The following is a 57,671-nucleotide window of genomic DNA, read 5'->3' as shown; positions in this document are numbered from 1 at the left end:
GTGGTGATCCACACAAGCCCGGGTGCCGCACAGCTGATTGCCCGCATGCTGGACTCATTGGGTAAAACGGAAGGCATCCTCGGGACTATCGCCGGCGATGACACCATCTTTACCACACCGGCTAGCGGTTTCTCCGTGAAGGACCTCCACGAAGCGATTCTGGTTCTTTTCGAACAGGAACTCTAATCCCCTCTCCCCGTAGCGCCGCTGCGGGGATCGTTCTGCTTCCGCTGCGTTTCCCCCTCTTTTCTACTGCCCTTCACTTTGACAAATAGTGCTTTTTACCACCCATTAACATTCATCTGGTGAATGCTAAATCAAAAAATCGCACAAAAAATCAAAAGCGGATATCCATATGATTTAATTAGATATGGCCGCCAGAAATGGACAAAAAACACCCAACATTATGCAATTTGGTTATAAAAAACAGACTGGTTAACACGTAATAACAAAGGAAACCATTAGTCTGGTATTAATTTTTTCCGTTATTAGTGTATACTTGATTTTGTGATGAGGGTCACGAAACAAGACCCCACTAAAAAATTCGACGAGGTAAGAATCATGAAAATCAAATCTACTGTAGCGGCGCTGAGCGTCCTGTCTGTCCTGTCATTCGGTGCTTTCGCAGCTGACTCTATCAATGCTGACCAGGCGCAATCCCGCCAGGCCATCGGTACGGTTTCTGTCGGCGCGGTCGGTACATCGCCAATGGACATGCATGAGATGCTGAACAAAAAAGCGGAAGAACAGGGCGCGTCATCCTATCGCATCATCGAAGCGCGTTCTGGTGACCAGTGGCACGCCACCGCTGAGCTGTACAAATAAGTTTTAGTAATAGCTGAAAACGTAAATCTCCACTCAACGGCACCAGGCATAAAAATAGCGGTTCAACCCTTCTCGCCGTTGAGTAAAAAACCCTATTCAGGAGTAAAGACTATGAAAACCAAATTGATCATCGCAACCCTCGGTCTGGCATCTGTTCTCTCTTTCGGCGCAAGCGCAGCCGTACAGCAGGTGAATGCCGATCAGGCACAAAATCTGCAGCCTATGGGCAGCATCTCCGTGACGTCTGTCACCGGCTCTCCGATGGATATCCGTCACGAACTGGCTGCCAAAGCTGAAAAAGCAGGCGCCAGCAGCTATCGCGTCACCGAACTGAATCAGGGTGACCACTGGCATGCAACGGCAGAACTGTATAAATAAACCCTCGTCGTATCTCATCATACGACTTGCCCCTGGCCTCATGGTCAGGGGCTTTTTTTTCATTCAGTGCCGCGCGTTAAAACGCAGCTGCCCTTCCAGCTCTTCTTCCGCTTCATCGAACAGCAATATTAGCGCGCCAAAACGTCTTCGAAGCTTATCGGGCAAATGGATGAACTCAATTTCCAGCGGGAGCGGCAACAGACTGCCGGTGACCACGTCCCACAGCGTATCCAGATTCGTCACGCTTTCCCGTTCAAGATCAAATGCCCGGATAAATTCACGGTAGAAGTCTTCCTGACTGTCGATCTCGTCAAAATCAAACGTATAGGTTTTCATTGCCAGCCACCCAGTCCAGGCGAGCGGCAGATGCCGCCCTGTCTATTATAATCCCCCAATATGCAGGGTTTTAACTTCCAGATACTCTTCCAGCCCCAGCACGGAGCCCTCTCGTCCAAGACCTGACTCTTTTACGCCGCCAAAGGGCCCCAGCTCCGTAGAGACGGCGCATTCGTTAATGCCGATCATCCCACTCTCGATTGCCTGTGAAACACGGAAGACCCGGGAGAGATTCTGGGTGTAGAAGTAAGCCGCCAGCCCATAGGGCGTGTTGTTGGCGCGCTGGATAACTTCATCTTCCGAGGTGAAACGGAAGCACGCCGCAACCGGCCCAAACGTCTCTTCTTCTGCCAGCTTCATGCCTTCATGGCAGTCGCCCAGTACGGTTGGCATCCAGAAATTCCCGCCAAGCGGATGGGGCTTACCCCCAGCCAGTACGGTTGCGCCCCGGGCAACGGCATCGTCGACATGCTCACGCACCTTGTCGACCGCAGCAGATTCAATCAGCGGCCCGACAACAATGCCCTCGTCAAGACCATTCCCCACTTTCAGCGCATTCACCGCATCGGCGAGTTTATTCACAAATTTGTCGTAGACGGTTTCCTGAATATAAAAACGGTTCACGCTGACGCAGACCTGCCCGGCATTTCGGAACTTGTTGGCAATCGCCCCCTTCACCGCCGCGTCGATGTCTGCATCCTCAAAAACGATATACGGGGCATTTCCCCCCAGCTCCATCGAAACCTTTTTCATGGTTTCTGCGGCGTTACGCACCAGCGTTTTGCCGACGGAAGTTGAACCGGTAAAGGAGATTTTACGCACGTCGCGGCTTGCCATGATCGCATCGCTGATTTCATGCGTATTCCCGGCTACGGCGTTAAGCACGCCGTCGGGTACGCCAGCCTGTTTCGCCAGGGTAAGCAGCGCAAAGGCGCTGAGCGGTGTGTTATTGGCCGGTTTGATCACCCCGGTGCACCCTGCAGCCAGCGCCGGGCCTAACTTGCGGGTGAGCATGGCCATCGGGAAGTTCCACGGCGTAATCGCCGCGACCACGCCAATGGGTTCACGGGTCGCCAGAATGCGTGAGCCGGGTTTGATCGGCGGAATAATTTCACCGTTCGCGCGTTTAGCTTCTTCGGCAAACCACTGGATAAAGCTGGCGGCGTACTCGACTTCTCCCTCCGCTTCTTTCAGCGGCTTGCCCTGTTCGGTGGTCATTAACCGCCCGAGCCAGCTTTTATTCTCAATAATCAGTTCGTACCAGCGGTAGAGAATCGCCGAACGCTCTTTCGCGGTTTTGGCACGCCAGGCCGGGAAGGCTTTGGTGGCCGCTGCGATAGCCTCTTCGGTTTGTGCTTTACCCGCTTTGGCGACTTTCGCGATGACTTCCCCGGTAGCGGGGTTAAGCACATCGAAGGTCGTGTCCAGCGTTTTCCAGATTCCGTTGACCAGATAACCGGTCTGAAAAAGGATGTGATCCTGAAGCGCCTGGGTCGTCATGTGTCCTCCCTTCCTGAAATGTAAGAACGTGCTGGAATAAGTATAGCCACAAAAAAACCGACGCTTTTGGCGTCGGTTTTTTTACTTCGGTCAGCTATCCGTGAGAGCGTTCTGGTAGCGATGCAGCATAAACACCAGCCGTCCCACCGGCTCGGTCACCTGAGGCGGTGCTTCCCAGGCTTTAAGCTTCTCCTGGTAGATATCCAGTTCTTCAAGCAGCTGCGTAAAGTAGCGACGTCGTTTGTCATCACTGCTGGCGGAAAGTACGTGGTCAGCGGTACGACGCAGCTGGCGGTGCCAGGCCGACAGATCGTCGTTGATCGGCACCGGTGCGTTACGCAGACGCTGGTGCGCGATGATCATGGTTAACGCCAGGCGGAACTTGGCGATATCGCCCGGGAACTTGTTCAGCAGTAAAAACAGCTGCTGGTAGAGCGCGGGCAGATGGTTCTCTTTACGGCGCGCGGTGTTGGTTGTCATCGACGACACGGCGGCCGACACAAACTGGTTCAACAGTACGCGGCCCGTTCTTGCCTGCGAGTTATCCCGCACCAGCAGTATCACCATCATAGCCAGGAAACAGCCCACCAGCTGACCTAACGCGCTGTCGAGGAACTGACTAAAGTGGAAGGTCATCGGGTTATCGAGTACGATGATGTTAATCGTACTCGCCAGCGCCCCCAGCGATCCCAGACGTCGCTTTTGCACTTCAATGCCGATAAAGAACGCCATCACCGCCAGGCTAATACAGAGCAGCAGTATGCTCTGCTGCGTCGACGGGATGATGACCAGAAAGTAGAGCGCGCCTATCGGCAGGGCGGCAATGGTGCCGTACAGGAAATCGATGGCGACCATACGCGGATTAGGCAGACGCATCGCCAGTGCGGTCACGACGGCAATCATCACCATCGCGCCGCTGCCGGACGTCCAGCCCGTCCACAGCCAGAACAGCGTGCCGAGCATACAGGCAAGCGTCGTACGCCAGAAGTTAACCATCGCGTGATGGCGTTCGGCTGATTCCGCCTTGATCACCACTTCGCCCTGCAGCACTTCTTCTTCCGCCGCGCTGATTTTGGTATTCCCGATCACGCCGCGTTTCAGCAGCAGGTAGCGCGTGGCGGCGCCGACCCAGGTATAGATGGTTACCGGCGTGTCGCGCTCCCCTGTCCAGGCGATAACCCTGCGCATACGCTTAAGCTGCTTGTGCACGTCCTGCACCGTTTCCACCGGCTCGGCGAACAGCTCGCGGAAGGTATCGGTGACCGCTTCCGGCCGGGTGTTCTGTATCAGATAGGTTTCGCATGCCTGGGTAATCAGCGTTAACGAGACCGTATTAAGAGCTTTCAGACGACGGTTTGCGCGAGCCCAGCGTGACGACTCCATATTGAGATTGCTGCGCATCCCCTCCAGCGCCTGCGTGCGGCGAACCAGCCCGCTCCAGGCTTTATCCACCTCTTCGCTGTCGCCGTGCTTGATGCAGAGCTGCATCAGCTGGTACTGAGCGACAATCAGCGCGTCAAGCTCACGGTCGACTTCCTGCTTGATGGAGCGCGGGGAGAACAGCAGGTCCGCAATAATCGCACTGACAATACCAATCACAATCTCGCTGCATCGCTCCACCGCAAACTGCGGGGCGAGCAGCGGTTCAGACTGAATGGTGATGACAATAATCAGCGCGGTATAGCCCGCCAGCCCCCAGGCGTAGGAGTTCTCCACTTTCACCAGAGACGAGATCCAGGTGCAAAAACCTGCCCAGATACAGCACACCATCAGCATCAGCAGCGGCGTGCGGATCATCAGAATAATAATGGTCAGCGCCGCAAAACAGCCGATAAACGTCCCGATGATACGCAGCATCCCGCGATAGCGGATCGCACCTGAATAGGGTTCCCCACCCGCGGCAAAGGCCGGGCCCGCCGCAACAATCGCAGCCGTCAGCACTGCCCAGCGAGGGGTTTCAAGCTGGAAGTGGAAGCCAACAAACAACGCCAGCACAATGGCACACGCCAGCTTCACGGCGAAGCGAATGTGCTGGCTGGCGATGGAAAAGATGCCCATAGCGATTAACCAAACTCGCGCAGACGGTGGGCGATTTTACGGAAGAACGAGTCCTGGCTGGCATCCCGATCTTTTTCACCGGTAATCACCACCGTCGCCGTGGTACCCGCAGGCCACAGGTTGCCCTGCTGTTCGTCCAGATGGATACGGACCGGCACGCGCTGGGCCAGACGCACCCACTCGAGGTTGGAATCCACCGTTGCCATCCCTTTTGCATCGTTCGAACTGCTGGAGTTGGTCACCCCTGCGGCGACGCTGTCGACGGTACCTTTAAAGACGCGGTTGCTGCCCAGCGGCGTGATTTCTGCACGGTAGCCGGGACGTACGCCTTCCAGCTTGGTCTCTTCCATATAGGCGAGCACATAGAAGGAGTTCTGTTTCACCAGCGCCACGGCGGTCGAGCCACGGGTAATGAATTCCCCGGCGTAGACGTTAAGGTTGGTCACCCAGCCATCAGACGGCGCGCGGATCACGGTGCGTTCCAGATCGAGCTTCGCCAGATCCCGCGTTGCTTGTGCTTTCGCCAGCTGGTGCAGTACGGTTTGCAGCACGTTGTTGGACTGGTCAATCTCTTCACGGGACATTGCCTGAACGCCAAGCTGGTTACGGCGGCCAGCCTCGCGGCGTTTCTCCGCAGCCAGCGCCTGGTAATAGGCCACATCCGCTTCCGCCTCTTCCAGTGCTTTCTGATAACGAGGCTGGTCGATGGTGAACAGAACCTGATCTTTTTTCACCAGCTGGTTATCGCGTACGTTGACCGCCGTGATAAGACCAGCCACGTCAGGGGCGATGGCCACCACATCGGCGCTGAAGCGTGCATCACGCGTCCACGGTGATTCGGTGTAATAGACCCAGGCACGGAAAACAGCGATGAAGGCGAGGATAACCAGCGCCATCGTGATGGCAGTGCGGGAGATTTTTCTTGTTAGCGTTTTCACATCAACCTCAGACAAACATGCGCGATATCAGGTAAAACAGGCAGCAATACAGCGCGGTATTGAACAATGCAGGGTGCCAGACGAAATCGTAGATCCCGGTAGGGACCAGCACCTTGCGCACCAGCCAGAAGATCGCCAGTGATAAAAGAAGCTCGAAAAATATCGGTGGGAACGACAGACCGAACACCACGATAACGGGAAACAGACTCATGTTGACCTTAATAAGAGAGAGTGCAGGCTTCAGAATTTTTTAGCGCACGCCATCGCAGGAGAGCAAGAAACGCCGGGCGAGAATGGCGCAGCCGTTATGTAATAAATAATATATTAACGTAACTGTTATGCTGTTATCTATAATATGTGATCTAAATCACTTTTAAGCCAGAGTGAACAATGGAACGTTTAAAACGCATGTCAGTCTTCGCCAAAGTGGTTGAGCTAGGCTCCTTCACCGCCGCTGCCCGTCAGCTTCAGATGAGCGTCTCATCCATCAGCCAGACGGTGTCCAAACTGGAAGATGAGCTTCAGGTCAAGCTGCTCAACCGCAGTACCCGCAGCATTGGGCTGACGGAAGCGGGCAAAATTTACTATCAGGGCTGTCGCCGCATGCTGCTTGAAGTGCAGGATGTTCACGAACAGCTCTACGCTTTCAACAACACCCCCATCGGCACGCTGCGCATCGGGTGTTCTTCAACTATGGCACAAAATGTTCTCGCTGCCATGACGGCGGATATGCTGAAAGAGTACCCCGGGCTTACCGTCAATCTGGTGACGGGTATCCCGGCGCCGGATCTGATTGCCGACGGGCTGGACGTGGTGATCCGCGTCGGGGCGCTGCAGGATTCCAGCCTGTTCTCGCGACGGCTGGGCAGCATGCCGATGGTCGTCTGCGCTTCGAAGAGCTATCTGGCGCAGTACGGTGTGCCGGAGAAACCCGCCGATCTCACCAACCACTCGTGGCTGGAGTACAGCGTGCGGCCCGATAATGAATTTGAGCTGATTGCCCCGGAAGGGATCTCCACCAGGCTGCTGCCGGAAGGGCGGTTTGTCACCAACGATCCGATGACCATTTCACGCTGGCTGGTGGCCGGCGCCGGGATCGCCTACGTGCCGTTAATGTGGGTGATCAACGAGATCAACAGCGGCGTGCTGGAGATCCTCTTCCCGCGCTACCAGTCCGATCCGCGTCCGGTGTACGCCCTGTATACCGAAAAAGACAAACTCCCGCTCAAGGTGCAGGTGTGTATTAACTATCTGACCGAGTATTTTGTGGACGTGGCGGAGCTATTTCAGGGGATGCGGGGGAGAAGGAAAGAGTAGGCCTTTCCCCGGAAGGGCGATGGAGAAAAGACAGCGCAGAGCAGTCCCCTCTCCCCTTTGGGGAGAGGGTTAGGGTGAGGGTGAGGGGAAGAAAATTATGCCGTGCCGCCCACCGTCAGGTTGTCCACTTTCAGCGTCGGCTGGCCCACGCCAACCGGCAGGCTCTGACCCTCTTTACCGCAGACGCCCACGCCGTTATCCAGCTTAAGATCGTTGCCGACCATGGAGATCTGCTGCATGGCTTCAATACCGGAGCCAATCAGCGTCGCCCCCTTCACCGCTTTGGTCACTTTGCCTTTCTCGATCAGATACGCTTCTGACGTGGAGAAAACAAACTTACCGGAGGTGATGTCCACCTGGCCGCCGCCAAAGTTAGGCGCAAAGATACCGTAATCAACGGACTCGATAATCTCCTGCGGCGTGGATTTGCCCGGCAGCATGTAGGTGTTGGTCATGCGCGGCATCGGCAGGTGCGCGTAAGATTCACGGCGTCCGTTGCCCGTCGGCGCAACGCCCATCAGGCGCGCGTTGAGTTTGTCCTGCATGTAGCCTTTCAGCACGCCGTTTTCGATCAGCACATTGTACTGGCCAGGCGTACCTTCATCGTCGATAGCCACCGAGCCGCGGCGATCGAGCATGGTGCCGTCATCCACCACGGTGCACAGCTCCGAGGAGACAAGCTGCCCGATCTGACCGCTGAACACGGACGTCCCGCGACGGTTAAAGTCGCCTTCCAGACCGTGGCCCACCGCCTCGTGCAACAGCACGCCCGGCCAGCCGGCACCCAGCACCACCGGGAATGAGCCCGCCGGAGCCGCAACGGCATTCAAATTCACCAGCGCCATGCGCACGGCTTCTTTCGCCCATGCGTCAGCGCGCGCTTCACCATCAACGTCGCCCAGGAACCAGTCATAGCCGAAACGACCGCCGCCGCCGCTTGAGCCGCGCTCGCGTTTGCCGTCGTCATCGACCTGCACGCTAATGGAGAGACGCACCAGCGGGCGAACATCTGCCGCCAGGGTACCGTCCGTTGCCGCAACCAGAATCAATTCATACACACCGCTCAGGCTGGCAGAAACTTCCTGCACGCGTTTATCCGCCGCGCGGGCGACTTTGTCCACGCGACGCAGGATATCCAGCTTCTCTTCACGGCTCATGCTCTGCAGCGGATCGATGCTGGTATAGAGCGCAGAGTGCTGCACTTCTCCCAGGGTTTTCACCCGACCATCGCCGGTATCACGCACAATGGTACGCGCGGCCTGCGCGCTCTGTTCAAGTGCGGTAAGGCTAATCTGATCGGCATAGGCAAAACCGGTTTTCTCGCCGCTGACGGCACGGACGCCGACGCCCTGATCAATGTTGTAGGAGCCATCCTTGATGATGCTGTCTTCTAAAACCCAGGATTCGTGATAGCTCGACTGGAAATAAAGGTCGCCGTAGTCGAGACGGCGTTCGGTCAGTTGACCAAGAATGGAGAACAGGTCCTGATGGCTCAGGCCGTTCGCTGCGAGCAAATGTTCACTTACCAGGTTCAGACTCATCGTATTGCTACTCGTTCGTTGCCGCCCGTGGCGGTATAAAGATCGTATTTATTGAGAGTGAGGCAATTACCTGCCCACGTCAAATCATTGCTGTGCTTCTTTGCGCGGCTGGCGCAGCACCTCGTTAATCTGCGGTTTGTCTACCGGACCGGTAATGCGGTAGCGCAGAATGGAGACCTTGCTCCAGAGTGGACCAAGCACTTTGCTGGCGGCAAACACCGCCGCTCCGACAATCGGGTTGACCACAAAGGCAGCCGCCACGCCCACGCTCGCGGAAATTTCCGGTGCCACGACGGCTTCCATATCCAGTTCGCGACGCACGAGGTTAACGGAGCCTTTCATGGCGATATCAGCTTCCAGGCCATCCACCAGCGTGTCGTCCGTATGCAGAACGCCGTCCTTGATCCACGCCGTACTGCGGATGGAATCGTAGTAGAAACCTTCGCTGAACGTATCGCTGAAATCGAAGCGCAGCTTGCGCAGCAGCGCATCAAAACTCAGCAGGCGTAGGATCTGCCCGGCGCGTCCCGTGCTCACGTCGGCAATTTCACCTTTGCCGAGGCGGGTTTTCAAAATACCGTTCAGCGAGGCCTCATCCGGCTTCCACGGGGCGTCGCGCCAGTGAAGATCGTAATCGACGTCAAATGACGAGCCGCGCAGCGGCGTGCTGATACCAAAGAAATTGGCTGCCGCGTCCAGCTTGTTCCCTTTAATGTCGCCCTTCAGGGATGTTCGCTGCTCGCCAGGGTTATTTACCCATTCCCCTGCGGCCGTCATGCGGCCAAAACCGGTATCAACCAGGCCGCCGGAGAGCTTAAGCGTGTTGGCCTGAATAGTGAAATCACCGTCGATACGGCCATATTTCTGCCCCCACAGCCAGCACTCCGCACAGCGCAGCTGGAGATCGGGCCAGCCGCTAAAATCGACGCGGGAGACATTACTCAACGGCGACGTCTCAGTCGGTTTATCTTTTCCGCTCGCGGCGCTTGCCGGGTTGTAGTAGAGGTAGCGGATCGCCGCCTGCCACGGCGCGTGATTGCGCATGGTCAGCGTACCGTTGATCTCCCTGCCCTGGGCCTCCACCTTCGTGCCGTTAGCGCCAGGCTGCGAGACAATACTCAGGTTGTTCCACTGCTGCCCGCCCAGCATCAGCGACGGCGTGCGTACGGTAATGGTTTGTGGGAACTGGGCGGTTTCATCAACGTTTTGCCCGACGCCTTTCTGGAACAGCGCCAGCCACTCAGCACCGTCCATCGGCGGGAGATTCAACTCAATGCCCGTCTGCTCCGGCAGCGGCGGCGTGGAGCGGCTATCCGTCGTCCAGATGGCTTTGTCGAGGGTGAGCTTGCGGTTAAGCAGCCAGCGGCTGTTGAAGTGGTTTGTCCCGCCCGCGCTGCCGGTCAGCGCGAAGCTGTTCAGGTTGCCATCGACGTTCAGCTTTACCGGCAGCGGCTGTCCGGCCTCTTTATCCAGCGGCGCAGGCAGCTGGCTGTGAAGATTTTTCAGATCGCCCGTGATGTCGACCTTATACTGCGCCCCCGCGTGATAAGGCAGGTCGATTGCCACTTTACCCTGCCAGGCGACTGCGCCCTGCACTGACGCCTCAATAGGCTTCGGCAGGACGTCCATGCGCGCTGGCTGCCAGTTACCGTCCAGATTGACGGCCACCTGATAAGCCTTTTCACCTTCGGTGGTCGTGAAGTCAATATTAACAGGCTGATTAAACCAGCTGGCCGTAAGCGGCTCGCTCTTCAGGTTACCGTTGTCAAAGCTGAACTGCCCGCTGAGGTTTTTCAGGGTGCTCTCAAGGGGTTTGATGTACAGACTGTTGTTCTTCAGACGGACGTCGCCTTTAGCGGTGGTCATCTCACCGTCCAGCGGGATATCAAGATGTAAGCGAGCATTCACATCGCCATCAAGCTGCAGCTGCTGAAGCGTCGCCGCCAGCGACTCTTTCAGCGGCGTCTCCTCAAAGTACGGCCCCACCGCCTTGCCGGGACCGTTTATATCGGCGTCAATCAGCAGCTTCTCTTTTGAATAATCCGGGATGTTGGCCGTCAGGTTACTGGCCGTCACGCCGCCCAGCGCCACGCTGTCGGACTTCATCCATAGTCCGTCATTGAGGAAGTTGAGTTCAATATCCAGGTCTTTCAGCGCGGGCCAGCCGGGCTGGAACGCGAAGGTGGCGTTATGCAGCGGCACCAGCACCTGGAACTGACCTTCGTTATGTTTGTACGGGAAAAGATGCGGGTTACCGCCGTAGACCAGCGTGGCATTGTCCGCCTGACCGCCCTGAATCGCGCCGCTGAGATAGTCTACCAGCGCTTTTCCCATCAGGTTTTCCGGGAAGTAGCGCCAGGCCTGAGAACCGTCATCGGTGCTGATCCCGGCCAGAATGCCCAGCCACGGCTCATCACCTTCAGGCTGCAGATAGCGGAAATCGCCGCGCGCATGCACCGCTTTGGCTTTCACATCAATATGGCGGCCATCAAGCTGGAAACCCTTGTCGTTACGGAGCCAGTTAAGCACCGCGCTGCCCTGTTCGATTTCCAGAGGCGCGCGGAAGACCGTCTCGTAAGGCATTTTGGCGTCGTGCATATCAACCGTCAGCCTGCCGTTTTCCACGCTGCCTTCCAGCTTGCCGCTAAAATGCTCCGCTCCCGGCAGCAGCTTCCACTGCTTCCAGGCAAGATCTTTCCACGTTGCCTGGAAGCGGGTTTTTTCCGTCGCCTGAAGCGGGATATCCAGCGCCAGAGAATCAATCTTTCCGCTCGGCTGCGTAGCCAGCCAGATCTCGCCCAGGTCCGGAGAGAGCTTTGCCGCCATCGAGCGCAGCCCTTCAATGGCAGCCAAATCCAGGTTGCTGGCGCGGATGCGCAGCTCGTCGCTGCGTTTATTGACCGTGCCGCCAACGTCCTGCTCCGGCATCCAGGCCAGCGTCAGCGCACCGCGCGGCCACGGCTTGCCGTCCATGGTGATGCGCGTATCCGGAATGGCAAACTGCCAGCCCTCTTTTTCCTGCGTCACGTGCGCGGTGAGGTTATCGACGGAAAGCTGATGCTGCTGTTTTTCGCCTTTCCAGCTTGCGCCCCCCTGCTTGAGCCAGATATCGCCGCTGGCAAATTCGCCTTTGGTCAGGGTCAGCCAGCCTTCAAGGCTGAAGCGGGCCGTTTCCAGCTGCATATTTTGCTGGATCCAGTCGCCCAGCCAAGGCTTGACGTCCACATCGTCGGCCTGCAGCCAGACTTTGCCGTTGTTTAACAGGCCGTCATCGTCGCGCAGATCCATACGCACCTGCATCACGCCGTGCTGGCCGTTCAGGCTTGAGAGATTGACCTGCCCCTCGGCGCGGTGCCGATCCTTACCGTTGAGCCAGGTCAGCTGCGGGATCGCCAGCTCGGCGCGCTGGCCGGAAAGGGTTATGAAGCTCACTTCGCTGTCGCGCAGATCGAAATGATCGAACTGGCGGAGGAAAAGATCGCTGAAGCGGTTGGCTTCAAGACCCTGGCCGCTATCGCCGCCAGACAGCGGCGTATTGGTCAGAAACTGGAGTTGATAAAAGGTGAGATCGCGAAACTGCCAGCGCAGATGCAGCAGGCTTTGCCAGACGTCCAGCGCCAGGGTCACGCGTTTGATTTTCAGGTAGCCGCCATCTTTCAGGCTGGCGTTGATATCCCGGACATCGAGCGTCGGGCCAAAATTCTGCCAGTTAGCGCTAATCTGGCTGACGTTCACCGGCACGCCGGTGGTGGATTCGATTTTCGCCAGCAGCTGCGGACGCCAGCTGTCCAGATGCGGTAATACGAGACGTAGCCCGCTCACGAGCAACGCGACAATCACGACCAGCGTTGCCCCTGTAAGCAATAAAATCCCCGGCAATCGCCTCACGCATCTCTCCTTGTCAGCATTCGTCACGCAGCGTACTGCGCCTTACATCATCACGACGTCAAACTGCTCCTGGTTATAGAGCGGTTCAATTTGTACTTTTACCTGTTTGCCGACAAAGATTTCCACTTCCGCCAGCGCGTGTGACTCTTCGCCTTTCAGCGCTTCAGCCACCGCAGGGGAAGCATAGACCAGAAAACGATCGGAGTCGTAGGCATGATGAACACGAACGATTTCACGCATAATCTCGTAGCAGACGGTCTCAACCGTCTTTACCGTTCCGCGCCCATGGCAGGTTGGGCATTCATTACATAGCACATGCTCCACGCTCTCACGGGTGCGCTTACGCGTCATTTCCACCAGCCCCAGCTGCGAGAAGCCGTTGATGCTGGTCTTCACGCGATCTTTACTCAGAGCCTGCTCAAGCGAGTGCAGCACGCGGCGACGATGGTCTTCATTACTCATATCGATGAAGTCGATGATGATAATGCCGCCCAGATTGCGCAGACGAAGCTGGCGCGCAATCGCCTGCGTGGCTTCGATGTTGGTGTTGAAGATGGTGTCATCCAGGTTGCGATGGCCGACGAACGCGCCGGTGTTGATATCGACGGTGGTCATCGCTTCGGTCTGATCGATGATCAGATAGCCGCCGGACTTCAGCTCAACCTTACGCTCCAGCGCACGCTGGATCTCGTTTTCGACATCATAGAGATCGAAGATCGGCTGACGTCCGGAATAATGCTCCAGCAGGCCAGGCATCTCCGGGATATATTCGGCGGTAAACTCCAGCAGCGCTTCATACGTTAGGCGAGAGTCCACGCGAATGCGGTCGAGCTGCGCATCAGCAAAGTCACGCAGAACGCGCTGAGCCAGCGCCAGTTCACCGTAGAGCTGGTAGCGGGTCTGGTTGCGTTTTTTACGCTCCATCACTTTTGTCCAGACGCGCTTCAGGTATGCCGCATCCGACGCCAGGTCTTCTTCGCTAATTCCTTCCGCAGCGGTACGGATGATAAACCCGCCCTGTTCATCGCAGTAGGCGCTGACCACTTTCTTCAGACGCTCGCGCTCGGTTTCGCTCTCAATACGCTGTGAGACGCCCACGTGCGACGCGCCGGGCATAAAGACCAGATAGCGGGAAGGTAAGGTGATGTCGGTGGTCAGACGGGCGCCTTTGGTACCAAGGGGATCTTTCACCACCTGCACCATCAGATCCTGTCCCTGACGCACCAGTTCAGAAATATCGCGCACGGCAAACTGCTTTTGCTCTTCGCCCGCGACGCACTCGGTGTGCGGCATGATATCGGAGGCATGTAAAAATGCCGCCTTATCCAGTCCAATATCTACAAAAGCCGCCTGCATACCCGGTAGTACACGACTGACACGACCTTTGTAGATATTGCCTACTATTCCGCGCCGCGCTTCACGCTCAATATGAATTTCCTGAAGAATGCCACCATCAATATAGGCCACACGGGTTTCCGATGGCGTTACGTTTACCAACAATTCAGCCGTCATAATTATCCCTTCCCTCACGCAGTGAGTTAAAATTGCTCAGCAACTCATACGTTTCCACCAGCGGTAAGCCGACTACGGCGTGATAGCTGCCATTAATCTTCCTGACAAAACAGCCACCCAGCCCCTGAATACCGTATGCACCTGCTTTATCCATCGGTTCACCGCTGGCAATATAAGCGGCGATGTCGTCGTCGGTAAGTACTCTGAAGGTCACTTCCGTCACCACCAGGCAGTCCAGCACGTGCTGGCGATCGGCCAGCGCGACGGCCGTCATCACCTGATGCGTTTGTCCGGACAGCTTGCGCAGCATGCGCGCCGCATGATCGGCGTCGCGCGGTTTCTCCAGCACTTCACCGTTCAGGATAACGATGGTATCTGCTCCCAGCACGGGAAGATCGCGTGGCACACTGGCCACGCCCGCCTGCGCTTTCTCTCGCGCCAGACGTGACACGTACTGTTGAGCGCTTTCGCCCTCAGCACGTTTTTCTTCAATGCCGGTCACGATGCGTTCAAAAGAGACCCCTAGCTGCGTCAGGAGTTCCTGACGGCGCGGGGAGCCGGAAGCGAGATACAAAGACGTCATAGAAACCTTTTATTGCACAGCAAACTGCTGGCGAACCTTACGCATCAGCAGGAATAACCATGGCCAGAGCACACCGTTTACTACACTACTCCAGAACACTTCCGGTCGGAAAGAGACGTTGATCACTAAAAACTCTGCCCAGAAAACAACGATATCCGCAGCGAGCGACAACAACATCACAACCAGGGCCTGTTGCCAGAGCGCAAGGTTACGAAAGAGCTGGAATTTGAGTGCGACGAGGTACGCAATAATGCTCATGGACAAGGCGCGCACGCCAAGCGTAGAGCCACTAATGAGATCCAGTATGGCACCCATCACGAAACCTGTGCCGACATTTACGCGATGCGGCAGGGCAAGGATCCAGTAGAGCAAAATGAGCAATACCCAGTTTGGCCGGAAAACGAGAATGTCATCCGGCCAGGGCATCACTTGCAGCAACAGTGCAATGAGAAACGAGAGCCAGATGACCCAGCGTCCCTGGCTACGATAGCTTGCCACTACTGCCCTCCCGAAGAGAGTTTAGGCGGTGGCGGCGCATCCGGAAGCGGCTGCGTTAACCCTGTTGCCGGCGCCGGGACAGGCGCAGGCGGCCCCATGGAATCCGCAGGCGGGAGAACCTGCGGCATCATCTGCATCAGGCGCTCGTTTGCTACGCGATGCACCTCTTCAGGCGTCATCGGATTAGCACCGTTACGATCGGCGCCCCACAGCAGCAGCAGATAGCGCAGACGCTGCAGACCGGCGGTTGGACGCGCCTGAATCACGGTATAGGCACGCTGGGTATCCAGCTTGACCGAAGAGACCACCGCAACCGGATAGCCTTCAGGGAAGCGGCCACCCAGGCCGGACGTCACCAGCACGTCGCCCACGCGAATATCCGTGTTAGCTGGCAGATGTTCCAGCTGCAGGTCGTCCGTACAGCCGTTACCGGCCGCAATTACGCGGATGTCGTTGCGCAGAACCTGGATCGGCAGGGCATGCGTAGCATCGCAAATCAGCAGCACGCGGCTGGTCAGTTTGGCCACGGCAACAACCTGGCCCACAACGCCTTTATCACTGATAACAGGCTGACCTTCATACACCCCGTTCACGCTCCCTTTGTCGATCACAACCTGATCGCTGTAAGGGTCGTTCACCGTGGAGATCACCTGCGTGACCATTTTCTGCTCATCCTGACGCAGCGGCGAGCCGAGCAGTTCACGCAGACGCGCGTTCTCCTGCTTGTATTGCCCCAGCATCAGCAGTTCGCTGTTTTTCAGCAACAGTTCCTGACGTAATGCCCGGTTTTCGAGTTCGAGTTGGTCACGTGAAGACAGCGTTTGAGAAACGGAGTCGAGCAGTTCACGGGGACCATTTGAAACAAAGTAGAAAGGACTGACGGCGGTATCCATGTACGTTCGGATCTGGCTGAACGTACCGAGGCGGCTATCGGCAATAATGACCCCAAGCGCAACCAGAACCGCCAGAATGAGGCGAAACTGTAGCGATGGGCCACGGCTAAAAATTGGCTTCATAGGCTATGCGTATTCTCGCGTCAGAGAGAAAGGGTAGCAAATTGCTACCCTCTCAAACTCGACTACTCTTCGCTGAACAAATCGCCGCCGTGCATGTCGATCATTTCCAGCGCCTTGCCACCACCACGGGCGACGCAAGTCAGTGGATCTTCTGCAACTACGACAGGAATACCTGTCTCTTCCATTAACAGGCGGTCGAGGTTACGCAGCAGCGCACCACCACCGGTCAGAACCATACCGCGCTCGGAGATATCGGACGCCAGCTCTGGTGGGCACTGTTCCAGCGCAACCATTACCGCGCTCACGATGCCCGTCAGTGGTTCCTGCAGAGCTTCCAGAATTTCGTTGGAGTTCAGGGTGAAACCGCGTGGAACACCTTCAGCCAGGTTACGGCCACGGACTTCGATCTCACGCACTTCATCGCCCGGATACGCAGAGCCGATTTCATGTTTGATACGCTCTGCGGTGGCTTCACCGATCAGAGAGCCGTAGTTACGGCGCACATAATTAATGATGGCTTCGTCGAAGCGGTCACCACCGATACGTACGGAAGAGGAGTACACCACGCCGTTCAGAGAGATAACGGCCACTTCAGTGGTACCACCACCGATATCCACCACCATGGAACCGGTCGCTTCAGACACAGGCAGACCTGCACCGATTGCCGCCGCCATTGGCTCTTCAATCAGGAACACTTCACGTGCACCTGCACCCTGGGCAGATTCACGGATTGCGCGACGTTCTACCTGGGTTGCGCCAACCGGCACACACACCAGAACACGCGGGCTTGGACGCATGAAGCTGTTGCTGTGAACCTGCTTGATGAAGTGCTGAAGCATTTTTTCAGTCACGAAGAAGTCGGCGATAACGCCGTCTTTCATTGGGCGAATAGCGGCGATGTTGCCAGGGGTACGACCCAGCATCTGCTTCGCGTCATGACCCACAGCGGCCACGCTTTTCGGCGAGCCTGCACGATCCTGACGAATGGCCACAACGGAAGGCTCATTCAATACGATGCCTTGTCCTTTTACATAAATAAGGGTATTCGCGGTACCCAGGTCAATGGACAGGTCATTGGAAAACATGCCACGAAATTTTTTCAACATACTAAGGGATAATCCTGAAAGCTGGGGCGGAAAACAAAATCCGCTTACTTTACCAACCACACGCAGCAGCGACAAGGCGCAAAAATCATCTGCAACGGTGAAAATTTGTGCAGTACGTTTCCTGATGTTACAAAATCATCCCCTGACTCCCTCAGGGCTGAGTAAACAGTAGCGTTCCCCACTGACGTTTGTAACCGTTAAAGGTCGTTCACTGGCTTTTTGCTCGACATACTCAAAGCTACAGGCGCGATATTCTACGTGAAAACAGCGTAAACGGCAGGTCAAACAGAGTATCTTTGCAAATATTTTTTCACGTTGGTGTCAAGCGGTTGAGAGGCAGCAAAAAAATCCCCCTGACCACCCATTACACCGCGCTCTGTTAACATCTGCCATTCGCCTCTGGAGCGCACGCCCGCAGCAAATACTTGCGTTCGCGTTCCCTTGCATGCTTCTACCAGACTCTGTACCAGCAGCTGGTTTTCCGTACGCTTCTCAATATTCCTTACCAGCCCTGGATGTAGCTTTAATAACTCCACATCCAGCGTCTTAATCCAGTCGGTACTGACCAGGGTTAAACCTGCCTGCGTCACCGCGACACGCGCACCGAGCGCATTGATCAATCGTACCACCGGACGTAACCGGCTGATGTGTTGACCTACATCGGCCTCAGCAAGTTCAAAAATAATGTGTTTGCGTTGCGATTTTTCGCATTGCATTAATGTATCACGTAGCCAGCGCTGAAAACGTGGGCGTATTAACGACTCCACGGTGACCTGCAGCGCCAGGTTTTCTTCCGGCCAGAAAGATAAAAACGGAATTAACCGGGTAATTTGCTGGCGGTCATACTCTTCGGACAGACCAAATTGCAGGACCATCGGCAGATATTCCGCCGAGATAACCTCTTCCGAACCGTCAAAAATACGACACATCAGTTCACGGTGATGAACGTTACCGTTTTTCATGACCGCGGGTTTTTGATAAATACGCGGTCCGCCGCGGCTAAGCATTTGCTCAATCAGCGTTCGCCAGCGCACGTTGCCGCGCCCTTTTTCCGGCAGAGAGTCATCATACACCGCCCATCCGTTCGCGCCCTGCAACACGGCGTTGCGGGTGGCCGCTTCCGCATGTTCCATCACCTGTTCTGTCGATTGCCCGCCACGCCAGGCGCAGATCCCCATGTGGACCATATCGTCCCTGTCGAGCATTTTGCTCTGCGGCAGCGCATCCACCGCCTTCAGCAGCTGGCTGGCGATGCTTTCTGACTCCTTCAGCGTACGGTGCGGCAGCAACACGGCAAAGTCGCTGCGGTGATAGCGGGCCAGCAGCGCACCAGGGTAGCGCATAATAAAGGTGGAGAGCAGGTTGATAAGCGTAAAAAGATTTTCTTCCGCGGCCCGCTGTCCCCAGGTATCGCGCACGAGATCAAAGTCAGGCAGGCGAATCATCATCACCACCCCGTGTGTTCCCACTTTTTCCGAATCGTCGAGCAGCGTGGCGAGCTGATTATCAAAGAAAAGGCGGTTGTTCAGGCCGGTTTTATTATCCTGGGCGGCATAGGAACGGATCAGCGTATCCATACGGCTGCGCTGGTCGCTGGCAAACTGGATTTCCGAGAGCAGCGTATCCAGCGCGCTGCTGGTGCGTGAAGGCCACTCATGGACTGAACCACGCACCTGCGGGCCGCGCTCACCGTTAAGGATACGCACGGAGCGCATCTCCAGCAGCTCCTGGCCGGAGAGCTGGCGGCGCAGCCAGCGGACCGCGAGAAAGATCAGCAGGACGATAAACGCCACCGCAACGGTGAGCGGCGCGGTGGTCATCATGGAACGGAAATAGCTCGCCATCGGATCGAGGTAGACCATGTGTATGGTCATCCCCGGATTTTTCAGGGAATGCACCGTCACTTCACGATACTGGCTCACCACCCCCGCGGGCAGATAACTTCCCGGCCGTTCGTGGCTTAAAACACGGTGCTTTCCCTGCTGAATGTCGATCCGAACAATATCAACAGGTACCATCAACTCATCGAGCTCACGGGAGAGCACCGGCAGCGGCGTCGTCAGCAGACGCGTATCAATCACCGATGCAACAGACTGTACCCGGTTAACCAGCTTGTCCTGAATGGCGGTGTAAAAGCTCAGGGAGCAGCCCATAAGCGTGACAAAAATGGTAAGCCCCGTCAGCAAGGTGATAAAAGCTGAGAACTTCGTCGTTAATCGCATCCTTGAGATTACTCCGTGGGTTGATGGGGTAGCGAGTAAGCACTAACTTGCATTTCGAATGCGGCATACTACCAAATCGGGTGTATCTGGCAATTTATTGCGTTAAATCGGCACCGCGTTTCCCTGAGCGAGTATAGTCTTCAGAAATTATTTTCCAATCATATGAGTCGAGAGGACCCCGTATGCAGGCTTTGATCTTAGAACAGCAGGACGGCAAAACGCTTGCCTCAGTGCAGGCGGTAGAAGAGAGTCGCCTGCCGGAAGGCGAAGTAACCGTCGACATTGACTGGTCCAGTTTAAATTATAAAGATGCGCTGGCGATTACCGGTAAGGGTAAAATCATCCGAAATTTCCCTATGGTGCCGGGTATTGATTTCGCGGGCCGGGTTCATACCAGCGAGGATCCGCGCTTCCACCCGGGGCAGCAGGTGCTGCTCACCGGCTGGGGCGTAGGTGAAAATCACTGGGGGGGGCTGGCCACGCAGGCGCGCGTGAAGGGCGACTGGCTGGTGCCGATGCCGAAAGGCATGGATGGCCGTAAGGCGATGATCGTCGGAACGGCAGGTTTTACCGCCATGCTGTGCGTGATGGCGCTGGAAGATGCGGGTATCCGCCCTGAATCGGGCGAAATTGTCGTCACCGGCGCCAGCGGCGGCGTGGGCAGCACGGCAGTGACGCTTCTGCACAAACTGGGCTATCAGGTCGCGGCGGTTTCCGGTCGTGAAAGCACCCACGATTACCTGCGCCAGCTCGGTGCAAACCGCATTCTCAGCCGTGACGAATTCGCCGAAACCCGTCCGCTGGAAAAACAGGTCTGGGCAGGCGCGGTAGATACCGTCGGTGATAAGGTGCTGGCAAAAGTCCTGGCGCAGATGAACTACGGCGGCTGCGTGGCAGCCTGCGGACTGGCGGGCGGATTTGCCCTGCCCACCACCGTGATGCCATTTATTTTGCGTAACGTCCGCCTGCAGGGTGTGGATTCCGTGATGACTCCAGCGGCTCGCCGTACGCAGGCATGGGAACGTCTGGTACGCGACCTGCCGGAATCCTTCTACACTCAGAGCGCCACGGAGATCACGCTCAGCCAGGCACCGGAGTATGCCAGTAAGATCATGGACAACCAGTTCCACGGTCGCGCGCTGGTGAAAATCGCCTAATCTTCAAATTTTCGTGACATATTCGCGCGAATCCCTCTCCTCCGTCATGCTTAGGAAAACGCATGACGGAGGATGCCATGAAAAACCGAAAGCTGACGGAAGCCGACGTAACGTCTGAGTCTGTCTTTATGTTACAGCGCCGCCAGATCCTGAAAATGCTTGGCATCAGCGCCACCGCGCTCTCGCTCTCGCCGGCAGCACACGCCGACCTGCTCGACTGGTTTAAAGGCAACGATCGGCCGAAGGCCCCTTCCGGCGCCCCGCTCACCTTTACGAAACCCGCTCAATGGCAGAACAAACTCGCGCTTACGCCAGAAGATAAAGTCACCGGCTACAACAACTTCTACGAATTTGGTCTCGATAAGGCCGATCCTGCCGCCAACGCCGGTAGCCTCAAAACCGATCCGTGGACGCTAAAGATTGATGGCGAAGTGGCGAAACCCCTGACGCTGGACCACCACGATCTTACCACCCGTTTCCCGCTCGAAGAGCGTATCTACCGTATGCGCTGTGTGGAAGCCTGGTCGATGGTGGTGCCCTGGGTCGGCTTCCCGCTGCATAAATTGCTGGCGATGGTTGAGCCCACCAGCAACGCAAAATATGTCGCTTTCCAGACGCGCTATGCGCCGGACGAGATGCCCGGGCAGAAAGATCGGTTTATCGGCGGCGGGCTTGAGTATCCGTATGTGGAAGGGTTACGTCTCGACGAGGCGATGCACCCGCTCACCCTGCTGACCGTCGGCGTTTATGGAAAAGCGCTTCCGCCGCAGAACGGTGCCCCCATTCGTTTAACCGTACCGTGGAAATATGGCTTCAAAGGGATTAAATCTATCGTCAGCATTAAGCTCACCCGCGAGCGACCGCCAACCACCTGGAATCTGGCGGCCCCGGATGAATACGGTTTCTTCGCCAACGTGAACCCGCACGTGGATCATCCGCGCTGGTCGCAGGCAACCGAGCGGTTTATCGGTTCCGGCGGTGCGCTGGACGTGAAGCGCCAGCCGACGCTGCTGTTTAACGGCTATGCGGATGAAGTGGCCTCGCTGTACCGTGGCCTCAACTTACGGGAGAACTTCTGAGTGCGTTTAACGGCAAAACAGATTACCTGGCTGAAAGTGCTGCTGCACCTGGCCGGGCTGCTTCCTTTTATATGGCTGTTCTGGGCCGCCAGTCAGGGGCTATTTAGCGCCGATCCGGCCAAGGATATTCAGCATTTTACCGGTCGGATGGCTCTGAAATTTTTGCTGGCCACCTTGCTCGTCTCGCCGCTGGCGCGCTACGCTAAACAGCCATTATTGATACGCACCCGTCGGCTGTTAGGGCTATGGTGTTTTGCCTGGGCGACGCTGCATCTCACCAGCTACGCTCTGCTGGAGCTGGGAATTAACAATATGGCGCTGCTTGGCCGCGAACTGGTGACACGTCCTTATCTGACGTTGGGTATCGTGAGCTGGGTGGTTTTACTGGCGTTAGCGCTGACCTCCACGCAATATGCGCAGCGAAAGCTGGGCAGGCGCTGGCAGCTGCTGCACAACTTCGTCTATCTTGTCGCGATCCTCGCCCCCATTCATTACCTGTGGTCGGTGAAGATCCTCTCGCCGCAGCCGATCCTTTATGCACTGGCCGCCGTGGCGCTTTTAGCATGGCGTTACAAGAAGTTCCGCCAGTGGTTGCGATAGTTCGCGAAACTGTGCGTTTTCCCGCATATTCCCCGTCAACCGTAAATCTTTTTCGGATAGCGGTTGATAATCTTCCCTGATAAGACCAGTATTTAGCTGCTAAATGCTACGAAATCGTTATAATGTGCGACCTTGGTTCGCCTGACAGCGGTTTTAAGCCTCTGAAAAGGTGACATTTGCGTTTCGAAGGTATATTTTGTTTTTTACCGGAAAATCGCAGGAGATAGCGGCATAATGACTGATAAGTTCCATATCTTAGTTTTGAACGGACCGAACCTGAACATGCTCGGCACCCGTGAGCCAGAGAAGTACGGCACGCTGACATTGAGTGAAATTGTTAACCGTCTGGGAACGGAAGCAGCGTCACTGAATGTGGATTTGGATCATTTTCAGTCGAATGCGGAGTACGCAATCATCGACCGTATTCATCAGGCTAAAGACAATGTGGACTATATCCTGATCAATCCGGCCGCGTTTACGCACACCAGTGTTGCTATCCGCGACGCACTGCTCGCGGTGAGTATCCCGTTTATCGAGATCCACCTGAGTAATGTGCACGCCCGAGAGCCGTTCCGCCACCATTCGTATCTGTCAGATATCGCTGCTGGCGTAATCTGTGGACTGGGCGCTGACGGCTATTCATACGCTTTACAGACAGCGGTAAAACGCTTGTCACAATCACACTAAACAAGAGTACGGAACCCACTCATGGATATTCGTAAGATTAAAAAACTGATCGAGCTGGTTGAAGAATCAGGCATCTCCGAACTGGAAATTTCTGAAGGCGAAGAGTCTGTACGCATCAGCCGTGCAGCCCCAGCCGCTAGCTTCCCGGTAATGCAGCAAGCTTATGCTGCGCCAGTGCAGCAGCCTGCGCTCTCCGCAGCCGTTGCGCCAGCAGCTGAAGCCGCACCTGCCGCTGCAGCAGAAATCAGTGGTCACATCGTACGTTCCCCAATGGTTGGTACTTTCTACCGCACCCCGAGCCCGGACGCGAAGGCGTTCATCGAAGTGGGTCAGAAAGTCAACGTAGGCGATACCCTGTGCATCGTTGAAGCGATGAAAATGATGAACCAGATCGAAGCAGACAAATCAGGTACTGTGAAAGCGATTCTGGTCGAAAGTGGTCAGCCGGTTGAATTTGACGAGCCGCTGGTCGTCATCGAGTAACGAGGCGTACATGCTGGATAAAATTGTTATCGCCAACCGCGGCGAGATCGCATTGCGTATTCTTCGTGCCTGTAAAGAACTGGGCATCAAGACCGTCGCTGTGCACTCAAGCGCGGATCGCGATTTAAAACACGTATTGCTGGCGGATGAGACGGTCTGTATTGGCCCGGCTCCGTCCGTAAAAAGCTATCTGAACATCCCGGCTATCATCAGCGCCGCTGAAATCACCGGCGCGGTGGCAATTCATCCGGGTTACGGCTTCCTCTCTGAGAACGCCAACTTTGCTGAGCAGGTCGAACGCTCTGGCTTCATCTTTATCGGCCCGAAAGCCGACACTATCCGCCTGATGGGCGACAAAGTGTCTGCAATCACCGCGATGAAAAAAGCCGGTGTTCCAACCGTACCAGGCTCTGACGGCCCTCTGACCGACGACATGGATGCTAACCGTGCTCATGCTAAACGCATTGGCTACCCGGTTATCATCAAAGCGTCCGGCGGCGGCGGTGGTCGCGGTATGCGCGTTGTGCGCAGCGATGCTGAACTGGCGCAGTCCATCTCCATGACCAAAGCAGAAGCGAAAGCCGCTTTCAGCAATGACATGGTGTACATGGAAAAATACCTGGAAAACCCACGCCACATCGAAATTCAGGTGCTGGCTGACGGTCAGGGTAACGCGATCTATCTGGCAGAACGTGACTGCTCCATGCAGCGTCGTCACCAGAAAGTGGTCGAAGAAGCACCAGCGCCGGGCATTACTCCGGAACTGCGTCGCTACATCGGCGAGCGTTGCTCCAAAGCGTGTGTCGATATCGGCTATCGCGGTGCAGGTACCTTTGAGTTCCTGTTCGAAAACGGCGAGTTCTATTTCATCGAAATGAACACCCGTATTCAGGTTGAACACCCGGTTACCGAAATGATCACCGGCGTTGACCTGATCAAAGAACAGCTGCGTATCGCTGCAGGCCAGCCGCTGTCCATCAAGCAGGAAGAAGTTGTGGTGAAAGGCCATGCGGTAGAATGCCGTATCAACGCCGAAGACCCGAACACCTTCCTGCCAAGCCCGGGTAAAATCACGCGTTTCCACGCGCCGGGTGGCTTTGGCGTGCGCTGGGAATCTCATATTTACGCCGGTTACACCGTACCGCCGTACTATGACTCAATGATCGGCAAGCTTATCTGCTACGGCGAAAACCGTGACGTGGCGATTGCCCGCATGAAGAACGCCCTGCAGGAGCTGATCATCGACGGTATCAAAACCAACGTTGATCTGCAGATGCGTATCATGAGCGACGAGCACTTCCAGAATGGTGGAACCAACATCCACTATCTCGAGAAGAAGCTCGGTCTTAACGAAAAGTAAGACTGCGCGCACTAAAAGGCCGGATTATCCGGCCTTTTTTATTTCTGGGGTCTGGAAAGCCTCATCATGTACAATCCCCGCTTTCTTCATCCACAAGGGACAAAAAATGGACAAACGTTTTGTTCAGGCCCATAAAGAAGCGCGCTGGGCGCTGTGGCTGACCCTTCTCTATCTCGCCGCATGGTTAGTAACCGCTTACTTACCAGATTCAGCCTCCGGTATAACCGGGCTGCCGCACTGGTTTGAAATGGCGTGTCTGCTGGTACCGTTGATTTTCATTTTGCTCAGCTGGCTGATGGTGCGCTTTATCTTCCGCGATTTCCCGCTGGAGGATAGTGATGCAAACTGAAATCATCACCGTACTGGTTGTCTATTTGATCGTGGTATTTGGTCTCTCTTTCTATGCCATGCGCAAACGCAGTACCGGATCGTTTCTGAGCGAATATTTCCTCGGCAGCCGTTCCATGGGCGGGTTTGTGCTGGCGATGACCCTGACCGCCACGTACGTGAGCGCCAGTTCGTTCATTGGCGGGCCGGGAGCAGCATATAAATACGGGCTGGGCTGGGTACTACTGGCCATGATCCAGGTGCCCACGATTTGGCTGTCACTGGGTATTCTTGGCAAAAAATTTGCCATACTCGCTCGCCGCTATAACGCCATTACGCTAAACGATATGCTGCAGGCGCGTTATCAAAGCCGCGCGGTGGTCTGGATTGCCAGTATCAGCCTGATTGTCGCCTTCGTCGGCGCCATTGCCGTTCAGTTTATTGGCGGCGCGCGCCTGCTGGAAACGGCGGCGGGTATTAAGTACGAGACCGGGCTGCTCATCTTCGGGATCACGATTGCGCTGTACACCGCGTTTGGCGGCTTCCGCGCCAGCGTGCTGAACGACACCATGCAGGGCATGGTGATGCTGATAGGCACCCTTGTGCTGCTGGTCGGCGTCATCTACGCGGCCGGTGGGTTACACAATGCGGTGCAAACGCTGGAACAGATCGATCCTAAACTGGTCAGCCCTCATGGTGCTGACGATATCCTGACGCCTGCGTTTATGACCTCCTTCTGGGTGCTGGTCTGCTTCGGGGTTATCGGTCTGCCGCACACCGCCGTGCGCTGTATCTCCTATAAAGACAGCAAAGCCGTTCACCGTGGGATTGTGATTGGTACCGTCGTTGTCGCCCTTCTGATGCTGGGCATGCATCTGGCGGGCGCGCTGGGGCGGGCCGTATTACCTCACCTGACCGTGCCGGATCAGGTGATCCCTACGCTGATGGTGCAGGTTCTGCCGCCGTGGGCCGCCGGGCTGTTCCTTGCTGCACCGATGGCGGCCATCATGTCCAACGTTAACGCGCACCTGCTTCAGGCTTCCGCCACTATCATCAAAGATCTGTGGCTTAGCGCGCGTCCGGCTAAAATGCATAATGAGCAAAAGCTGAAACGCATCTCGACCTGGACCACGCTGGTGCTCGGCATTCTGATGATGTTAGCCGCATGGCGCCCGCCGGAGATGATCATCTGGCTGAACCTGCTGGCGTTTGGTGGGCTGGAAGCGGTATTCCTGTGGCCGCTGGTGTTAGGGCTCTACTGGGAACGCGCAAACGCGGCGGGCGCGCTGAGCGGCATGATCGTCGGCGGTGTGCTGTATGCCGTCCTTGCAACGTTTAAGATTCAGTACCTGGGCTTCCATCCGATTGTGCCTTCGTTACTGCTAAGTTTACTGGCGTTTGTGGTGGGGAACCGTTTCGGTCAGCCTGTCCCAGAACCCGCTATGATTTCTACTGATAAATAAAGAGTTTTGCCATGCCGTGGATCCAACTAAAACTGAACACAACCGGCGCTAACGCCGAGGAACTGAGCGATGCGCTGATGGAGGCCGGCTCGGTCTCTATCACCTTCCAGGACACGCATGACACGCCGGTCTTTGAGCCGCTGCCGGGCGAAACCCGCCTGTGGGGTGATACCGACGTTATTGGCCTGTTTGATGCCGAAACCGATATGAAAGAGGTTGTCGCGATTCTGGAGAATCATCCTCTGCTGGGCGCGGGCTTTGTGCACAAAATCGAACAGCTGGAAGACAAAGACTGGGAACGCGAGTGGATGGATAACTTCCACCCGATGCAGTTCGGCAAACGTCTGTGGATCTGCCCAAGCTGGCGCGACGTCCCGGACGAGAATGCAGTCAACGTGATGCTTGACCCGGGCCTGGCGTTTGGTACCGGCACTCACCCAACCACCTCGCTGTGCCTGCAGTGGCTGGATGGTCTGGATCTGGACGGTAAGACAGTGATCGACTTCGGCTGCGGATCCGGGATCCTCGCGATTGCGGCCCTGAAGCTGGGCGCGGCAAAAGCCATCGGGATCGATATCGATCCGCAGGCGATTCAGGCCAGCCGCGATAACGCCGAGCGTAACGGCGTGTCCGATCGTCTGGAGCTGTATCTGCCGGATGCACAGCCAGACGCCATGAAAGCCGATGTGGTGGTCGCAAACATTCTGGCGGGCCCACTGCGCGAGCTGGCCCCGTTAATCAGCGTGCTGCCCGTTGAGGGCGGTCTGCTGGGGCTTTCCGGTATCCTGGCAAGCCAGGCGGACAGCGTGTGCGAAGCCTACGCCGATCTTTTCGCTCTCGACCCGGTGGTGGAGAAAGAAGAGTGGTGCCGCATTACCGGTCGTAAAAAATAAGCATTTGGCGTGGTCATCTGACCACGCCTCTCACCCTCTGATAATCCTCTCTCCCCCGTTCATTCTTCGGTAAAATAACCCCACAAATCATGCTGATTTGTATTATAAAAATTCACCGGAAGAATATGATGAAACACATTACAGGCAAGGCAGCGCTGCTGGCGCTGAGCATGATCTCGGTTTCAGCATTTGCGTCACACTGGAGCTACGAAGGGGAAGGTTCTCCGGAACACTGGGGCGAGCTGGACGAGGCATACAAGACCTGTCAAAGCGGAATGAACCAGTCCCCGATTAATATTGATTCGACCGCTCACGCCCATCTCCCTCCGCTTAAAACGCACTACATTGATAGCCCTGTTACGCTGACAAATAATGGCCATACCATTCAGGCCAGCGAAAAAGCAGATACCCGTAATACGATAACCCTGGACAAGCAAACCTGGACGCTACAGCAGTTCCACTTCCATGCGCCGAGCGAAAACACCGTGCATGGCAAGAAGTACGCGATGGAGATGCATCTGGTACATAAAAACAGCGCGGGTGAGCTGGCCGTGGTGGCCGTCATGTTTGATAAAGGTGCTGCGAATCCAGAGCTGGAAAAGCTGTGGAGCGTGATGCCACAGCAGGCTGAACAGAACGTCACCATTGAGAAGGATCTCAACCTGAACAAACTGCTGCCAAAGGTGAAAACCTACTGGCGCTTTAGCGGCTCTTTGACCACGCCACCGTGTTCTGAAGGGGTCACCTGGATCGTGCTCAAACAGCCGTTAACCATCTCAGCAGAACAGCTTGAGAAATTTACTCATACCATGCATCACGATAATAACCGTCCGGTACAGTCTCTGCATGGGCGTGTTGTGGTCGAATAACCGCCCGTCCTGAGGCTTAAGATCATGTTCTAAAATGCGATGCAGATCGCAAAGAAGAGGGAAAATCTGCTGCTAAAAACAGCAGATTATCCCGCTCAAGCCAGCCCTTTATTCAGAAATGATGAGAAGTTACGGGAAATTGTAAGCGCACATAAAATAGCCATTCAAACATAACGCAATGATTTAAATAGTGAATAATTCTTAACGGACAGATTGAGCGGCTATTCCTTGATCTACAACAGTGGATTGTTCAAAGTTTGGCCTTTCATCTCGTGCAAAAAATGCGTAATATACGCCGCCTTGCAGTCACAGTATGGTCATTTCTTAACTCATGCGCATCGGACACCACCAGCTTAGAAATCGCCTGATCGCAGCCCCTATGGCAGGTATTACCGACCGGCCGTTCAGGACGCTGTGCTATGAGATGGGAGCCGGTTTAACCGTATCCGAGATGATGTCGTCTAACCCGCAGGTTTGGGAAAGCGATAAATCCCGCCTTCGGATGGTGCACATTGATGAACCCGGTATTCGCACCGTGCAAATTGCCGGAAGCGTGCCTGAAGAGATGGCAGATGCCGCGCGTATCAACGTGGAAAGTGGTGCCCAGATTATTGATATCAATATGGGGTGCCCGGCCAAAAAAGTGAATCGCAAGCTTGCAGGTTCAGCCCTTCTGCAATACCCCGACCAGGTGAAAGCTATCCTGACGGCGGTTGTCAGCGCAGTGGACGTTCCTGTTACGTTGAAGATTCGCACGGGTTGGTCGCCGGAACACCGTAACTGTGTAGAGATTGCCCAACTGGCCGAAGACTGTGGCATTCAGGCCCTGACCATTCATGGACGCACGCGCGCCTGTTTGTTCAACGGTGAAGCTGAATACGACAGCATTCGGGCAGTTAAGCAGAAAGTTTCCATTCCGATTATCGCGAATGGCGACATAACTGACCCGCTTAAAGCCAGAGCTGTGCTCGACTATACGGGAGCTGATGCTCTGATGATAGGACGTGCCGCTCAGGGAAGACCCTGGATCTTTCGGGAAATCCAGCATTATCTGGACACTGGAGAGCTGCTTGCTCCCCTGCCTCTGGCAGAGGTTAAGCGCTTGCTTTGTTCGCATGTTCGGGAACTGCATGACCACTACGGTCAGGCGAAAGGGTACCGAATTGCGCGTAAACACGTTTCCTGGTATCTCCAGGAGCACGCTCCAGATGACCAGTTTCGGCGCACATTCAACGCCATAGAGGATGCCAGCGAACAGCTGGAGGCGTTGGAGGCATACTTCGAAAATCTTGCGTAATGAAATAAAGAGCTGACAGAACTATGTTCGAACAACGCGTAAATTCTGACGTACTGACCGTTTCTACCGTTAACTCTCAGGACCAGGTAACTCAAAAGCCCCTGCGTGACTCGGTTAAACAGGCACTGAAGAACTATTTTGCTCAACTGAACGGTCAGGATGTTAATGACCTGTATGAGCTGGTACTGGCTGAAGTTGAACAGCCACTGTTGGACATGGTGATGCAATACACCCGCGGTAACCAAACCCGCGCTGCGCTGATGATGGGTATCAACCGTGGTACTCTGCGTAAGAAACTGAAAAAATACGGCATGAACTGATACTAATCAGTTAAATGCTTGTTTAAAAAGGCGCTCTTCGGCATGGGGAAGCGCCTTTTTTATTACCGGCTTCAGTCCGTCAACGCTTTGTAAACCTTCGCTTACCCCGCTTTAAAACCACAGCTTTTGGTGTATATTTCCCCCACTCTACTGGCGCTCTTCTCGCGGAATGACACAATGATTCGTAAATACTGGTGGCTGGTTGTCTTTGCAATCTCCGTTCTCATTTTCGATGCACTCCTGATGCAGTGGATTGAACTGATGAGCACCGAAACCGATAAGTGTCGCAATATGAACTCCGTGAATCCCCTGAAACTCGTGAACTGCTCAGAGCTCGACTAACCGCCTGATTGCGCAAATCGCCCCGTTATTACCCACTAAAAACGGGGATTTAAATCCCTTTGAGCCATTACCCGACGGTGATAATGTCTCGCCCTTCTTAACCTCTCTAGCGTAACCTCACACTCGAGTAGAACCGTCCATGCTGGTCAGCCAATACAACCATATCCTTGTTGTCCTCTCCTTTGTTGTTGCCATCCTTGCCGCGTATACCGCTCTGAATATGGCTGCACGCGTCGCCGGGAGTGAGGGCGTCGCTGCCCGCGTCTGGCTGGCTGGCGGCGGTATTGCTATGGGCATAGGCGTGTGGGCCATGCATTTTATCGGCATGCTGGCGATGGACCTCTCCATGAGCATGAGCTACAACGCCACCCTGACGGTGTTATCCATGGTCATCGCCGTGGGTTCGTCACTGTTTGCGCTATGGCTCGTGAGCTGCGAGCAACTACGCCTGCGCCGACTGCTGCCCGGCGCGCTGGTAATGGGTAGCGGTATTGTTGCTATGCATTACACCGGCATGGCGGCGTTGGAAGTGATGCCCGGGATTATCTGGGACAAGGTCTGGGTGGCCATTTCGGTCGCCATTGCGCTTGTGGCTTCACTCGCGGCATTATGGCTGACCTTCCGCCTGCGCCGCGAAGCCGCGCAGGTCGTGCTGATGCGCATGGGTGCCGCCATCACGATGGGAATTGCCATTGCCGGGATGCACTATGCCGGGATGAAAGCGGCGCAGTTTCCGATGTCCACAATGGTTCACCATGAGGGTATCAACGGGAGCTGGCTGGCGGTGCTGGTCAGCGTCGTCGCGCTCTCTATTCTTGGAATCACCCTGCTGGTGTCGATGCTGGATGCCCGCCTTCAGGCACGCACCGCCCTTCTGGCCTCCTCGCTGGCAGAAGCTAACCGGGAACTTGCTCAACTGGCGCTACACGATACCCTGACGCGTCTGCCCAATCGTATCCTGCTGGAAGACCGACTCGATCAGGCCATCAGTAAAGCCGATCGTGAAGGGAATCACTTTGCTCTGATGTTCATGGATCTTGACGGCTTTAAAGCCATCAATGACGCCTACGGCCATGATGTCGGTGACAGGCTGCTGGTCGCCGTTACGCAGCGTCTGCTGCTTCTCCTGAAAGGCCAGTTCACCCTTGCACGTATCGGCGGTGATGAATTTGTTCTGCTGGCAGAGGGAGAAGGTCCGGACGACGCGGCATCGCTGGCGAACTCGCTGGTTCGCGCGATCGATAGCCCGTTCAATCTCAGCCCCTATGAACTGGTAGTGACCCTTAGCATCGGTATCGCGCTGTATCCTCACGACGGTAAAACCGAGCGTGAGCTGATGTTTAACGCCGACGCGGCGATGTATCACACGAAGCATATGGGCCGTAACGGTTACCACTTTTTCCAGCCCTCCATGAACACCCTGGCGCAGACCCATCTCCAGTTAATGAACGATCTGTGGATGGCGATCGATCGCAATGAGCTGCGCCTGCTGTATCAGCCAAAATTTCACGCCCCGGCGGGCCCAGTCCTGGGATTCGAAGCGTTATTGCGCTGGCAGCATCCTAAGCAGGGGTTACTAACCCCGGACCTGTTCCTGCCGCTGGCGGAAAAAACGGGGCTAATCGTCCCCATTGGCAACTGGGTGATTAATGAAGCCTGTCGCCAGCTGCGGGAATGGCATCTTCAGGGGCATCAAAGCTGGTCAATGGCGGTAAACCTGTCGACACTGCAGTTTGAACAACCTTCGCTGGTTAAAACAGTTCTCGACTGCCTGGCACTTCACCAGGTACCACCGGAAATGTTGATCCTCGAAGTGACGGAAACCACGGCGATGAGCAACCCGGATGAGAGCGTACGAGTGCTGACAGAGCTGACGGATGCAGGCGTGAAGGCCTCCATTGATGATTTTGGCACCGGATATTCGAGCCTGCTGTACCTCAAGCGTTTACCGGCCTGCGAATTGAAAATCGACAGGGCGTTTGTGAAAGAGCTCAGCGGCGAGAGCGAGGATGCCACTATTGTTTCAGCGATTGTGGCCCTCGCCAAAACACTCAACCTGAAAGTCGTGGCTGAAGGTGTAGAAACCGAAGCACAGCAAGCCTTTTTGACCGAGCTGGGCTGCAACACCCTTCAGGGTTATCTGTTAGGTAAACCCGTCAGCGCACAGACCATAGAATCACTTTGTGCCCGAGGGGAAATGTTACCTGGTGCTGAGCAGTAAGCATCATCCGGCGACACGCGAATAACCGGGAGTGTCGCCAGTATGCTATCGACCAGAGCGGGAGCCTGCTGATAAAGATTAAAACTGTCGTTATTCATTAACCAGTTTTTAATTATTCCGCTAAAAAAACCGTGGAATACGATCAGGGTCAGATCAACATTTACCTTTGGAGAAATGATGTTACGTGAAATGCAGGCCTCCAGCGTAGCACGTAGCGTGTCGTAATTGAATCCAATCCTTTTTCTGATCTCTCTCTCAGAAATCATATCACTGCTAAATTCACATTTATGATACAGAATTTGTAAAAGCGCACATTGCCGGGGTTCATGGGCAATATACTGAAGCGCAGTAATAAATTGCTCACGAAGTATTAACAATGGATCATCACCTTCGGAAAGGGAAAGCCGATCGCGAATAATGTCGCGAAGCGGTAATTGCTGCTCCCAGATGGCATTAAATATTTCGGCTTTACTGGTGAAGTGCCAGTAGATGGCACCGCGCGTAACCTTTGCGGCATCCGCGATGTCCGTCAGCGTCGTGTTGGCTACGCCACGCGTCGCAAACTGCCCGATAGCTGCCTCAATCAGCTGCTGCCGGGTTTGTTGAGCTTCTTCTTTCTTTTTACGCGCCATAGACAACGACTCGCTACTCACAAGATTTATACGTAACACAGGGGTCAGGAGAAAGAAAGTATTCACCAAATTCCGTTTTAATTTTGCACAAAAAAAGTCAATCTTCTTAATTTATAGCTTAGCTAAATACATATTTAATTTTAAATTCACAACATGAATAATTAAATCACGTTAAGCGTTATTTAACTGATTAGTTTGCCGTAAGACAGCGGAGAAATAAACCGAGCCTGTTTCTGATTTTTCTGCTTAGACCTTGCCATTCGCACTTATAAATTAAAAAACATTAAATACCCTCATTATTATACGCAGCTACATTTTATTTTTATCCCGCTGCCCTGCTACCGATTCACGCCAAATATCGGTTAGCGGGTATTTAAAGGACCAGTAATGACGAATCATTTCAGACGCTTACCCTTAGCCGGTTTCATTGTCTGTGCTGTACTGCTCTCAGGATGCGATGGCCAGGAAAACCAACCGCAACATCCGCAGGCCCCTCAGGTCAGCGTGCATATTGTGAAAAGCGCGCCGCTGGCTGTCACCACTGAACTCCCGGGCAGAACAGATGCGTTCCGCGTTGCAGAGGTTCGTCCGCAGGTTAGCGGTATCATCCTGCGCCGCAACTTCACGGAAGGCAGCGATGTAAAAGCCGGGGATTCGCTTTATCAGATCGATCCTGCAACCTATCAGGCGGCTTACGATAACGCGAAAGGCGAGCTGGCGAAGGCCCAGGCGGCGGCCAATATTGCGCACCTGACGGTGAAACGTTATCTCCCGCTGGTCGGCACGCAGTATGTCAGCAAGCAAGAGTATGACCAGGCCGTCGCCACGGCCCAGCAGGCAGATGCCAGCGTCGTCGCCGCCAAAGCGGGCGTTGAAAGTGCACGAATCAATCTTGCTTATACCAAAGTGACGTCTCCCGTCGATGGCCGCATCGGCAAATCCAGCGTGACGGAAGGCGCGCTCGTGACGAACGGACAAACCGCGGCGCTGGCAACGGTCCAGCAGCTTGATCCGATTTACGTCGATGTTACCCAGTCCAGTAATGATTTTATGCGTCTGAAGCAGACGAGCCTGCAAAAAGGCGATACCGCCAGCAGCGTTGAGCTACTGATGGAGAACGGACAGCCCTATCCGCTGAAAGGCACATTGCAGTTCTCAGACGTCACGGTGGATGAAAGTACCGGCTCGATTACCCTGCGCGCCATTTTCCCGAATCCTCAGCATCTGCTGTTACCCGGTATGTTCGTTCGCGCCCGCATTGATGAAGGTACGCAGCCGGATGCGATTCTGGTTCCCCAGCAAGGCGTGACCCGCACACCGCGAGGCGATGCCACCGTGATGGTGGTAAACGATAAAAACCAGGTTGAGTCTCGCACCGTCGTTGCGTCTCAGGCGATTGGGGACCGCTGGCTGGTAACGGAAGGGCTGAAAAACGGTGACCGCGTGATTGTCAGCGGACTACAGAAGGTCAGACCGGGCGTAACCGTCGTCGCTACGTCTGATACCACCACTGCTCCAGCCAGTTAAGGGACGACGACATGGCTAATTTCTTTATTCAGCGACCGGTTTTCGCCTGGGTACTTGCCATCATTTTGATGATTGCAGGCGGGCTGGCCATTCTCAAACTTCCCGTCGCACAGTATCCGACCATTGCACCTCCCGCCGTGGCGATATCCGCGACCTACCCGGGCGCTGACGCTCAAACGGTACAGGATACCGTGACCCAGGTTATCGAACAGAACATGAACGGCATCGATAACCTGATGTATATGTCTTCCACCAGCGATTCAGCGGGTAACGTCACCATCACCCTGACCTTCGAGTCAGGAACCGATCCGGACATCGCCCAGGTACAGGTGCAGAACAAGCTGCAGCTCGCCATGCCGCTGCTGCCGCAAGAGGTGCAGCAGCAAGGGATTGGCGTGGAGAAATCCAGCAGCAGCTTCCTGCTGGTCGCCGGCTTTGTTTCAGACAACAAAAACCTCACGCAGAATGACATCTCTGACTATGTCGCTTCGAACGTCAAAGATGCCATCAGCCGAACGCCTGGCGTCGGTGACGTTCAGCTGTTTGGCGCTCAGTATGCGATGCGCATCTGGCTCGACAGCAATGCGATGAACAAATACCAGCTGACGCCGCTGGATATTATCAATCAATTGAAAACGCAGAACGATCAGATAGCGGCTGGCCAGCTGGGCGGAACACCGTCCATCCCGGGACAACAGCTGAATGCCTCGATCATCGCGCAAACCCGCCTGAAATCACCGGAAGAGTTCGGTCGCGTGACGCTCAAGGTGAACCAGGACGGCTCGATGGTGCATCTGAAGGATGTGGCTCGCATTGAGCTGGGTGGCGAAAACTACAACATGGTGACAAAAATCAACGGGCAGGCGGCAACCGGCCTGGGGATTAAGCTGGCAACCGGGGCCAATGCGCTGGATACGGCGGCAGCCATCAAGAGCAAGCTGGCACAACTGCAGCCGTTCTTCCCGCAGGGGCTCAAAGTAGTCTACCCCTATGACACCACGCCGTTTGTGAAAATCTCCATCCACGAAGTGGTGAAGACCCTGTTTGAGGCGATCGTTCTGGTCTTCCTGGTCATGTACCTGTTCCTGCAAAACCTGCGGGCAACGCTCATCCCAACGATCGCGGTTCCGGTCGTTCTGCTGGGTACCTTCGCGGTTCTGGCGGCGTTCGGTTTCTCCATCAATACCCTGACAATGTTCGGCATGGTGCTGGCGATAGGCCTGCTGGTTGATGACGCTATCGTGGTCGTTGAGAACGTTGAGCGCGTCATGGTCGAGGACAAACTGCCGCCGAAAGAGGCCACGCAGAAGTCTATGGAGCAGATCCAGGGCGCACTGGTGGGGATCGCCATGGTGCTCTCGGCGGTCTTTATTCCGATGGCCTTTTTTGGCGGCTCGACGGGGGCAATCTATCGCCAGTTTTCGCTAACTATCGTTTCCGCGATGGCGTTGTCCGTACTGGTTGCGCTAATCCTGACGCCCGCCCTCTGTGCAACGTTGCTTAAGCCCGTTTCCGGCGACCATCATGAGAAAAAAGGTGGCTTCTTCGGCTGGTTTAATGCGCTTTTTGATAAGAGCGTGGAGCACTACAGTAACAGCGTGAGCGGTATCTTGCGCAAAACCGGGCGCTATCTGGTGGTATACGTCATTATTGTCGGTGGGATGGCGGTGCTCTTCCTGCGCTTACCCACCTCCTTCCTCCCCGAAGAGGATCAGGGGGTGTTTATGACGATGGTTCAGCTTCCTGCGGGAGCAACCCAGACGCGTACTCAGCAGGTCCTCGACCAGGTTCAGGACTACTACCTGAATAAAGAGAAGGCGAATGTTGAATCCGTTTTTACCGTAAACGGTTTTAGCTTTAGCGGCCAGGGTCAGAACTCCGGCATTGCCTTCATCAGCCTGAAGCCCTGGGAGGAGCGCCCTGGGTCGGAAAATGGCGTCGAAGCCATAGTAGGTCGCGCGACGAAAGCCTTCAGTCAGATTAAAGACGGCCTTGTTTTCCCGTTTAACCTGCCTGCAATTATTGAGCTGGGTACCGCCACGGGCTTCGACTTTGAACTGATCGATCAGGCTAACCTGGGACATACCCAGCTGACGCAGGCGCGTAATCAGCTGCTCAGCATGGTGAAAGAGCACTCTGACCTGCTGGTTCGCGTGCGCCCTAACGGTCTGGAAGATACGCCTCAGTTCAAGCTGGATGTCGACCAGGAGAAAGCGCAGGCGCTGGGCATCAGTCTTTCTGACGTCAACCAGACGATCTCTACAGCCTTAGGCGGCACCTATGTGAATGACTTTATCGATCATGGGCGCGTGAAAAAGGTCTACGTCCAGGCTGACGCAAAATTCCGTATGTTGCCTGGAGATATTAACAACCTTTACGTGCGCAGTGCGAACGGGGAAATGGTGCCGTTCTCAGCCTTTAGCAACGCTCACTGGGTTTACGGTTCACCTCGTCTGGAGCGCTATAACGGGATGCCCTCTATGGAGATCCTCGGTGAATCAGCCCCGGGTAAAAGTACCGGTGAGGCCATGGTTATGATGGAGAGTCTCGCGGCAAAACTGCCTTCCGGCATCGGTTATGACTGGACGGGGATGTCTTATCAGGAGCGGCTTTCGGGTAACCAGGCGCCTGCGCTGTATGCCATTTCACTGATCGTGGTGTTCCTGTGTCTGGCAGCGCTGTATGAAAGCTGGTCCATTCCGTTCTCCGTTATGCTGGTTGTGCCGTTGGGGGTCATCGGGGCGCTTCTCGCAGCGTCGCTACGCGGGTTAAACAACGACGTCTATTTCCAGGTCGGCCTGCTGACGACAATTGGTTTATCGGCGAAAAACGCCATTCTGATCGTCGAATTTGCTAAAGACCTGATGGATAAAGAAGGTAAAGGCATCATTGAAGCCACGCTGGAAGCGTCAAGGATGCGCCTTCGACCGATCCTGATGACCTCCCTGGCCTTTATTCTTGGCGTCATGCCGCTGGTGATTAGCTCCGGGGCCGGGAGCGGCGCGCAAAACGCCGTCGGTACGGGCGTGATGGGGGGAATGCTTTCCGCAACGCTGCTGGCGATTTTCTTCGTGCCCGTCTTCTTTGTGGTTGTTCGGCGACGATTTACTCATCATAAAGATTAATGTTCCCCCGAAAAGGCACCTTTGGTGCCTTTTTTATTTTTAACATAAACAATGAATTAGGTTTTACATAAAGGCAGCGTTGAAAATATGATGATTTGCATTAAGTAAAAACAGTCTCTTGCCGCTTCATAATGTCTCCATTAATTCCTCCTGAAACCGACTTTTCTCCACGATTTTTACAAACTACATAATTTGAGATTATTCCTCGTGTAACGCGGACTTACCCCGGTGGTAAAATAACCTCCAGTTCGTTAATAGCCCTCCTGGCTTTATAGCGGATGAGAAATAATATTGAGGTAACATCATGAAAAGATTCATTTCCGTTGCACTTCTCGCTGCGCTGCTTGCTGGTTGCGCGCACGACTCTCCATGTGTACCGGTTTACGACGACCAGGGCCGACTGGTTCATACCAATACCTGTATGAAGGGCACCACCCAGGATAACTGGGAAACTGCGGGTGCTATCGCCGGCGGTGCTGCCGCAGTGGCGGGTTTAACGCTGGGTATTGTTGCCCTGACGAAGTAACAGCTGTTAAGAAAGCGCGGCTCTGGCCGCGCTTTTGCTTTTAATGAGTGCAATATTTTCAAATAAGTAAAAAAATAGCCCCGTATTTATTCGCGCCGATCATTTCAGGCTGAAGTCAGTCACATCTTTTTCGTATACTCATTTAAATTACCTGTTCTATTGTGATGATTTTCACACATTAATATTATTGAATATCCTGCCAATATTCACGCTGGAAACTATCTCTTCTTTTTCCTGACGAGACTCTAAACTTTTGCTCCAATTTGTGGCACAGGTTGTAATTTCGCACCGTTTCAGGGCGCTCGTTTTATTTAAGCCTGTCTACACTCAGCATTAAGCGTTCACTCATCTCTTATTTTGTCGAACGCAAAACTGGCATTACGTTTGCTTTATAAACGTTGGCCAAAGCCACAGACAGGTAAAGCGTTTAAAAACGCCTCTATAACGATAAATTTCGCCACACAGGATGCATTATGAAAAAGACGATGATAGCCAGCCTGGCCGCTGCAGGCATGATGTTTGCCGTAGCCGGTCAAGCCCATGCGGGAACGACACTGGATGCCGTTAAAAAGAAAGGTTTTGTTCAATGCGGTATCAGTGACGGTTTGCCTGGCTTCTCTTATGCCGATGCGAACGGCAAATTTACCGGTATTGATGTGGACGTCTGCCGTGGCGTTGCAGCCGCCGTTTTTGGCGATGACAGCAAAGTAAAATACACCCCGCTGACGGCGAAAGAACGCTTTACGGCGCTGCAGTCCGGCGAGGTCGACATGCTCTCCCGTAATACCACCTGGACGTCATCCCGTGATGCAGGCATGGGGATGTCATTTACGGGCGTGACCTATTATGACGGCATCGGCTTCCTGACCCACAATAAAGCCGGCCTGAAAAGCGCCAAAGAACTGGATGGCGCCACCGTTTGTATCCAGGCGGGCACCGATACCGAGCTGAACGTCGCGGATTATTTCAAAGCAAACAATATGAAATACACCCCGGTGACATTCGACCGCTCGGATGAGTCGGCCAAAGCGCTGGAATCCGGCCGTTGCGACACGCTGGCCTCTGACCAGTCACAGCTGTATGCCTTACGTATTAAGCTGAGCAATCCGGCAGAATGGATTGTTCTGCCTGAAGTGATCTCCAAAGAACCTCTCGGCCCCGTCGTTCGTCGTGGCGATGAAGACTGGTTCTCCATTGTTCGCTGGACGCTGTTTGCCATGCTGAACGCAGAAGAGATGGGCATCAACTCGAAAAACGTGGATGAGAAAGCCGCTAAGCCATCGAACCCGGATATGGCACACCTGCTCGGTACAGAAGGTGATTTCGGCAAGGATCTGAAGCTGGATAACAAGTGGGCCTACAACATCATCAAACAGGTGGGCAACTACTCTGAGATCTTTGAACGCAACGTGGGATCGGAAAGCCCGCTGAAGATCAAACGCGGCCAGAACAACCTCTGGAACAACGGCGGTATTCAGTACGCACCACCAGTACGTTAAGTCATAGCTGTAACGGGCACTGCTCCGGCAGTGCCCACTCCAGAGTCATGGTTACTGAGGTTTCTTTATGTCCCATCGCCGCTCAGCCGTAAAAGGATCGCTATCCTTTTCTCATCCCGCGGTCCGCGCCTGGCTATTCCAGATTATTGCTATTGTTGCGGTTGTTCTCATCGCCGTGTATCTCATCCATAACACCATCACCAACCTGAACAATCGCGGCATTACCTCCGGTTTCGCGTTTTTAGATCGCAGCGCGGGGTTTGGCATTGTTCAACATCTTATTGATTACCAGGAAGGTGACACGTACGGACGCGTGTTCGTGGTCGGTTTACTGAATACGCTGTTGGTATCGGCGCTTTGTATCGTCTTCGCGTCGATACTGGGCTTCTTTATTGGCCTGGCGCGTCTTTCTGAAAACTGGCTCCTGCGGAAACTGTCGACTGTTTATATTGAGACGTTCCGCAATATCCCCCCGCTCCTGCAGATTTTCTTCTGGTATTTCGCCGTACTGCGTAACCTTCCCGGTCCCCGTCAGGCCGTCGACGCGTTTGAGCTTTTTTTCCTGAGCAACCGAGGGTTGTCCATTCCTTCTCCTCAGCCGGGCGAAGGTTTGTACGCTTTCATTGGAGCGATTGCGATCGCGCTGGCTCTCACTGCTGGGGTATTCCGTTTTAACCGCACGCATCAGATCAAAACCGGTCAGCTTCGCAGAACCTGGCCCACGGCTGTCATCCTGATCGTTAGCCTGCCGCTAGTGGCTCACTGGCTGTTTGGGGCCGCGCTGCACTGGGACATTCCCCATCTTCGTGGCTTTAACTTTCAGGGCGGGATGGTATTAATTCCTGAGCTCGCAGCTCTGACATTGGCGCTGTCGATTTATACGTCCGCGTTTATCGCAGAGATTATCCGTGCCGGGATCCAGGCCGTACCTTACGGACAGCACGAGGCGGCACGCTCGCTGGGATTACCCCATACCGTGACGCTTCGCCAGGTCATCATCCCGCAGGCTTTACGGGTCATCATTCCTCCCCTGACCAGCCAGTATCTCAATATTGTCAAAAACTCGTCGCTGGCCGCAGCCATTGGTTATCCGGACATGGTGTCACTCTTCGCCGGAACCGTGCTTAACCAGACCGGGCAAGCCATTGAAACCATCGCCATCACGATGTCTGTCTATCTGATCATCAGCCTGGTGATTTCACTGCTGATGAACCTCTATAACCGTCGTATAGCACTGGTCGAGCGCTAAGGATTTATGATGACAAAAGCGATACTGTCGCACTCCTCGCGCCCTGCCAACTCGACAGGTGGACGTTTCATTCTCTGGGCGCGTAAGAATCTGTTCTCCAGCTGGAGTAACAGCCTGCTTACGATTGTCTGCCTGTGGCTCATGTGGGAATTGATACCTCCCCTGCTGAACTGGGCGTTTTTACAGGCCAACTGGGTCGGTTCAACCCGGGCGGACTGTACAAAAGCCGGCGCCTGCTGGGTGTTTATCCATGAACGCTTCGGTCAGTTCATGTATGGGTTGTATCCGCATGAACAGCGCTGGCGGATTAATCTGGCACTGGTTATCGGTCTGCTCTCTGTCGCAGTCATGTTCTGGAAAAAGCTGCCTCACCGTGGACGCTATATTGCCGTCTGGGCGGTGGTTTATCCGATTATTGTCTGGGTACTTTTGTATGGCGGTTTCCTGGGACTGGAACGCGTTGAAACACGCCAGTGGGGCGGGCTGACGCTGACGCTGATTATCGCTTCAGTGGGGATAGCCGGTGCTTTACCGTGGGGGATTTTACTGGCCCTTGGACGGCGTTCAAAAATGCCGATCGTCCGCGTGCTCTCCGTTATCTTCATTGAGTTCTGGCGCGGCGTACCGCTTATCACCGTGCTGTTTATGTCGTCGGTCATGCTGCCGCTGTTTATGGCAGAAGGTACAACCATCGACAAGCTGATCCGTGCCCTGGTGGGGGTGATTCTCTTTCAGTCCGCCTACGTCGCTGAAGTTGTACGAGGTGGTTTGCAGGCGTTGCCTAAAGGCCAGTACGAAGCGGCGGAATCACTGGCGCTCGGTTACTGGAAAACGCAGGGACTGGTCATTCTTCCCCAGGCACTCAAGCTGGTCATTCCGGGTCTGGTCAACACGATCATTGCCCTCTTCAAGGATACCAGCCTGGTGATCATTATCGGATTGTTCGATCTCTTTAGCAGCGTGCAGCAGGCAACCGTTGACCCTGTCTGGCTGGGCATGTCTACCGAAGGATATGTCTTTGCTGCCCTGATCTACTGGATCTTTTGTTTTAGCATGTCGCGCTACAGCCAGCATCTGGAAAAGCGCTTTAACACCGGGCGTACACCGCACTGAGGAAATTATGAGCCAAATAACTATGACACCCGCCGACGCGATGATTACGCTGGAAAATGTGAACAAATGGTACGGACAGTTTCATGTTCTGAAGGACATTAATCTTAAGGTCAAGCAGGGAGAGCGCATCGTCCTGTGCGGCCCTTCCGGATCCGGGAAATCCACGACCATTCGCTGTATTAATCATCTTGAAGAACACCAGCAAGGACGCATTGTGGTTGACGGTATCGAGCTGAATGAAGATATCCGCAATATCGAACGCGTGCGTCAGGAAGTGGGAATGGTATTTCAGCACTTTAATCTGTTTCCGCACCTGACCGTTCTGCAGAACTGTACGCTTGCGCCGATTTGGGTACGGAAGATGCCGAAAAAGGAAGCCGAGGCCTTGGCAATGCACTACCTGGAGCGCGTACGTATCGCAGAGCATGCGAATAAATTCCCTGGCCAGATATCGGGTGGGCAGCAGCAGCGTGTGGCTATCGCCCGTTCACTGTGTATGAAACCGAAAATTATGCTGTTTGATGAACCGACATCTGCCCTGGATCCGGAAATGGTGAAGGAGGTTCTGGACACCATGATTGGGCTGGCACAATCCGGCATGACCATGCTGTGTGTGACGCATGAAATGGGGTTTGCGCGAACCGTGGCCGACCGGGTGATCTTTATGGACCGCGGGGAAATTGTTGAGCAGGCACCGCCGGATGAGTTCTTTGCGCATCCGAAGTCAGAACGCACGCGAGCCTTCCTGTCGCAGGTGATTCATTAGTCGTTTGCTCTGCCGGGTGGCGGCTTCGCCTTACCCGGCCTACCGTTTTTTCTGCATAAACGCAAAAAGGCCATCCTTTCGGATGGCCTTTTCACTTATTTGATGTCTGGCAGTTCCCTACTCTCACATGGGGAGACCCCACACTACCATCGGCGCTACGGCGTTTCACTTCTGAGTTCGGCATGGGGTCAGGTGGGACCACCGCGCTAAAGCCGCCAGACAAATTCTTTTACTTCTTGCCGAACTTTAACCTAAGTATAAAGTGGTGCTGATACCCAGAGTCGAACTGGGGACCTCACCCTTACCAAGGGTGCGCTCTACCAACTGAGCCATATCAGCACGCTAAATTTGATGCCTGGCAGTTCCCTACTCTCACATGGGGAGACCCCACACTACCATCGGCGCTACGGCGTTTCACTTCTGAGTTCGGCATGGGGTCAGGTGGGACCACCGCGCTAAAGCCGCCAGGCAAATTCTGTTAAATCTGTATCAGAGCTGAAAATCGCGTCTCTCTTCGCCGAAACAGCTTCGGCGTTGTAAGGTTAAGCCTCACGGTTCATTAGTATCGGTTAGCTCAACGCATCGCTGCGCTTACACACCCGACCTATCAACGTCGTAGTCTTCAACGTTCCTTCAGGACCCTTAAAGGGTCAGGGAGAACTCATCTCGGGGCAAGTTTCGTGCTTAGATGCTTTCAGCACTTATCTTTTCCGCATTTAGCTACCGGGCAGTGCCATTGGCATGACAACCCGAACACCAGTGATGCGTCCACTCCGGTCCTCTCGTACTAGGAGCAGCCCCCCTCAATTCTCCAGCGCCCACGGCAGATAGGGACCGAACTGTCTCACGACGTTCTAAACCCAGCTCGCGTACCACTTTAAATGGCGAACAGCCATACCCTTGGGACCTACTTCAGCCCCAGGATGTGATGAGCCGACATCGAGGTGCCAAACACCGCCGTCGATATGAACTCTTGGGCGGTATCAGCCTGTTATCCCCGGAGTACCTTTTATCCGTTGAGCGATGGCCCTTCCATTCAGAACCACCGGATCACTATGACCTGCTTTCGCACCTGCTCGAGCCGTCACTCTCGCAGTCAAGCTAGCTTATGCCATTGCACTAACCTCCTGATGTCCGACCAGGATTAGCTAACCTTCGTGCTCCTCCGTTACTCTTTGGGAGGAGACCGCCCCAGTCAAACTACCCACCAGACACTGTCCGCAACCCGGATTACGGGTCTACGTTAGAACACCAGCCATTAAAGGGTGGTATTTCAAGGTCGGCTCCACGCAGACTGGCGTCCACGCTTCAAAGCCTCCCACCTATCCTACACATCAAGGACCAGTGTTCAGTGTCAAGCTATAGTAAAGGTTCACGGGGTCTTTCCGTCTTGCCGCGGGTACACTGCATCTTCACAGCGAGTTCAATTTCACTGAGTCTCGGGTGGAGACAGCCTGGCCATCATTACGCCATTCGTGCAGGTCGGAACTTACCCGACAAGGAATTTCGCTACCTTAGGACCGTTATAGTTACGGCCGCCGTTTACCGGGGCTTCGATCAAGAGCTTCGCGTTGCCGCTAACCCCATCAATTAACCTTCCGGCACCGGGCAGGCGTCACACCGTATACGTCCACTTTCGTGTTTGCACAGTGCTGTGTTTTTAATAAACAGTTGCAGCCAGCTGGTATCTTCGACTGATTTCAGCTCCACCCGCAGGGGCTTCACCTACATATCAGCGTGCCTTCTCCCGAAGTTACGGCACCATTTTGCCTAGTTCCTTCACCCGAGTTCTCTCAAGCGCCTTGGTATTCTCTACCTGACCACCTGTGTCGGTTTGGGGTACGATTTGATGTTACCTGATGCTTAGAGGCTTTTCCTGGAAGCAGGGCATTTGTTACTTCAGCACCGTAGTGCCTCGTCATCACACCTCAGCGTTAAAAGGTACCGGATTTACCTGGAACCTCCGCCTACATGCTTAAACCGGGACAACCGTCGCCCGGCTAACATAGCCTTCTCCGTCCCCCCTTCGCAGTAACACCAAGTACAGGAATATTAACCTGTTTCCCATCGACTACGCCTTTCGGCCTCGCCTTAGGGGTCGACTCACCCTGCCCCGATTAACGTTGGACAGGAACCCTTGGTCTTCCGGCGAGCGGGCTTTTCACCCGCTTTATCGTTACTTATGTCAGCATTCGCACTTCTGATACCTCCAGCATGCCTCACAGCACACCTTCAACGGCTTACAGAACGCTCCCCTACCCAACAACACATAGTGTCGCTGCCGCAGCTTCGGTGCATGGTTTAGCCCCGTTACATCTTCCGCGCAGGCCGACTCGACCAGTGAGCTATTACGCTTTCTTTAAATGATGGCTGCTTCTAAGCCAACATCCTGGCTGTCTGTGCCTTCCCACATCGTTTCCCACTTAACCATGACTTTGGGACCTTAGCTGGCGGTCTGGGTTGTTTCCCTCTTCACGACGGACGTTAGCACCCGCCGTGTGTCTCCCGTGATAACATTCTTCGGTATTCGTAGTTTGCATCGGGTTGGTAAGCCGGGATGGCCCCCTAGCCGAAACAGTGCTCTACCCCCGAAGATGAGTTCACGAGGCGCTACCTAAATAGCTTTCGGGGAGAACCAGCTATCTCCCGGTTTGATTGGCCTTTCACCCCCAGCCACAAGTCATCCGCTAATTTTTCAACATTAGTCGGTTCGGTCCTCCAGTTAGTGTTACCCAACCTTCAACCTGCCCATGGCTAGATCACCGGGTTTCGGGTCTATACCCTGCAACTTAACGCCCAGTTAAGACTCGGTTTCCCTTCGGCTCCCCTATACGGTTAACCTTGCTACAGAATATAAGTCGCTGACCCATTATACAAAAGGTACGCAGTCACACCACGAAGGTGCTCCCACTGCTTGTACGTACACGGTTTCAGGTTCTTTTTCACTCCCCTCGCCGGGGTTCTTTTCGCCTTTCCCTCACGGTACTGGTTCACTATCGGTCAGTCAGGAGTATTTAGCCTTGGAGGATGGTCCCCCCATATTCAGACAGGATACCACGTGTCCCGCCCTACTCTTCGAGTTCACAACCTGTGTGCTTTCGTGTACGGGACTGTCACCCTGTACCGTGCGACTTTCCAGACGCTTCCACTAACACACAAGCTGATTCAGACTCTGGGCTGCTCCCCGTTCGCTCGCCGCTACTGGGGGAATCTCGGTTGATTTCTTTTCCTCGGGGTACTTAGATGTTTCAGTTCCCCCGGTTCGCCTCGTTAACCTATGTATTCAGTTAACGATAGTGCAACGAATTGCACTGGGTTTCCCCATTCGGACATCGCCGGGTCAAAGGTTCATATCACCTCGCCGGCGCTTTTCGCAGATTAGCACGTCCTTCATCGCCTCTGACTGCCAGGGCATCCACCGTGTACGCTTAGTCGCTTAACCTCACAACCCGAAGATGTTTCACTTCTGATTGCGAAAATTTGAGAGACTCGAACACACCTTAAAGATGTGTCGTTTCAATTTTCAGCTTGATCCAGATTTTTAAAGAGCAAATATCTCAAACATGACTCGCAAGTCAGTTTTGAGATATGACGGCAGGTGACTTTCACTCACGAACCAGCAAGTGGCGTCCCCTAGGGGATTCGAACCCCTGTTACCGCCGTGAAAGGGCGGTGTCCTGGGCCTCTAGACGAAGGGGACACTGAAGTCTCAATCGCAAGACGCCTTGCTATTTACTTTTCATCAGACAATCTGTGTGAGCACTACAAAGGCAGGTTCTTTAAGGTAAGGAGGTGATCCAACCGCAGGTTCCCCTACGGTTACCTTGTTACGACTTCACCCCAGTCATGAATCACAAAGTGGTAAGCGCCCTCCCGAAGGTTAAGCTACCTACTTCTTTTGCAACCCACTCCCATGGTGTGACGGGCGGTGTGTACAAGGCCCGGGAACGTATTCACCGTAGCATTCTGATCTACGATTACTAGCGATTCCGACTTCATGGAGTCGAGTTGCAGACTCCAATCCGGACTACGACGCACTTTATGAGGTCCGCTTGCTCTCGCGAGGTCGCTTCTCTTTGTATGCGCCATTGTAGCACGTGTGTAGCCCTACTCGTAAGGGCCATGATGACTTGACGTCATCCCCACCTTCCTCCAGTTTATCACTGGCAGTCTCCTTTGAGTTCCCGGCCGAACCGCTGGCAACAAAGGATAAGGGTTGCGCTCGTTGCGGGACTTAACCCAACATTTCACAACACGAGCTGACGACAGCCATGCAGCACCTGTCTCAGAGTTCCCGAAGGCACCAAAGCATCTCTGCTAAGTTCTCTGGATGTCAAGAGTAGGTAAGGTTCTTCGCGTTGCATCGAATTAAACCACATGCTCCACCGCTTGTGCGGGCCCCCGTCAATTCATTTGAGTTTTAACCTTGCGGCCGTACTCCCCAGGCGGTCGACTTAACGCGTTAGCTCCGGAAGCCACGCCTCAAGGGCACAACCTCCAAGTCGACATCGTTTACGGCGTGGACTACCAGGGTATCTAATCCTGTTTGCTCCCCACGCTTTCGCACCTGAGCGTCAGTCTTTGTCCAGGGGGCCGCCTTCGCCACCGGTATTCCTCCAGATCTCTACGCATTTCACCGCTACACCTGGAATTCTACCCCCCTCTACAAGACTCTAGCCTGCCAGTTTCGAATGCAGTTCCCAGGTTGAGCCCGGGGATTTCACATCCGACTTGACAGACCGCCTGCGTGCGCTTTACGCCCAGTAATTCCGATTAACGCTTGCACCCTCCGTATTACCGCGGCTGCTGGCACGGAGTTAGCCGGTGCTTCTTCTGCGGGTAACGTCAATTGCTGAGGTTATTAACCTCAACACCTTCCTCCCCGCTGAAAGTACTTTACAACCCGAAGGCCTTCTTCATACACGCGGCATGGCTGCATCAGGCTTGCGCCCATTGTGCAATATTCCCCACTGCTGCCTCCCGTAGGAGTCTGGACCGTGTCTCAGTTCCAGTGTGGCTGGTCATCCTCTCAGACCAGCTAGGGATCGTCGCCTAGGTGAGCCGTTACCCCACCTACTAGCTAATCCCATCTGGGCACATCTGATGGCAAGAGGCCCGAAGGTCCCCCTCTTTGGTCTTGCGACGTTATGCGGTATTAGCTACCGTTTCCAGTAGTTATCCCCCTCCATCAGGCAGTTTCCCAGACATTACTCACCCGTCCGCCGCTCGTCACCCGAGAGCAAGCTCTCTGTGCTACCGCTCGACTTGCATGTGTTAGGCCTGCCGCCAGCGTTCAATCTGAGCCATGATCAAACTCTTCAATTTAAGTTTGATGCTCGTGAATTAAACTTCGTAATGAATTACGTATGTTCACTCAGAGACTTGGTATTCATTTTTCGTCCGAGGACGTTAAGAATCCATGTCACTTTGAGTGCCCACACAGATTGTCTGATAAATTGTTAAAGAGCAGTGCAACGCGGCTTTCGCTCACCGTTGCGAGGTGGCGTATATTACGCTTTCCTCTTTCAGAGTCAACCCGTTATTTCAGGATTTTTTCTCTTCAACCGACCGGGTTGTTTGTGAAGTGATTCACATCCGCCGTGTCGATGGAGGCGCATTATAGGGATCCCATTTTTTAGCACAAGTATTTTTTAGATCTTTTTTTCCGACTGCTGATTTTCCGCGCTTTTCGCTGAAATCCCGCCCGATCTGCTTAAATATTGACGTATTTTGCCTTGCCTCGATCCATTAATATGATCAAAGTCTTCTGTATAGCGCTCATTGTTAGAGGTAGATATGCCCGCAGTATTACGTCCTTATAAAGATTTGTTCCCCCAAAAAGGCGATCGCGTGATGATCGATGCCAGCAGTGTGGTGATTGGCGATGTGCGAATGGCCGATGATGTCAGCATCTGGCCGCTCGTCGCCATCAGGGGAGATGTTAACTATGTGTCGATTGGTGCACGTACCAACATTCAGGACGGTAGCGTTCTGCATGTCACGCACAAATCCTCTTATAACCCCGAGGGTAATCCCCTCATCATTGGTGAAGAGGTTACCGTCGGCCATAAAGTGATGCTGCACGGCTGCACTATCGGAAATCGCGTCCTGGTTGGCATGGGATCGATTTTGCTGGATGGCGTCATAGTAGAAGATGACGTAATGATTGGTGCCGGTAGCCTGGTCCCGCAGAACAAGCGGCTGGAGAGCGGCTATCTCTATCTGGGAAGCCCGGTAAAACAGATCCGCCCCCTGAAGGAGGCAGAGATCGAAGGGTTAAAATACTCGGCGAACAACTACGTTAACTGGAAGAATGACTATTTGGATCAGGATAACCAAACCCAGCCCTGATCGTCTTCCTGCTGTTCGCGGATTAAATCGCTGGCTTCCTCTTCCAGATCCCAGCGATTTTCGCAAAATACCGCTAGCGGGTCTGTACCGCCAAAACGATGCAACAGCGTTTCTCCGTGGATGGCACAGGTAAGTTGCATACCCTGCACCAGCACCGGGAAACAGACCGCTTGTTTATGCTCATCCCAGCTCTCTCTGTCCGGGAAATGAATAGCCTGATTCACGCCGAAAGCTCCTGCTTTAGCTTTTCAATGACCGGCTCGACTGCAGGCAACACCCCGTGCCAGAGCAGCACCGCATGCGCGGCCTGCCCCACCAGCATTCCCAGCCCATCGGCTAACTGTTTCGCGCCGTGTTGTTCACACCAGTTCAGGAAAGGCGTCTTCCCTTTCTGATAGAACATGTCATAGAAGTACATATGCGCACTGACCAGCGAAGTCGGGATCGCCGGGATCTCACCGTTGATGCCGCTGGATGTGGCGTTAATGACAAGATCGAACTCACGTTCGGCAAGATCGTCAAGCGCTACCGCGCTCACGCTGCCGGTATGCGCAAACAACGCAGCCAGCGCTTCTGCCCGGGAAAAGGTTCTGTTCGTGATGGTCACCGAACAGTCCAGCGAAAGCAGAGGCAACAGAACGCCCCGCGATGCGCCACCCGCGCCAATCAGCAGGATTCGGAATCCGGACTTGATAAAGGAGAGTCTTTCCAGATCGCTGAGTAAACCAATCCCGTCGGTGTTGTCACCCAGAAGGCGTCCATCCTCAAGCCGTTTGAGAGTATTGACTGCGCCTGCAAGTGAAGCGCGCTCGGTCAGCTCATCCGCATGTTCGAATGCTTCCTCTTTAAACGGGACCGTCACATTCGCGCCTTTGCCCCCCGCGGCGAAAAAGGCCTCCAGCGTTGGGATAAAAGCATCCACTGGCGCCAGTACTCGACCGTAGGGATGATCTATCTGCAGCTGCTCCGCGAACTGCTGATGGATCAACGGTGACTTGCTGTGTGCAATGGGATTACCAAAAACAGCATAGGTTTCCATGAGATTACCCCTGGCGAAAACGTTCGCCGGTCAGAGCGTCGCGAATTTCAGACGGATTCAGGCGCCCTCCCGTTTCACCGACAGCGACAGGGAAGTCATTCCCGAACTGCGCCAGTACTTCTTCGGTTGTCCGACAAGGTGGCAATCCGGTCAGGTTGGCGCTGGTTGAGACCAGCGGTTTACCAAATGCCAGACACAGCTCCACCACCAGCGGATGATCGGTTACGCGAACGGCGAGGGAATCAAAACGTCCGGTTAACCAGCGAGGCGTTGTCGGCTGCGCCGGGAAAACGAAGGTCACCGGGCCAGGCCACGCGGAGAAGATAGTCTCGCGCTGAGCCGGCGTCAGCATGGAGTCATCGATATAGGGTTTAAGCTGCTCATAATTCGCAGCGATTAAAATCAATCCTTTCTCGACGGGTCTTTGTTTTAAGGCAAGCAGGCGGCTCACAGCCGTCTCGCTGTCAGGGTCGCAACCGACCCCAAAAACAGCTTCAGTTGGATAGGCGATGACTTCTTCATTTTTCAGTACGTCCACTGCATGCACAATGGAGCCTGATGGCAGGTTATTATTCACTGTTTTGATCCGCCGTAACCGGCTTTCCACATTGTTTACTGGCGCAGAAGCGTTTCATGCCTTGCGCGGTTTTCTTCTCTAGAAGTAGCGGGTAATTGCAATGAGGGCAGGTTCCCGCTACCGGTTTAAAATTGATAACAAACTGGCATTCAGGGTAGCGATCGCACGAATGGAAAGTCTTACCATAACGGGAGCGGCGCTGTACCAGTTGACCGCGCTGACACTGAGGGCACGCAATTGCCGTTTCATCAGGCTTATCAATTTGTTCCGTATGTTCACATTCCGGGTAGCGGCTACATCCAATAAACATGCCGAAGCGCCCCTGGCGTAAGGCGAGTTCGCCACCGCAGAGAGGACACAGCTGACCCTCCAGAATTTTAACGATATGCCCATCCGCCTGGCTTTTCAGAGGACGAACATAATCACATTCCGGATAGTGAGAACAACCGAGAAACGGGCCGTGTTTCCCGGACCGAATAACAAGTTCAGCCCCGCACTGCGGGCAGGGCTCGTTTTTATGCACCGTGAACAGTGCTGATTTGGCCATAACAACTCTTGGTGCTGCACATTGAATTAGTGCAGCATACCTTCATTCACTTCAAAGAGTAATTCTTCCATTTGCTGATAGGCGTTTTCACAGCCCGGGATATTAAACAGAACCATCAGGATCACCCACTTGAGATCTTCCAGTTCAAATTCTGCTGTATCCAGCGCCATAACGCGCTCTATCACCATTTCTCTCGTTTCGAGGTTTAGCACCTGAATCTGCTCAAGGAATAAAATGAATCCCCGGCAGCTGGCGTCCAGCCGTTCACACTCTTCAGCGGTATAAATGCGTACAGACAATGGGTCAGATGCAAGCTGCATCGGTTCGGCAAGGCCTTCCTGATAATCAGCCAGTTTTTCCAGCCACATCAACGCATTGTAGATATCTTCCCGCTCAAATCCCGCATCGGTAAGATCCTGTGTCAACTTGTCCTGATCCACTCGCATTTCTGCTTCGTTATGGATATAAGTCTCAAACAAATACATCAGTACGTCGAACATGGCATGCCCTCCTTAATCGGACATAGCCGCCGGGTACAGCTGCGATCCACCCTGCTAACTCCAGTTCGAGTAGCTGTGCTACCGTTACTGGCACAGGTTGGCCGGCACGTTCAGCGACAACGTCAACAGGTGTTACCTCATCTCCTACGTTAGCCAGGAGCTTGGGAAATGGCAATGCCACCTTTCCCTGATCTGATGAATATTGTCGCTTTTCGGGATCTTCCTGCAGCCATTGCAGTCCATATTGCAAATTTTCAAGAATGTCCCCTACTTCCGTTACCGGTGTGGCCCCTTGTTTAATCAGCCAGTGGGGCCCCTCGCATCCGGGGTTACCTATCGGGCCAGGTAAGGCAAAGACTTCTCGTCCCTGTTCGAGCGCGCATCGCGCCGTGACCAGCGAACCGCTTCTCCGCGCCGCTTCAACCACCAGCACGCCTTTGCTAAGGCCGCTGATTATTCTATTACGACGCGGAAAGTTTGCTGGCTTGGGCTGCGCGGAAAGCGGAAACTCAGACACTATCGCCCCGTCAGACTCAATAAGCCGCAGCGCCAATGCCTGATGCCGGCGTGGATAAATGCTAAAAAGACCGTTCCCCAGCACCGCGACACTTCGTCCTTTGACTGACAGCGCCGCGCTGTGGGCAACGCCGTCAATACCACAGGCCAGCCCGCTGGTGATCGTGAAACCGCTTTGTGAAAGTTGTTCGCACAGGATTTTCCCCCATCGCTCGCCGTACCATGACGGCGCACGACTGCCTACCACCGCCAGCTGAACGGTATTAAGCGTCTCTGGGTTACCTTTTATGAATAATGCCCCGGGATAGTCAGGGATCGTGCGCAGTAGAGGGGGATAAAGGGAATGATTGGCCGTTAATAAATGATGTCCCGGCTGCTCAAGCCATATCAGGCTACGTTCCAGCTCACTCTCACTCAACGCAAAGAACCGTTCAGCCTGCTTTACTGTCAGTCCAGCATTTCTTAAGACAAGCGTGTCGATGCCTTCCTGCCTGTGCAGTCGTGCAGCCGCTTCCATCATGACATCACCACACAGAGAACCTGTGTGCATGAGCCGTAGCCAAATCTCGGTAGACGTCATCCTTTCCCCTGCCATAAGCGCTCTCCGCAATCATTGCGATTGGTCACTGATGCTGTCAATCGATGGGGGATTTGTCTAGAATAGAGGTAGTATTCTTATCAACTCCTGAACACGACTCTGGAAATTTATGGCAGTTTTGCAAGTGTTACATATTCCGGACGAGCGCCTTCGCATCGTCGCTGAACCGGTCAAAGAAGTGAATGCAGAAATCCAGCGTATCGTTGATGATATGTTCGATACCATGTACGCCGAAGAGGGCATTGGCCTGGCGGCGACGCAGGTGGACATTCACAAGCGTATTATCGTGATTGATGTTTCTGAAAATCGCGATGGCCGCCTGGTGCTGATCAACCCTGAGTTGCTCGAAAAGAGTGGCGAAACCGGTATTGAGGAAGGCTGTCTGTCCATTCCTGAACAGCGTGCTTTAGTGCCGCGTGCCGAAAAAGTGAAAATTCGCGCCCTGGATCGTGACGGTAATCCGTTCGAACTGGAAGCCGACGACCTGCTGGCGATTTGTATTCAGCATGAGATGGATCACCTGGTCGGTAAACTGTTTATCGATTATCTCTCGCCGCTGAAACAGCAGCGTATTCGTCAAAAAGTAGAAAAACTGGATCGTTTGCGCTCTCGCGCATAACGTCCCCCCGGATACAAGGATCATCGTGTCTAAAACACTACGAATTATCTTCGCGGGAACCCCTGATTTTGCAGCGCGTCATCTTGACGCGCTGTTATCGTCTGGTCACCAGGTTGTTGGCGTCTTTACCCAGCCGGACCGTCCTGCTGGTCGCGGTAAAAAACTGATGCCGAGCCCAGTCAAGGTGCTGGCAGAAGAGCATGGGCTACCCGTTTTCCAGCCCGCATCGCTGCGCCCGCAGGAAAATCAGCAGCTGGTTGCTGACCTGAATGCCGACGTAATGGTGGTGGTGGCTTACGGTTTAATTCTGCCGAAAGCTGTGCTCGATATGCCTCGCCTGGGGTGCATCAACGTGCATGGGTCTCTGCTCCCGCGCTGGCGTGGTGCTGCACCTATCCAGCGCTCGCTGTGGGCAGGTGATGCCGAAACGGGCGTTACCATTATGAAGATGGACGTAGGTTTAGACACCGGCGATATGCTGTATAAACTGGCCTGCCCCATTACGTCAGACGATACCAGCGCCACGCTGTATGACAAACTGGCAGACCTTGGTCCACAAGGACTTATCGAGACACTCCAGCAGCTTGCTGACAATACGGCGAAACCAGAAGTTCAGGATGACGCGCTGGTGACTTATGCCGAAAAACTGAGCAAAGAAGAAGCGCGGATCGACTGGTCCCTTTCGGCCGCTCAGCTTGAACGCTGCATTCGCGCTTTTAATCCGTGGCCAATGAGCTGGATGGAGATTGATGAACAGCCGGTGAAAGTCTGGAAAGCCTCCGTCATTAGCGGTACTACCACGGCTGAACCCGGTACGATTGTTGACGCCAACAAGAACGGCATCCAGGTGTCGACTGCGCAAGGGATATTGAATCTTGAATCGCTCCAGCCGGCCGGTAAGAAAGCCATGAGCGCTCAGGATCTGTTAAATTCCCGTCGTGAATGGTTTATCCCGGGCAATCGCCTTGCCTGAGCAAATTTATCCTTAAGGCCCGGTGTTTCCGGGCATTTTTATTTTTACGGTTATGAAAAAACAAAATTTACGCAGTATGGCGGCTCAGGCCATTGAGCAGGTTATCGAGCAGGGGCAGTCATTAAGTAACGTCCTGCCCCCTCTGCAACAAAAAGTCTCTGATAAAGACAAAGCCCTGCTTCAGGAGCTATGCTTTGGCGTCCTGCGCACGCTCTCTCAGCTTGAATGGCTGATTAATAAGCTGATGTCACGCCCAATGACAGGCAAGCAGCGCACCGTACACTATTTGATTATGGTGGGTTTTTATCAGCTTCTTCATACCCGCATCCCACCTCATGCCGCGCTGGCAGAGACGGTGGAAGGTGCCGTTGCGATTAAACGTCCTCAGCTGAAAGGGCTGATCAACGGCGTATTACGTCAGTTCCAGCGACAGCAGGATGAGCTTCTGGCTGAATTTGCCCAAAGTGAAGCCCGCTTCCTGCATCCGGACTGGCTGTTGAAGCGCCTGAAAAAAGCTTATCCGCAGCAGTGGCAGGATATTGCCGATGCTAACAACCAGCGCCCGCCAATGTGGTTGCGCGTGAATCGTAATCATCACAGCCGTGACGCATGGCTGACCTTGCTCGAAGAAGCTGGAATGAGCGGCTTCCCCCATGACGCATACCCTGATGCCGTGCGCTTAGCATCGCCTGCACCGGTACATGCATTACCCGGTTTTGATGAAGGCTGGGTAACTGTACAGGATGCCTCGGCTCAGGGTTGCATGACCTGGCTTGAACCCCAAAACGGTGAGCAGATCCTCGATCTCTGCGCCGCACCGGGGGGCAAAACGACGCATATTCTTGAAGTGGCTCCGCAAGCCAGCGTGATGGCGGTGGACGTTGATGAGCAGCGTCTTTCACGCGTCTATGACAACCTCAAGCGCCTGGGTATGAAGGCACAGGTTAAGCAAGGCGATGGACGCAAACCCGCAGAATGGTGTGGTGATACCCAGTTCGATCGCATTTTGCTGGATGCCCCATGCTCTGCAACCGGTGTTATTCGTCGTCATCCGGACATCAAGTGGCTACGCCGCGATCGTGATATTAAGGAACTTGCCCAACTGCAATCCGACATTCTCGACGCCATTTGGCCACATCTTAAACCTGGCGGAACGCTGGTTTATGCAACCTGCTCCGTACTGCCGGAAGAAAACAGCCAGCAAATCGCGGCCTTCCTTAAACGTACGCCGGACGCCGCGCTGCGCGATACGGGAACGCCTGAAACCCCGGGTCTGCAGAACCTGCCGGGTGCTGAAGAGGGTGATGGCTTCTTTTACGCTAAGCTAATCAAAGAGTGATGTTGAGAACAGGTCGCGAGATATGAAGATTATCATTCTGGGTGCAGGACAGGTGGGCGGAACGCTGGCGGAAAACCTGGTTGGCGAAAACAACGACATCACCATCGTGGATACCAACGGCGATCGCCTGCGTGTGTTGCAGGACAAATTTGACCTGCGCGTTGTGCAGGGTCATGGTTCGCACCCACGTGTTCTTCGTGAGGCGGGCGCCGACGATGCCGACATGCTGGTTGCGGTAACCAGTTCTGATGAAACCAATATGGTGGCCTGTCAGGTGGCCTACTCGCTTTTCAACACGCCAAACCGAATTGCGCGTATTCGCTCTCCGGACTATGTTCGCGATGCTGAAAAACTGTTTAACTCAGAAGCGGTCCCTATTGATCATCTCATAGCCCCAGAACAGCTGGTTATCGATAATATCTACCGCCTGATCGAATATCCAGGCGCCCTGCAGGTGGTGAACTTTGCCGAGGGCAAAGTGAGTCTGGCGGTGGTTAAGGCCTATTACGGCGGCCCATTGATCGGCAATGCGCTTTCCACCATGCGCGAGCACATGCCGCATATCGATACGCGCGTCGCAGCGATTTTCCGTCACGACAGGCCAATTCGTCCGCAGGGATCCACGATTGTTGAAGCCGGTGATGAGGTGTTCTTTATTGCGGCCTCACAGCATATTCGTGCGGTGATGAGTGAACTTCAGCGTCTCGAAAAACCCTATAAACGCATTATGCTGGTCGGCGGCGGCAATATCGGTGCCGGTCTGGCACACCGGCTGGAAAAAGATTACAGCGTGAAGTTGATCGAGCGCGATCAACAGCGTGCTGCTGAACTGGCGGAAAAACTGCAAAATACGATCGTATTTTATGGTGATGCGTCCGATCAGGAGCTACTGGCTGAAGAGCATATTGATCAAGTTGATCTCTTTATTGCCGTCACCAACGATGACGAGGCAAATATAATGTCCGCCATGCTCGCGAAGCGCATGGGGGCAAAAAAAGTCATGGTGCTTATCCAGCGCAAGGCGTATGTCGATCTGGTTCAGGGCAGCGTTATTGATATTGCCATTTCCCCTCAGCAGGCGACCATTTCCGCGCTCCTGAGCCATGTGCGTAAAGCGGATATTGTCGGTGTGTCATCGCTCCGCCGCGGCGTAGCGGAAGCCATTGAAGCCGTGGCGCACGGAGATGAAACCACATCACGCGTCGTGGGCCGTTCGATAGACGAAATTAAGCTGCCACCGGGCACGATTATCGGTGCCGTCGTGCGCGGGAATGATGTCATGATTGCCAATGATAATTTACGTATTGAGCAAGGCGATCACGTTATTATGTTCCTTACCGATAAAAAGTTTATTACCGA

The 57,671-nt window shown here is 54.4% G+C and carries 50 protein-coding genes, 2 tRNA genes and 4 rRNA genes (2 of these 56 only partly in view); 30 read left to right on the top strand and 26 right to left on the bottom strand.

The genetic code is table 11. The annotated features are described in order from the left end of the window. The 3 genes from argR to yhcN (RVY89_RS22055) all read left to right on the top strand — a co-directional run. Positions 1–186, top strand: the end of a protein-coding gene (gene argR, locus RVY89_RS22065; protein WP_008502836.1) for a transcriptional regulator ArgR. Its footprint begins 285 nt before the window's first position; the window shows 186 of its 471 coding nt (coding positions 286–471); its start codon lies off the left edge, out of view; its stop codon occupies positions 184–186. Positions 187–561: 375 nt separating this feature from the next. Next, complete coding sequence (yhcN, locus tag RVY89_RS22060; protein WP_109846526.1) at positions 562–825, top strand: peroxide/acid stress response protein YhcN; 264 nt, start codon at positions 562–564, stop codon at positions 823–825. A gap of 111 nt (positions 826–936) precedes the next feature. Continuing rightward, complete coding sequence (yhcN, locus tag RVY89_RS22055) at positions 937–1,203, top strand: peroxide/acid stress response protein YhcN (protein WP_008502838.1); 267 nt, start codon at positions 937–939, stop codon at positions 1,201–1,203. A 63-nt stretch (positions 1,204–1,266) separates the two neighbouring features. Here the strand turns inward: yhcN (RVY89_RS22055) and RVY89_RS22050 are convergent, their stop codons facing one another. The 5 genes from RVY89_RS22050 to aaeX all read right to left on the bottom strand — a co-directional run bounded on the left by RVY89_RS22050 (position 1,267) and on the right by aaeX (position 6,246). Then, positions 1,267–1,539 carry a barstar family protein gene (locus RVY89_RS22050; RefSeq protein ID WP_063143598.1) on the bottom strand — a complete coding sequence of 91 codons (273 nt, stop codon included), beginning with the start codon at positions 1,537–1,539 and terminating at the stop codon, positions 1,267–1,269. A gap of 45 nt (positions 1,540–1,584) precedes the next feature. Then, the gene (locus RVY89_RS22045; RefSeq protein WP_484826442.1) at positions 1,585–3,039 is read right to left on the bottom strand and encodes an NAD-dependent succinate-semialdehyde dehydrogenase; all 1,455 of its coding nucleotides are present in this window, start codon (positions 3,037–3,039) and stop codon (positions 1,585–1,587) included. Between the two features lie 90 nt (positions 3,040–3,129). Then, positions 3,130–5,097, bottom strand: coding sequence for a p-hydroxybenzoic acid efflux pump subunit AaeB (gene aaeB / locus RVY89_RS22040; protein ID WP_484826441.1), 1,968 nt, complete (start codon positions 5,095–5,097; stop codon positions 3,130–3,132). A gap of 5 nt (positions 5,098–5,102) precedes the next feature. Continuing rightward, positions 5,103–6,035 (bottom strand): p-hydroxybenzoic acid efflux pump subunit AaeA, encoded by a 933-nt coding sequence (aaeA, locus tag RVY89_RS22035; protein ID WP_484826440.1) that lies wholly within the window; start codon positions 6,033–6,035, stop codon positions 5,103–5,105. A gap of 7 nt (positions 6,036–6,042) precedes the next feature. Then, entirely contained in the window at positions 6,043–6,246 is a 204-nt protein-coding gene (aaeX, locus tag RVY89_RS22030; RefSeq protein ID WP_003860416.1) for a p-hydroxybenzoic acid efflux pump operon protein AaeX, read from the bottom strand. Positions 6,247–6,425: 179 nt separating this feature from the next. Here aaeX and aaeR point away from each other — a divergent pair, with 179 nt between their 5' ends. After that, positions 6,426–7,352, top strand: coding sequence for an HTH-type transcriptional activator AaeR (gene aaeR / locus RVY89_RS22025; protein ID WP_023309395.1), 927 nt, complete (start codon positions 6,426–6,428; stop codon positions 7,350–7,352). A gap of 95 nt (positions 7,353–7,447) precedes the next feature. On the opposite strand, the gene tldD is transcribed toward aaeR, so the two are convergent. The 8 genes from tldD to csrD form a co-directional block, all read right to left on the bottom strand. Beyond that, positions 7,448–8,893: a metalloprotease TldD gene (gene tldD / locus RVY89_RS22020; protein ID WP_121424795.1), complete on the bottom strand. Its 1,446-nt coding sequence runs from the start codon at positions 8,891–8,893 to the stop codon at positions 7,448–7,450. An 84-nt stretch (positions 8,894–8,977) separates the two neighbouring features. Beyond that, positions 8,978–12,781 (bottom strand): AsmA2 domain-containing protein YhdP, encoded by a 3,804-nt coding sequence (gene yhdP / locus RVY89_RS22015; protein WP_484826439.1) that lies wholly within the window; start codon positions 12,779–12,781, stop codon positions 8,978–8,980. A gap of 42 nt (positions 12,782–12,823) precedes the next feature. Beyond that, complete coding sequence (gene rng / locus RVY89_RS22010; RefSeq protein ID WP_010436156.1) at positions 12,824–14,293, bottom strand: ribonuclease G; 1,470 nt, start codon at positions 14,291–14,293, stop codon at positions 12,824–12,826. Continuing rightward, the gene (locus RVY89_RS22005; RefSeq protein ID WP_371899207.1) at positions 14,283–14,876 is read right to left on the bottom strand and encodes a Maf family protein; all 594 of its coding nucleotides are present in this window, start codon (positions 14,874–14,876) and stop codon (positions 14,283–14,285) included. Before RVY89_RS22005 ends, rng begins: the two co-directional genes overlap by 11 nt. Before the next feature lie 9 nt (positions 14,877–14,885). After that, positions 14,886–15,374 carry a rod shape-determining protein MreD gene (mreD, locus tag RVY89_RS22000; protein WP_023309399.1) on the bottom strand — a complete coding sequence of 163 codons (489 nt, stop codon included), beginning with the start codon at positions 15,372–15,374 and terminating at the stop codon, positions 14,886–14,888. Then, complete coding sequence (gene mreC, locus RVY89_RS21995) at positions 15,374–16,390, bottom strand: rod shape-determining protein MreC (RefSeq protein ID WP_023309400.1); 1,017 nt, start codon at positions 16,388–16,390, stop codon at positions 15,374–15,376. Before mreC ends, mreD begins: the two co-directional genes overlap by 1 nt. Positions 16,391–16,452: 62 nt before the next feature. Further along, complete coding sequence (mreB, locus tag RVY89_RS21990; protein ID WP_000913396.1) at positions 16,453–17,496, bottom strand: rod shape-determining protein MreB; 1,044 nt, start codon at positions 17,494–17,496, stop codon at positions 16,453–16,455. Between the two features lie 281 nt (positions 17,497–17,777). Further along, the gene (csrD, locus tag RVY89_RS21985; RefSeq protein WP_484826438.1) at positions 17,778–19,718 is read right to left on the bottom strand and encodes an RNase E specificity factor CsrD; all 1,941 of its coding nucleotides are present in this window, start codon (positions 19,716–19,718) and stop codon (positions 17,778–17,780) included. A 182-nt stretch (positions 19,719–19,900) separates the two neighbouring features. On the opposite strand from csrD, the gene acuI reads away from it, so the two are divergent. The 14 genes from acuI to RVY89_RS21915 all read left to right on the top strand — a co-directional run bounded on the left by acuI (position 19,901) and on the right by RVY89_RS21915 (position 32,816). Further along, positions 19,901–20,875 (top strand): acrylyl-CoA reductase (NADPH), encoded by a 975-nt coding sequence (acuI, locus tag RVY89_RS21980; RefSeq protein ID WP_484826437.1) that lies wholly within the window; start codon positions 19,901–19,903, stop codon positions 20,873–20,875. A gap of 77 nt (positions 20,876–20,952) precedes the next feature. After that, positions 20,953–21,954, top strand: coding sequence for a protein-methionine-sulfoxide reductase catalytic subunit MsrP (msrP, locus tag RVY89_RS21975; protein WP_484826436.1), 1,002 nt, complete (start codon positions 20,953–20,955; stop codon positions 21,952–21,954). Continuing rightward, on the top strand, positions 21,955–22,554 hold the full coding sequence (gene msrQ / locus RVY89_RS21970) for a protein-methionine-sulfoxide reductase heme-binding subunit MsrQ (protein ID WP_484826435.1): 600 nt from the start codon (positions 21,955–21,957) through the stop codon (positions 22,552–22,554). Positions 22,555–22,788: 234 nt separating this feature from the next. Then, positions 22,789–23,241, top strand: a complete 453-nt coding sequence (aroQ, locus tag RVY89_RS21965; RefSeq protein ID WP_024906320.1) for a type II 3-dehydroquinate dehydratase — start codon at positions 22,789–22,791, stop codon at positions 23,239–23,241. A gap of 21 nt (positions 23,242–23,262) precedes the next feature. Continuing rightward, positions 23,263–23,724 (top strand): acetyl-CoA carboxylase biotin carboxyl carrier protein, encoded by a 462-nt coding sequence (gene accB, locus RVY89_RS21960; protein ID WP_010436174.1) that lies wholly within the window; start codon positions 23,263–23,265, stop codon positions 23,722–23,724. 10 nt (positions 23,725–23,734) lie between these two features. Further along, positions 23,735–25,084, top strand: a complete 1,350-nt coding sequence (gene accC / locus RVY89_RS21955) for an acetyl-CoA carboxylase biotin carboxylase subunit (RefSeq protein WP_023333644.1) — start codon at positions 23,735–23,737, stop codon at positions 25,082–25,084. Between the two features lie 106 nt (positions 25,085–25,190). After that, the gene (locus RVY89_RS21950) at positions 25,191–25,433 is read left to right on the top strand and encodes a YhdT family protein (RefSeq protein ID WP_045329666.1); all 243 of its coding nucleotides are present in this window, start codon (positions 25,191–25,193) and stop codon (positions 25,431–25,433) included. Next, on the top strand, positions 25,423–26,874 hold the full coding sequence (gene panF / locus RVY89_RS21945) for a sodium/pantothenate symporter (protein WP_484826434.1): 1,452 nt from the start codon (positions 25,423–25,425) through the stop codon (positions 26,872–26,874). The genes RVY89_RS21950 and panF overlap by 11 nt, the downstream gene beginning before the upstream one ends. Before the next feature lie 11 nt (positions 26,875–26,885). Beyond that, the gene (prmA, locus tag RVY89_RS21940) at positions 26,886–27,767 is read left to right on the top strand and encodes a 50S ribosomal protein L11 methyltransferase (RefSeq protein ID WP_032639765.1); all 882 of its coding nucleotides are present in this window, start codon (positions 26,886–26,888) and stop codon (positions 27,765–27,767) included. 128 nt (positions 27,768–27,895) lie between these two features. Next, a complete protein-coding gene (locus RVY89_RS21935; RefSeq protein WP_484827979.1) occupies positions 27,896–28,636 on the top strand; it encodes a carbonic anhydrase in 741 nt (246 codons plus the stop codon). A 331-nt stretch (positions 28,637–28,967) separates the two neighbouring features. Then, the gene (gene dusB, locus RVY89_RS21930; protein ID WP_008502861.1) at positions 28,968–29,933 is read left to right on the top strand and encodes a tRNA dihydrouridine synthase DusB; all 966 of its coding nucleotides are present in this window, start codon (positions 28,968–28,970) and stop codon (positions 29,931–29,933) included. A 23-nt stretch (positions 29,934–29,956) separates the two neighbouring features. Next, complete coding sequence (gene fis / locus RVY89_RS21925) at positions 29,957–30,253, top strand: DNA-binding transcriptional regulator Fis (protein WP_000462905.1); 297 nt, start codon at positions 29,957–29,959, stop codon at positions 30,251–30,253. A gap of 177 nt (positions 30,254–30,430) precedes the next feature. Continuing rightward, on the top strand, positions 30,431–30,595 hold the full coding sequence (locus tag RVY89_RS21920) for a DUF2556 family protein (RefSeq protein WP_008502862.1): 165 nt from the start codon (positions 30,431–30,433) through the stop codon (positions 30,593–30,595). A 139-nt stretch (positions 30,596–30,734) separates the two neighbouring features. Continuing rightward, entirely contained in the window at positions 30,735–32,816 is a 2,082-nt protein-coding gene (locus RVY89_RS21915) for a putative bifunctional diguanylate cyclase/phosphodiesterase (protein WP_484826433.1), read from the top strand. Here the strand turns inward: RVY89_RS21915 and envR are convergent. After that, entirely contained in the window at positions 32,732–33,448 is a 717-nt protein-coding gene (envR, locus tag RVY89_RS21910; RefSeq protein ID WP_484826432.1) for an acrEF/envCD operon transcriptional regulator, read from the bottom strand. The two genes, RVY89_RS21915 and envR, sit on opposite strands and share 85 nt — an antisense overlap. A 387-nt stretch (positions 33,449–33,835) precedes the next feature. On the opposite strand from envR, the gene RVY89_RS21905 reads away from it, so the two are divergent. The 7 genes from RVY89_RS21905 (at position 33,836) to RVY89_RS21875 (ending at position 43,253) form a co-directional block, all read left to right on the top strand. Continuing rightward, positions 33,836–34,975 carry an efflux RND transporter periplasmic adaptor subunit gene (locus tag RVY89_RS21905; protein WP_484826431.1) on the top strand — a complete coding sequence of 380 codons (1,140 nt, stop codon included), beginning with the start codon at positions 33,836–33,838 and terminating at the stop codon, positions 34,973–34,975. A gap of 11 nt (positions 34,976–34,986) precedes the next feature. Beyond that, on the top strand, positions 34,987–38,100 hold the full coding sequence (locus RVY89_RS21900) for an efflux RND transporter permease subunit (protein ID WP_484826430.1): 3,114 nt from the start codon (positions 34,987–34,989) through the stop codon (positions 38,098–38,100). 304 nt (positions 38,101–38,404) lie between these two features. After that, positions 38,405–38,626 carry a lipoprotein gene (locus RVY89_RS21895; RefSeq protein ID WP_008502867.1) on the top strand — a complete coding sequence of 74 codons (222 nt, stop codon included), beginning with the start codon at positions 38,405–38,407 and terminating at the stop codon, positions 38,624–38,626. Positions 38,627–39,099: 473 nt separating this feature from the next. Then, a complete protein-coding gene (locus RVY89_RS21890) occupies positions 39,100–40,125 on the top strand; it encodes an amino acid ABC transporter substrate-binding protein (RefSeq protein WP_047071242.1) in 1,026 nt (341 codons plus the stop codon). A 67-nt stretch (positions 40,126–40,192) separates the two neighbouring features. Continuing rightward, positions 40,193–41,374: an amino acid ABC transporter permease gene (locus RVY89_RS21885; RefSeq protein WP_484826429.1), complete on the top strand. Its 1,182-nt coding sequence runs from the start codon at positions 40,193–40,195 to the stop codon at positions 41,372–41,374. A gap of 9 nt (positions 41,375–41,383) precedes the next feature. Further along, positions 41,384–42,487 carry an amino acid ABC transporter permease gene (locus RVY89_RS21880; RefSeq protein ID WP_023309439.1) on the top strand — a complete coding sequence of 368 codons (1,104 nt, stop codon included), beginning with the start codon at positions 41,384–41,386 and terminating at the stop codon, positions 42,485–42,487. Positions 42,488–42,494: 7 nt separating this feature from the next. Beyond that, positions 42,495–43,253: an amino acid ABC transporter ATP-binding protein gene (locus RVY89_RS21875; RefSeq protein ID WP_014171880.1), complete on the top strand. Its 759-nt coding sequence runs from the start codon at positions 42,495–42,497 to the stop codon at positions 43,251–43,253. Positions 43,254–43,357: 104 nt separating this feature from the next. Here the strand turns inward: RVY89_RS21875 and rrf (RVY89_RS21870) are convergent. The 6 genes from rrf (RVY89_RS21870) to RVY89_RS21845 all read right to left on the bottom strand — a co-directional run bounded on the left by rrf (RVY89_RS21870) (position 43,358) and on the right by RVY89_RS21845 (position 48,578). Continuing rightward, positions 43,358–43,473 (bottom strand): 5S ribosomal RNA (gene rrf / locus RVY89_RS21870). Between the two features lie 43 nt (positions 43,474–43,516). After that, positions 43,517–43,592: transfer RNA gene (locus tag RVY89_RS21865), tRNA-Thr, on the bottom strand. A 14-nt stretch (positions 43,593–43,606) separates the two neighbouring features. Then, positions 43,607–43,722, bottom strand: a 5S ribosomal RNA gene (gene rrf, locus RVY89_RS21860). A gap of 69 nt (positions 43,723–43,791) precedes the next feature. Then, a 23S ribosomal RNA gene (locus tag RVY89_RS21855) occupies positions 43,792–46,695 on the bottom strand. Positions 46,696–46,877: 182 nt separating this feature from the next. Beyond that, a tRNA-Glu gene (locus tag RVY89_RS21850) sits at positions 46,878–46,953 on the bottom strand. An 85-nt stretch (positions 46,954–47,038) separates the two neighbouring features. Then, positions 47,039–48,578: ribosomal RNA gene (locus RVY89_RS21845) — 16S ribosomal RNA — on the bottom strand. Together the 16S, 23S and 5S rRNA genes with 2 tRNA genes alongside form the textbook arrangement of a ribosomal RNA operon. A 471-nt stretch (positions 48,579–49,049) precedes the next feature. Here RVY89_RS21845 and RVY89_RS21840 point away from each other — a divergent pair. Beyond that, positions 49,050–49,604 carry a gamma carbonic anhydrase family protein gene (locus tag RVY89_RS21840; protein WP_029740647.1) on the top strand — a complete coding sequence of 185 codons (555 nt, stop codon included), beginning with the start codon at positions 49,050–49,052 and terminating at the stop codon, positions 49,602–49,604. On the opposite strand, the gene RVY89_RS21835 is transcribed toward RVY89_RS21840, so the two are convergent. From RVY89_RS21835 to dprA, 6 genes are read right to left on the bottom strand one after another with little or no spacing between them, the layout of a single operon-like run. Further along, positions 49,580–49,828, bottom strand: coding sequence for a DUF1488 family protein (locus RVY89_RS21835; protein ID WP_023345007.1), 249 nt, complete (start codon positions 49,826–49,828; stop codon positions 49,580–49,582). The genes RVY89_RS21840 and RVY89_RS21835 overlap by 25 nt on opposite strands. After that, on the bottom strand, positions 49,825–50,643 hold the full coding sequence (gene aroE, locus RVY89_RS21830; RefSeq protein ID WP_484826428.1) for a shikimate dehydrogenase: 819 nt from the start codon (positions 50,641–50,643) through the stop codon (positions 49,825–49,827). The genes RVY89_RS21835 and aroE overlap by 4 nt, the downstream gene beginning before the upstream one ends. 4 nt (positions 50,644–50,647) lie before the next feature. Further along, entirely contained in the window at positions 50,648–51,220 is a 573-nt protein-coding gene (gene tsaC, locus RVY89_RS21825; protein WP_395304813.1) for an L-threonylcarbamoyladenylate synthase type 1 TsaC, read from the bottom strand. Continuing rightward, positions 51,213–51,767, bottom strand: coding sequence for a DNA topoisomerase family protein (locus RVY89_RS21820; RefSeq protein WP_484826427.1), 555 nt, complete (start codon positions 51,765–51,767; stop codon positions 51,213–51,215). The genes tsaC and RVY89_RS21820 overlap by 8 nt, the downstream gene beginning before the upstream one ends. A gap of 26 nt (positions 51,768–51,793) precedes the next feature. Continuing rightward, a complete protein-coding gene (gene smg, locus RVY89_RS21815; protein WP_008503477.1) occupies positions 51,794–52,267 on the bottom strand; it encodes a DUF494 family protein Smg in 474 nt (157 codons plus the stop codon). Beyond that, positions 52,239–53,363, bottom strand: a complete 1,125-nt coding sequence (gene dprA / locus RVY89_RS21810) for a DNA-protecting protein DprA (RefSeq protein WP_484826426.1) — start codon at positions 53,361–53,363, stop codon at positions 52,239–52,241. Before dprA ends, smg begins: the two co-directional genes overlap by 29 nt. A 127-nt stretch (positions 53,364–53,490) precedes the next feature. Here dprA and def point away from each other — a divergent pair, with 127 nt between their 5' ends. The 4 genes in view from def to trkA are tightly spaced (at most 52 nt apart) and all read left to right on the top strand, a layout consistent with a single transcriptional unit that may run on beyond the window. Next, positions 53,491–54,000, top strand: a complete 510-nt coding sequence (gene def / locus RVY89_RS21805; RefSeq protein WP_008503479.1) for a peptide deformylase — start codon at positions 53,491–53,493, stop codon at positions 53,998–54,000. A 25-nt stretch (positions 54,001–54,025) separates the two neighbouring features. Beyond that, complete coding sequence (gene fmt, locus RVY89_RS21800; RefSeq protein ID WP_484826425.1) at positions 54,026–54,973, top strand: methionyl-tRNA formyltransferase; 948 nt, start codon at positions 54,026–54,028, stop codon at positions 54,971–54,973. 52 nt (positions 54,974–55,025) lie between these two features. Beyond that, entirely contained in the window at positions 55,026–56,312 is a 1,287-nt protein-coding gene (gene rsmB, locus RVY89_RS21795) for a 16S rRNA (cytosine(967)-C(5))-methyltransferase RsmB (RefSeq protein ID WP_484826424.1), read from the top strand. Between the two features lie 22 nt (positions 56,313–56,334). Beyond that, positions 56,335–57,671 carry the 5' portion of a Trk system potassium transporter TrkA gene (gene trkA, locus RVY89_RS21790; protein WP_008503482.1) on the top strand. The gene runs 40 nt beyond the window's last position, so the window shows 1,337 of its 1,377 coding nt (coding positions 1–1,337); the start codon lies at positions 56,335–56,337; its stop codon lies beyond the right edge, outside the window.

Source organism: Enterobacter sp. 3U4, assembly GCF_057224565.1.
This window is presented reverse-complemented; position numbering and strand designations above follow the sequence as displayed.

Coding starts and splice junctions, on each gene's coding strand:
- csrD (WP_484826438.1), bottom strand. CDS start 19,718: ATGCGATTAACGACGAAGTTCTCAGCTTTTATCACCTTGCTGACGGGG.
- prmA (WP_032639765.1), top strand. CDS start 26,886: ATGCCGTGGATCCAACTAAAACTGAACACAACCGGCGCTAACGCCGAG.
- dusB (WP_008502861.1), top strand. CDS start 28,968: ATGCGCATCGGACACCACCAGCTTAGAAATCGCCTGATCGCAGCCCCT.
- rsmB (WP_484826424.1), top strand. CDS start 55,026: ATGAAAAAACAAAATTTACGCAGTATGGCGGCTCAGGCCATTGAGCAG.
- RVY89_RS21950 (WP_045329666.1), top strand. CDS start 25,191: ATGGACAAACGTTTTGTTCAGGCCCATAAAGAAGCGCGCTGGGCGCTG.
- dprA (WP_484826426.1), bottom strand. CDS start 53,363: ATGACGTCTACCGAGATTTGGCTACGGCTCATGCACACAGGTTCTCTG.
- RVY89_RS22050 (WP_063143598.1), bottom strand. CDS start 1,539: ATGAAAACCTATACGTTTGATTTTGACGAGATCGACAGTCAGGAAGAC.
- accC (WP_023333644.1), top strand. CDS start 23,735: ATGCTGGATAAAATTGTTATCGCCAACCGCGGCGAGATCGCATTGCGT.
- RVY89_RS21900 (WP_484826430.1), top strand. CDS start 34,987: ATGGCTAATTTCTTTATTCAGCGACCGGTTTTCGCCTGGGTACTTGCC.
- panF (WP_484826434.1), top strand. CDS start 25,423: ATGCAAACTGAAATCATCACCGTACTGGTTGTCTATTTGATCGTGGTA.
- msrP (WP_484826436.1), top strand. CDS start 20,953: ATGAAAAACCGAAAGCTGACGGAAGCCGACGTAACGTCTGAGTCTGTC.
- RVY89_RS22005 (WP_371899207.1), bottom strand. CDS start 14,876: ATGACGTCTTTGTATCTCGCTTCCGGCTCCCCGCGCCGTCAGGAACTC.
- mreB (WP_000913396.1), bottom strand. CDS start 17,496: ATGTTGAAAAAATTTCGTGGCATGTTTTCCAATGACCTGTCCATTGAC.
- accB (WP_010436174.1), top strand. CDS start 23,263: ATGGATATTCGTAAGATTAAAAAACTGATCGAGCTGGTTGAAGAATCA.
- aaeX (WP_003860416.1), bottom strand. CDS start 6,246: ATGAGTCTGTTTCCCGTTATCGTGGTGTTCGGTCTGTCGTTCCCACCG.
- RVY89_RS22045 (WP_484826442.1), bottom strand. CDS start 3,039: ATGACGACCCAGGCGCTTCAGGATCACATCCTTTTTCAGACCGGTTAT.
- aroE (WP_484826428.1), bottom strand. CDS start 50,643: ATGGAAACCTATGCTGTTTTTGGTAATCCCATTGCACACAGCAAGTCA.
- RVY89_RS21885 (WP_484826429.1), top strand. CDS start 40,193: ATGTCCCATCGCCGCTCAGCCGTAAAAGGATCGCTATCCTTTTCTCAT.
- RVY89_RS21905 (WP_484826431.1), top strand. CDS start 33,836: ATGACGAATCATTTCAGACGCTTACCCTTAGCCGGTTTCATTGTCTGT.
- RVY89_RS21935 (WP_484827979.1), top strand. CDS start 27,896: ATGAAACACATTACAGGCAAGGCAGCGCTGCTGGCGCTGAGCATGATC.
- yhcN (WP_109846526.1), top strand. CDS start 562: ATGAAAATCAAATCTACTGTAGCGGCGCTGAGCGTCCTGTCTGTCCTG.
- RVY89_RS21875 (WP_014171880.1), top strand. CDS start 42,495: ATGAGCCAAATAACTATGACACCCGCCGACGCGATGATTACGCTGGAA.
- aroQ (WP_024906320.1), top strand. CDS start 22,789: ATGACTGATAAGTTCCATATCTTAGTTTTGAACGGACCGAACCTGAAC.
- smg (WP_008503477.1), bottom strand. CDS start 52,267: ATGTTCGACGTACTGATGTATTTGTTTGAGACTTATATCCATAACGAA.
- def (WP_008503479.1), top strand. CDS start 53,491: ATGGCAGTTTTGCAAGTGTTACATATTCCGGACGAGCGCCTTCGCATC.
- aaeR (WP_023309395.1), top strand. CDS start 6,426: ATGGAACGTTTAAAACGCATGTCAGTCTTCGCCAAAGTGGTTGAGCTA.
- tldD (WP_121424795.1), bottom strand. CDS start 8,893: ATGAGTCTGAACCTGGTAAGTGAACATTTGCTCGCAGCGAACGGCCTG.
- acuI (WP_484826437.1), top strand. CDS start 19,901: ATGCAGGCTTTGATCTTAGAACAGCAGGACGGCAAAACGCTTGCCTCA.
- aaeB (WP_484826441.1), bottom strand. CDS start 5,097: ATGGGCATCTTTTCCATCGCCAGCCAGCACATTCGCTTCGCCGTGAAG.
- fis (WP_000462905.1), top strand. CDS start 29,957: ATGTTCGAACAACGCGTAAATTCTGACGTACTGACCGTTTCTACCGTT.
- RVY89_RS21880 (WP_023309439.1), top strand. CDS start 41,384: ATGACAAAAGCGATACTGTCGCACTCCTCGCGCCCTGCCAACTCGACA.
- RVY89_RS21820 (WP_484826427.1), bottom strand. CDS start 51,767: ATGGCCAAATCAGCACTGTTCACGGTGCATAAAAACGAGCCCTGCCCG.
- RVY89_RS21890 (WP_047071242.1), top strand. CDS start 39,100: ATGAAAAAGACGATGATAGCCAGCCTGGCCGCTGCAGGCATGATGTTT.
- envR (WP_484826432.1), bottom strand. CDS start 33,448: ATGGCGCGTAAAAAGAAAGAAGAAGCTCAACAAACCCGGCAGCAGCTG.
- yhcN (WP_008502838.1), top strand. CDS start 937: ATGAAAACCAAATTGATCATCGCAACCCTCGGTCTGGCATCTGTTCTC.
- RVY89_RS21915 (WP_484826433.1), top strand. CDS start 30,735: ATGCTGGTCAGCCAATACAACCATATCCTTGTTGTCCTCTCCTTTGTT.
- mreC (WP_023309400.1), bottom strand. CDS start 16,390: ATGAAGCCAATTTTTAGCCGTGGCCCATCGCTACAGTTTCGCCTCATT.
- rng (WP_010436156.1), bottom strand. CDS start 14,293: ATGACGGCTGAATTGTTGGTAAACGTAACGCCATCGGAAACCCGTGTG.
- RVY89_RS21895 (WP_008502867.1), top strand. CDS start 38,405: ATGAAAAGATTCATTTCCGTTGCACTTCTCGCTGCGCTGCTTGCTGGT.
- RVY89_RS21840 (WP_029740647.1), top strand. CDS start 49,050: ATGCCCGCAGTATTACGTCCTTATAAAGATTTGTTCCCCCAAAAAGGC.
- RVY89_RS21920 (WP_008502862.1), top strand. CDS start 30,431: ATGATTCGTAAATACTGGTGGCTGGTTGTCTTTGCAATCTCCGTTCTC.